This is a genomic window from Vibrio sp. SCSIO 43140 (assembly GCF_023716585.1).
GTDB classification, from domain to species: domain Bacteria; phylum Pseudomonadota; class Gammaproteobacteria; order Enterobacterales; family Vibrionaceae; genus Vibrio; species Vibrio maritimus_B.
This window is the reverse complement of record NZ_CP071850.1, coordinates 1782643-1840313: the sequence shown is the minus strand read 5'-3', so window position 1 is coordinate 1840313 and position 57671 is coordinate 1782643. Positions and strand designations below refer to the sequence as shown.

At 45.1% G+C, this 57671-nt stretch carries 51 protein-coding genes (2 of these 51 only partly in view); 24 read left to right on the top strand and 27 right to left on the bottom strand.

Annotation, left to right across the window (positions count from 1 at the left end; all coding sequences use genetic code 11):
• The 3 genes from J4N45_RS08515 to J4N45_RS08505 all read left to right on the top strand — a co-directional run.
• Positions 1-93, top strand: partial view of a YoaK family protein gene (locus J4N45_RS08515; RefSeq protein WP_234495970.1) — the 3' portion only. Its footprint begins 582 nt before the window's first position; 93 of the gene's 675 nt are visible here — the last part of the coding sequence; its start codon lies off the left edge, out of view; it ends in the stop codon at positions 91-93.
• Between the two features lie 9 nt (positions 94-102).
• Positions 103-900, top strand: a complete 798-nt coding sequence (locus tag J4N45_RS08510) for a PhzF family phenazine biosynthesis protein (RefSeq protein ID WP_252014526.1) — start codon at positions 103-105, stop codon at positions 898-900.
• 73 nt (positions 901-973) lie between these two features.
• On the top strand, positions 974-2026 hold the full coding sequence (locus J4N45_RS08505; RefSeq protein ID WP_252014525.1) for a hypothetical protein: 1053 nt from the start codon (positions 974-976) through the stop codon (positions 2024-2026).
• Positions 2027-2066: 40 nt separating this feature from the next.
• Here the strand turns inward: J4N45_RS08505 and J4N45_RS08500 are convergent, their stop codons facing one another.
• Positions 2067-3089, bottom strand: a complete 1023-nt coding sequence (locus J4N45_RS08500; RefSeq protein ID WP_252014524.1) for a helix-turn-helix domain-containing protein — start codon at positions 3087-3089, stop codon at positions 2067-2069.
• 226 nt (positions 3090-3315) lie between these two features.
• Here J4N45_RS08500 and J4N45_RS08495 point away from each other — a divergent pair, with 226 nt between their 5' ends.
• The 3 genes from J4N45_RS08495 to J4N45_RS08485 all read left to right on the top strand — a co-directional run bounded on the left by J4N45_RS08495 (position 3316) and on the right by J4N45_RS08485 (position 7340).
• Positions 3316-4458 (top strand): HlyD family secretion protein, encoded by a 1143-nt coding sequence (locus J4N45_RS08495; RefSeq protein ID WP_252014523.1) that lies wholly within the window; start codon positions 3316-3318, stop codon positions 4456-4458.
• On the top strand, positions 4448-5503 hold the full coding sequence (locus J4N45_RS08490) for a DUF2955 domain-containing protein (protein WP_252014522.1): 1056 nt from the start codon (positions 4448-4450) through the stop codon (positions 5501-5503). Before J4N45_RS08495 ends, J4N45_RS08490 begins: the two co-directional genes overlap by 11 nt.
• A 73-nt stretch (positions 5504-5576) precedes the next feature.
• Complete coding sequence (locus J4N45_RS08485; RefSeq protein ID WP_252014521.1) at positions 5577-7340, top strand: phospholipase D family protein; 1764 nt, start codon at positions 5577-5579, stop codon at positions 7338-7340.
• Between the two features lie 208 nt (positions 7341-7548).
• On the opposite strand, the gene J4N45_RS08480 is transcribed toward J4N45_RS08485, so the two are convergent.
• The 5 genes from J4N45_RS08480 to J4N45_RS08460 all read right to left on the bottom strand — a co-directional run bounded on the left by J4N45_RS08480 (position 7549) and on the right by J4N45_RS08460 (position 14105).
• A complete protein-coding gene (locus J4N45_RS08480) occupies positions 7549-8316 on the bottom strand; it encodes a hypothetical protein (RefSeq protein ID WP_252014520.1) in 768 nt (255 codons plus the stop codon).
• 119 nt (positions 8317-8435) lie between these two features.
• Complete coding sequence (locus J4N45_RS08475; protein WP_252014519.1) at positions 8436-8600, bottom strand: hypothetical protein; 165 nt, start codon at positions 8598-8600, stop codon at positions 8436-8438.
• A gap of 128 nt (positions 8601-8728) precedes the next feature.
• Positions 8729-11527: an Hsp70 family protein gene (locus tag J4N45_RS08470; protein WP_252014518.1), complete on the bottom strand. Its 2799-nt coding sequence runs from the start codon at positions 11525-11527 to the stop codon at positions 8729-8731.
• Between the two features lie 83 nt (positions 11528-11610).
• The gene (locus J4N45_RS08465; protein ID WP_503056687.1) at positions 11611-13473 is read right to left on the bottom strand and encodes an Hsp70 family protein; all 1863 of its coding nucleotides are present in this window, start codon (positions 13471-13473) and stop codon (positions 11611-11613) included.
• Positions 13473-14105 carry a DUF2760 domain-containing protein gene (locus J4N45_RS08460; protein WP_042472908.1) on the bottom strand — a complete coding sequence of 211 codons (633 nt, stop codon included), beginning with the start codon at positions 14103-14105 and terminating at the stop codon, positions 13473-13475. Before J4N45_RS08460 ends, J4N45_RS08465 begins: the two co-directional genes overlap by 1 nt.
• A 324-nt stretch (positions 14106-14429) precedes the next feature.
• Between J4N45_RS08460 and J4N45_RS08455 the strand changes: the two genes are divergently transcribed.
• Together J4N45_RS08455 and J4N45_RS08450 are read left to right on the top strand one after the other, a co-directional pair.
• The gene (locus J4N45_RS08455; protein ID WP_252014517.1) at positions 14430-15965 is read left to right on the top strand and encodes a sensor domain-containing diguanylate cyclase; all 1536 of its coding nucleotides are present in this window, start codon (positions 14430-14432) and stop codon (positions 15963-15965) included.
• An 88-nt stretch (positions 15966-16053) separates the two neighbouring features.
• Positions 16054-16584, top strand: coding sequence for a 3'-5' exonuclease (locus J4N45_RS08450; protein ID WP_234495981.1), 531 nt, complete (start codon positions 16054-16056; stop codon positions 16582-16584).
• 48 nt (positions 16585-16632) lie between these two features.
• Here the strand turns inward: J4N45_RS08450 and J4N45_RS08445 are convergent, their stop codons facing one another.
• The 3 genes from J4N45_RS08445 to J4N45_RS08435 all read right to left on the bottom strand — a co-directional run bounded on the left by J4N45_RS08445 (position 16633) and on the right by J4N45_RS08435 (position 19472).
• On the bottom strand, positions 16633-17082 hold the full coding sequence (locus J4N45_RS08445) for a tellurite resistance TerB family protein (RefSeq protein ID WP_252014516.1): 450 nt from the start codon (positions 17080-17082) through the stop codon (positions 16633-16635).
• A gap of 72 nt (positions 17083-17154) precedes the next feature.
• On the bottom strand, positions 17155-19062 hold the full coding sequence (locus J4N45_RS08440) for an alkaline phosphatase D family protein (protein ID WP_252014515.1): 1908 nt from the start codon (positions 19060-19062) through the stop codon (positions 17155-17157).
• A gap of 35 nt (positions 19063-19097) precedes the next feature.
• On the bottom strand, positions 19098-19472 hold the full coding sequence (locus J4N45_RS08435; protein ID WP_252014514.1) for a VC1380 family protein: 375 nt from the start codon (positions 19470-19472) through the stop codon (positions 19098-19100).
• 251 nt (positions 19473-19723) lie between these two features.
• Here J4N45_RS08435 and J4N45_RS08430 point away from each other — a divergent pair, with 251 nt between their 5' ends.
• The 3 genes from J4N45_RS08430 to J4N45_RS08420 all read left to right on the top strand — a co-directional run bounded on the left by J4N45_RS08430 (position 19724) and on the right by J4N45_RS08420 (position 25787).
• The gene (locus tag J4N45_RS08430; RefSeq protein ID WP_234495984.1) at positions 19724-21055 is read left to right on the top strand and encodes a MipA/OmpV family protein; all 1332 of its coding nucleotides are present in this window, start codon (positions 19724-19726) and stop codon (positions 21053-21055) included.
• A gap of 120 nt (positions 21056-21175) precedes the next feature.
• Positions 21176-25096, top strand: a complete 3921-nt coding sequence (hrpA, locus tag J4N45_RS08425; protein ID WP_286036901.1) for an ATP-dependent RNA helicase HrpA — start codon at positions 21176-21178, stop codon at positions 25094-25096.
• 172 nt (positions 25097-25268) lie between these two features.
• Positions 25269-25787, top strand: a complete 519-nt coding sequence (locus tag J4N45_RS08420; RefSeq protein ID WP_252014513.1) for an outer membrane beta-barrel protein — start codon at positions 25269-25271, stop codon at positions 25785-25787.
• A 107-nt stretch (positions 25788-25894) separates the two neighbouring features.
• Here the strand turns inward: J4N45_RS08420 and J4N45_RS08415 are convergent, their stop codons facing one another.
• Entirely contained in the window at positions 25895-27376 is a 1482-nt protein-coding gene (locus tag J4N45_RS08415; RefSeq protein WP_252014512.1) for a carboxypeptidase M32, read from the bottom strand.
• 151 nt (positions 27377-27527) lie between these two features.
• Between J4N45_RS08415 and J4N45_RS08410 the strand changes: the two genes are divergently transcribed.
• On the top strand, positions 27528-28163 hold the full coding sequence (locus tag J4N45_RS08410; protein WP_252014511.1) for a LysE family translocator: 636 nt from the start codon (positions 27528-27530) through the stop codon (positions 28161-28163).
• A 24-nt stretch (positions 28164-28187) separates the two neighbouring features.
• Here J4N45_RS08410 and J4N45_RS08405 read toward each other — a convergent pair whose 3' ends face one another.
• From J4N45_RS08405 to J4N45_RS08390, 4 genes are all read right to left on the bottom strand, one after another.
• Positions 28188-28442, bottom strand: a complete 255-nt coding sequence (locus tag J4N45_RS08405; RefSeq protein WP_234495988.1) for a hypothetical protein — start codon at positions 28440-28442, stop codon at positions 28188-28190.
• 82 nt (positions 28443-28524) lie between these two features.
• Positions 28525-29214 carry an alpha/beta fold hydrolase gene (locus J4N45_RS08400; protein WP_252014510.1) on the bottom strand — a complete coding sequence of 230 codons (690 nt, stop codon included), beginning with the start codon at positions 29212-29214 and terminating at the stop codon, positions 28525-28527.
• A 38-nt stretch (positions 29215-29252) separates the two neighbouring features.
• A complete protein-coding gene (locus J4N45_RS08395; RefSeq protein ID WP_252014509.1) occupies positions 29253-30269 on the bottom strand; it encodes a DUF2817 domain-containing protein in 1017 nt (338 codons plus the stop codon).
• 90 nt (positions 30270-30359) lie between these two features.
• Positions 30360-31223, bottom strand: coding sequence for a LysR family transcriptional regulator (locus tag J4N45_RS08390; protein WP_252014508.1), 864 nt, complete (start codon positions 31221-31223; stop codon positions 30360-30362).
• Between the two features lie 115 nt (positions 31224-31338).
• Between J4N45_RS08390 and J4N45_RS08385 the strand changes: the two genes are divergently transcribed.
• Positions 31339-32472: a linear amide C-N hydrolase gene (locus J4N45_RS08385; protein ID WP_252014507.1), complete on the top strand. Its 1134-nt coding sequence runs from the start codon at positions 31339-31341 to the stop codon at positions 32470-32472.
• Positions 32473-32520: 48 nt separating this feature from the next.
• On the opposite strand, the gene J4N45_RS08380 is transcribed toward J4N45_RS08385, so the two are convergent.
• The 6 genes from J4N45_RS08380 to J4N45_RS08355 form a co-directional block, all read right to left on the bottom strand.
• Positions 32521-32787, bottom strand: coding sequence for a DUF2960 domain-containing protein (locus J4N45_RS08380; RefSeq protein ID WP_042501483.1), 267 nt, complete (start codon positions 32785-32787; stop codon positions 32521-32523).
• A gap of 40 nt (positions 32788-32827) precedes the next feature.
• Entirely contained in the window at positions 32828-34606 is a 1779-nt protein-coding gene (locus J4N45_RS08375) for a bifunctional molybdopterin-guanine dinucleotide biosynthesis adaptor protein MobB/molybdopterin molybdotransferase MoeA (RefSeq protein WP_503056674.1), read from the bottom strand.
• An 11-nt stretch (positions 34607-34617) separates the two neighbouring features.
• Entirely contained in the window at positions 34618-35211 is a 594-nt protein-coding gene (gene mobA / locus J4N45_RS08370; protein ID WP_252014505.1) for a molybdenum cofactor guanylyltransferase MobA, read from the bottom strand.
• Positions 35189-35911 carry an energy-coupling factor ABC transporter ATP-binding protein gene (locus J4N45_RS08365; RefSeq protein WP_252014504.1) on the bottom strand — a complete coding sequence of 241 codons (723 nt, stop codon included), beginning with the start codon at positions 35909-35911 and terminating at the stop codon, positions 35189-35191. Before J4N45_RS08365 ends, mobA begins: the two co-directional genes overlap by 23 nt.
• 65 nt (positions 35912-35976) lie before the next feature.
• A complete protein-coding gene (locus tag J4N45_RS08360) occupies positions 35977-36675 on the bottom strand; it encodes an ABC transporter permease (protein ID WP_042472944.1) in 699 nt (232 codons plus the stop codon).
• On the bottom strand, positions 36675-37502 hold the full coding sequence (locus J4N45_RS08355) for an ABC transporter substrate-binding protein (RefSeq protein ID WP_252014503.1): 828 nt from the start codon (positions 37500-37502) through the stop codon (positions 36675-36677). The genes J4N45_RS08360 and J4N45_RS08355 overlap by 1 nt, the downstream gene beginning before the upstream one ends.
• A 239-nt stretch (positions 37503-37741) precedes the next feature.
• Here J4N45_RS08355 and J4N45_RS08350 point away from each other — a divergent pair, with 239 nt between their 5' ends.
• The 3 genes from J4N45_RS08350 (at position 37742) to J4N45_RS08340 (ending at position 41570) form a co-directional block, all read left to right on the top strand.
• Positions 37742-39196, top strand: a complete 1455-nt coding sequence (locus J4N45_RS08350; protein ID WP_252014502.1) for a sigma-54-dependent transcriptional regulator — start codon at positions 37742-37744, stop codon at positions 39194-39196.
• The gene (locus tag J4N45_RS08345; RefSeq protein WP_252014501.1) at positions 39189-41216 is read left to right on the top strand and encodes a sensor histidine kinase; all 2028 of its coding nucleotides are present in this window, start codon (positions 39189-39191) and stop codon (positions 41214-41216) included. The genes J4N45_RS08350 and J4N45_RS08345 overlap by 8 nt, the downstream gene beginning before the upstream one ends.
• A 126-nt stretch (positions 41217-41342) precedes the next feature.
• The gene (locus tag J4N45_RS08340) at positions 41343-41570 is read left to right on the top strand and encodes a DUF1059 domain-containing protein (RefSeq protein ID WP_042472951.1); all 228 of its coding nucleotides are present in this window, start codon (positions 41343-41345) and stop codon (positions 41568-41570) included.
• Positions 41571-41597: 27 nt separating this feature from the next.
• Here the strand turns inward: J4N45_RS08340 and J4N45_RS08335 are convergent, their stop codons facing one another.
• Entirely contained in the window at positions 41598-41954 is a 357-nt protein-coding gene (locus J4N45_RS08335; RefSeq protein WP_234495995.1) for a thiamine-phosphate diphosphorylase, read from the bottom strand.
• Between the two features lie 458 nt (positions 41955-42412).
• Here J4N45_RS08335 and J4N45_RS08330 point away from each other — a divergent pair, with 458 nt between their 5' ends.
• Positions 42413-42859, top strand: coding sequence for a YHS domain-containing (seleno)protein (locus J4N45_RS08330; protein ID WP_128648496.1), 447 nt, complete (start codon positions 42413-42415; stop codon positions 42857-42859).
• A 20-nt stretch (positions 42860-42879) separates the two neighbouring features.
• Here the strand turns inward: J4N45_RS08330 and J4N45_RS08325 are convergent, their stop codons facing one another.
• From J4N45_RS08325 to J4N45_RS08315, 3 genes are all read right to left on the bottom strand, one after another.
• Positions 42880-43758 (bottom strand): mechanosensitive ion channel family protein, encoded by an 879-nt coding sequence (locus J4N45_RS08325; protein ID WP_252014499.1) that lies wholly within the window; start codon positions 43756-43758, stop codon positions 42880-42882.
• A gap of 9 nt (positions 43759-43767) precedes the next feature.
• A complete protein-coding gene (locus tag J4N45_RS08320) occupies positions 43768-46110 on the bottom strand; it encodes an ATP-binding protein (protein ID WP_503056666.1) in 2343 nt (780 codons plus the stop codon).
• Between the two features lie 202 nt (positions 46111-46312).
• A complete protein-coding gene (locus J4N45_RS08315; RefSeq protein WP_252014495.1) occupies positions 46313-47062 on the bottom strand; it encodes an oligogalacturonate-specific porin KdgM family protein in 750 nt (249 codons plus the stop codon).
• 241 nt (positions 47063-47303) lie between these two features.
• On the opposite strand from J4N45_RS08315, the gene J4N45_RS08310 reads away from it, so the two are divergent.
• Positions 47304-48896, top strand: coding sequence for an ABC-F family ATPase (locus J4N45_RS08310; RefSeq protein WP_042472957.1), 1593 nt, complete (start codon positions 47304-47306; stop codon positions 48894-48896).
• A 379-nt stretch (positions 48897-49275) separates the two neighbouring features.
• Here the strand turns inward: J4N45_RS08310 and J4N45_RS08305 are convergent, their stop codons facing one another.
• The 3 genes from J4N45_RS08305 to J4N45_RS08295 form a co-directional block, all read right to left on the bottom strand.
• Positions 49276-49623: a GlpM family protein gene (locus J4N45_RS08305; protein WP_252014493.1), complete on the bottom strand. Its 348-nt coding sequence runs from the start codon at positions 49621-49623 to the stop codon at positions 49276-49278.
• A gap of 8 nt (positions 49624-49631) precedes the next feature.
• A complete protein-coding gene (locus J4N45_RS08300; protein WP_252014491.1) occupies positions 49632-49988 on the bottom strand; it encodes an acyl-CoA synthetase in 357 nt (118 codons plus the stop codon).
• Between the two features lie 158 nt (positions 49989-50146).
• Positions 50147-50971, bottom strand: a complete 825-nt coding sequence (locus J4N45_RS08295; protein WP_112480080.1) for a formate dehydrogenase accessory sulfurtransferase FdhD — start codon at positions 50969-50971, stop codon at positions 50147-50149.
• A 134-nt stretch (positions 50972-51105) separates the two neighbouring features.
• Here J4N45_RS08295 and J4N45_RS08290 point away from each other — a divergent pair, with 134 nt between their 5' ends.
• The 6 genes from J4N45_RS08290 to J4N45_RS08265 form a co-directional block, all read left to right on the top strand.
• Positions 51106-51597 carry a DUF3305 domain-containing protein gene (locus J4N45_RS08290; protein WP_252014489.1) on the top strand — a complete coding sequence of 164 codons (492 nt, stop codon included), beginning with the start codon at positions 51106-51108 and terminating at the stop codon, positions 51595-51597.
• Entirely contained in the window at positions 51587-52117 is a 531-nt protein-coding gene (locus J4N45_RS08285; protein WP_252014488.1) for a DUF3306 domain-containing protein, read from the top strand. The genes J4N45_RS08290 and J4N45_RS08285 overlap by 11 nt, the downstream gene beginning before the upstream one ends.
• A gap of 253 nt (positions 52118-52370) precedes the next feature.
• Positions 52371-54032 (top strand): 4Fe-4S dicluster domain-containing protein, encoded by a 1662-nt coding sequence (locus J4N45_RS08280; protein ID WP_252014486.1) that lies wholly within the window; start codon positions 52371-52373, stop codon positions 54030-54032.
• 12 nt (positions 54033-54044) lie between these two features.
• Positions 54045-54668 carry a TorD/DmsD family molecular chaperone gene (locus tag J4N45_RS08275; RefSeq protein WP_252014485.1) on the top strand — a complete coding sequence of 208 codons (624 nt, stop codon included), beginning with the start codon at positions 54045-54047 and terminating at the stop codon, positions 54666-54668.
• A gap of 56 nt (positions 54669-54724) precedes the next feature.
• Positions 54725-54943 (top strand): twin-arginine translocation signal domain-containing protein, encoded by a 219-nt coding sequence (locus J4N45_RS08270; protein ID WP_042472969.1) that lies wholly within the window; start codon positions 54725-54727, stop codon positions 54941-54943.
• A 9-nt stretch (positions 54944-54952) separates the two neighbouring features.
• Positions 54953-57671: the 5' portion of a formate dehydrogenase subunit alpha gene (locus J4N45_RS08265; RefSeq protein ID WP_252014484.1), read on the top strand. It continues 137 nt past the right edge of the window; the window shows 2719 of its 2856 coding nt (coding positions 1-2719); it begins with the start codon at positions 54953-54955; its stop codon lies beyond the right edge, outside the window.

The following is a 57671-nucleotide window of genomic DNA, read 5'->3' as shown; positions in this document are numbered from 1 at the left end:
TCACTTGCTGTACCTGCAACGGCTTGTATACTACTGGCTATCGTGTACCGAATTTACCGTAAGCGGATTGCTTACACGAACAGAGCGAATTAAGGAAAGAGAATGGCGCTTGAACAATGGATTGTCGATGCTTTTACCGATATACCTTTTCGAGGTAACAGTGCTGCTGTCGTGATTGTAGACAACTACGATGACGTGCAGTGGATGCAAAACGTCGCGATTGAAAATAATCTCTCAGAGACCGCATTCCTAAGAAAGTGTGCTGACAATCATTACTTTATTCGTTGGTTTTCGCCGATAACCGAAATTGATTTTTGTGGTCATGCAACCTTGGCTTCGTCTCATGTTTTGTTCGAGCAACTTGGACTAACTGGCGAGATCAAATTCTCGACGCAATCGGTAGGGGATTTACTGGTATCCAAAGATGAAAGTGGAAGGGTAGAAATGAGCTTCCCTATTCGTAAACCACTTAATGTTACTGATATTCCCCAGCAGTTACTCAATGGATTATCGATCACACCGAAACAGGTTTTGCGTAGCGAACAAGCCTATTTTGCCATTTATGACGATGCGAAACACGTTACTGAATTGGTCACAAACAATGCGGCACTAAAAGAACTTTCCCCTTATGATGTGGTTGCTACGGCGCCAAGTAATGTTTCGGAGTATGACTTTGTCTCTCGTTATTTTTGGCCAGCGAATGGTGGAGATGAAGACCCCGTTACGGGTTCAATTCATGCTGGACTCATGCCTTATTGGTCAGAGCGACTTGGTAAACTCAATTTGACGGCCTTTCAGGCGTCAAAGCGCACAGGTGTTTTATACGGTTTACTAAAAAATGACAGAGTTTTGATATCAGGTGATGCCGTATTATTTGCTAAGTCACTACTATTTGTTTAGTGTGGCGAGCAAAACATAGTCAGGACAATAACAGCGCGTTAGAACCTGCATAGATGAGTAGAAGAGTCATTAAATGAAGCTTTCAAAACGAGAGAGTCGCGTAGTCAATAATGCTATTGATACGTGGCTGGAAGAGGGGGTCATCGATCAAGAAGACCACAATAAGCTCAAAGGCAGCTATGATGTCGCGACGATAGATTGGTCGCTCATTGCGAAATACTCTTTTTGGGTAGCAGTACTGTGTATTGTGCTCAGTGTGCTGTCAGTACTTCTTGATAAATGGCTGATCGAACTCATCCAAAACATTTTCAGCGCTCCAGACATCGCCAAAAGTGTCTTTTTTGCCATTGTGTCTGCGGCGTTTTACCTTTTTGGAGTGAGAAGAAAAAAACAATCACCGGACAAAACCTTTAGTAACGAGGCGTTTTTTGTACTCGGGATTGTCAGCACGGCTATATCGATCTATTTCATTGGACAAGTCATAGAAACAGACAGCCTTTCTAAGCTTATTCTACTTGCTTCTATTGTTTATGGGTTGTTGGGGCTCTGGATTCCTTCACTCTTGGTTTGGGTTTGCTCGCTGTTTAGTTTGGGAACCTGGTTTGGTTTCGAAACCTATCAATGGAGTGACAACGGCTATTTTCTTGCGATGAGCATGCCTTTACGATTTGTCGTATTTAGCGCTTTCCTTATTGCTTTGGGAATGTTCGCACAGACCCGATTCAAGTCGAAAGAAGATTTTGCTCTAACCACTCGAGCGTTTGGCTTGATCCTATTTTTCTTGTCGCTTTGGGTTGTTTCCATCTTTGGCAATTACGCAGATTTCGCAGATTGGGGAGATGTAAGCCAGTTCTCATTGATACATTGGTCTCTGCTGTTACTAATCGCCTCAATCGCTGCTCTTTATCATGGAATCAAGTTTGATGATGAGTTGAATCGAGGGTTCGGTCTCATTTTTATCTTCGTCAATTTGTACACTCGTTTTATTGAGTACTTTTGGGAAGGGACTCACAAAGCTCTATTCTTTGCAGTTTTGGCAGCCAGTTTTTGGCTCTTTGGCACCAGAGCAGAGCAAATCTATCGTTTAGGTCAAAAATCACGAATAGAAGAACGCCCAACAGAATAGCAGGCTTGTTCGAACTCCATAACCTTAGTCTACTCAGGGGTTATGGAGACCTGTGGTTACTGTTAAGGCTGAGGATCGTGCGTTGATAGAGTTTTGGGGTTAGACCGCTGATACGTTTAAAAGACCTAGAAAAATGAGATATATCAGAAAAGCCAAGTTGGTTTGCAATATGAGTGAGCGATAGGTCTTCTCCCATCATCTCTACAGCGACAGTAAACACAAGATTGTCTTTTATGTGCCGGAAGTTAGTGCGTTCCTCGTTTAAACGTCTTTGCAAAGTCCTAGGCGACATCTTTAGTAGTTTAGCTGCATTGTCTAATGTGAGGTTATGCTCCCTGACATAGGGCATAAGAGCTGTAAACACTTGGTCGGTAAAGTTAGCATGCCATGTAACTAGTGGTGCTTTCGGAGCAGAGTCTTTCGACGATATTATTGGTCGTTGTTCTAGAATCTCATCTTCGATTAGCCACTCAATTCGCTCGTTACTCACGAAGTATTGAGTAGAATTACCGATTATTGCCTTATAAAGCTCGATTTCATCATGCTGGACCTTGAGTTGTTTTGGTGTCCAGTTGGTTTTCGTTAGTGCCCTAATCATTTCTATCGCATAAACTACCGCCCATACCTCCGACCAAACGAAAGGCTGCGAGGCATCATAATCTCGTTTGCACCAATACCATGTTCGACCGTGCGTAGTTTCTACGCCGACGCGTACATTTGTTGAGTCGAAGGCGAAAACATCACGCGAACATTCTAGCGCTTCTCTAACTGTCTCACACTCCGCAAATTCACCAAGAAGTCTTGGCAAGGCCTTCTGTTTGATGGCTGTTCTGATGAGTTCACCAAAGTTATTCATCCCCAGCTGATTGCCAAGTAGATACAATAAACGCTTCACGGGTTCTTGAGGCAAAAACTCTTGGTCGAGCTCAAATAAGTCAGGGGGTAAGCCTGAGTCACGAATCGCTTTGTGTGGGTCTTCGTTATATTCACGAAATAGCTCGAGTAATATTCGAGCATAACCTGACTTAATCAGGCTCGTCATGGGTTCTGGATTGCTTGACATGGTTTAGCTTTATCAGTGGTTGTTATCTTAGATTAGTATTTTGGCGTGAAATGGCAACTTTTGGCGAACGACTAATATACCCTTATCACTTGATGAAGAGTGTTCATCTACTTATGGTTTACGTCGCTAATCTACTAATTTTTAGAGCAATTAATATTAAATAACTAGCGATATAGTCTATACCTAAAAATGTCTAAGTCTCCGAATTGTAAACAAGGGCTGTGTAATGAGCGACAAAACAGAATTAGAACAAAAATCAGACGAGAGTACAGAGCAAGCCGAAACGGATAGGCAGCAAGCTGATGCAAAACAAAACAAGGTAAAAAAGGTCACCAATGGATTAATAGTGCTAATCCTCGCCAGCCTTGGTTTAAGTATTGCCTCTGATCGCATCATACCGTCAACCGACAATGCTCGTGTTCAAGGGTATGTGGTTCCGGTAAAACCTCAGGTATCGGGTCAGGTTATTGATATACAGGTTCAACCAAACCAACTTGTTTCTGAAGGCGATGTACTTGTTAGTCTCAACCCCGTTGATTACCAAATAGCGGTAAAAAAAGCAGAGCAAGATCTTGAGGTTGCTGGACAAAACGTAGGTGCACAAACGGCAAGCATAGCATCCGCTCAAGCGAGGTTGACGAGTGCGACCGTTGAACGAGATAACGTCGAGCTACAAACAAGGCGCGTTTTAGGTCTTGCAGAGAAAGGCGTAGTGTCAGTATCTGAGGCAGATAAAGCACGTGCTAGCCTTGCCACTGCGCGTGCAAATGTAGCAAACGCACAAGCCGACCTAGATCGCGCGAACAAGCAGCTTGGTGCAGAAGGTGAAGAGAATAGCCAGATCAAAGCGGCACTGTTGGCTTTAGAAAAAGCGCAATTGGATCTCGAGCGTACCGTTGTTCGCGCGCCAACCAATGGTGGTGTCTCAAACTTCAGCCTGTCAGAAGGCTTTTACGCGAGTGCGGGTCAGCCCATCATGACATTTGTCTCGACTGACAGTATTTGGATTGAGGCATATTTTCGAGAAAACAGCTTGGGTAACATTCAGCCAGGTAATGAAGTTGAGATCGCTCTGGATTTTGCTCCCGGTAAAGTGGTGAAGGGGACGATATCTAGTGTTGACTGGGGCGTTGACTGGGGGCAGAGCAACCAGGCAGGCAAGCTAGCTCAAGCTAATAATCAAACAGGTTGGTTACGACAAACACAGATGCTGCCGGTTAGTATTGAGTTTGATACAGCGGATACCACTGGGCTATTAAGAATTGGCGGGCAAGCAGATGTCGTCGTATATACAGATGACAGCACAGTGTTCAATTTGTTAGGAAAGCTTTGGATTCGAGTTGTAAGTTGGATGTCGTATGTCAGATAAAGCGCTGAGCGACCTAGCAACGAAGGTATTACCAGCAGCGGTTCAAACGCGGATATTGCGTTTCACACTCGGTGTTGCCCTCGCTACATTTCTGGCTGCTTGGATAGATTGGCCACTTGCTTTTGTAGCGCCGATTTTCACGGCGAAGTTCTTGTTTGAAAAACGGGTACTTCATGTCGATATCGTTTATGAGTTGCTACTAGCAATGATCGTCACTGTAGCAATTGGCGTGGCACTAAGTCTTGGTTTTGCGCAGTATCCAGTGCCTATGTTAGCGAGTGTCGCCGGTTTGATGATGATCGGTTACTTCTTGTTCTTAGATCCAAAGTGGAACTTGTTCGCAACCATCCTTTTAATGTCTACTTTAATGCTGCCATTTATGGCTATTCAAAGTACTGGGACAACCATCTTTCTCGCCATAGGACTGAGCTTATCTGGGGCTATTTCCGTCGGCATTTTTGCTCTACTCCACATTTACTTACCTGAGCGAGAAGAGCAGCACGCCAGTTATCAAGCGGTGTCACTATCGGATGAATTTCGTTGGTTCTCTGCGCTGCGCGCGTTGATTATCGCGTTTCCAGTGGTTAGTGTGTTTTTTATTTTTCAAATCTCCGAAGCCTTGTTATCGATGATTTTTATCGCGCTGCTTTCCCTGATGATCACAGGTGAAAAGTCGGTAAAACTGAGTGCTTTTCTTCTTATCAGTAACGCGATTGGTGGCGTGATTGCGATTGTCGTATTTGGGGTTTTAGCTTTAGTGCCTAATATTGCCTTCTATACATTGTTCATCGCTTTATTGGCGATCACTTTGGGCACCAAAATGTATACAGAGTCTGCAAAAGCACCGATTTATGCAACAGCACTGAATACGGCTCTTGTGTTGATTGGTACGACGCTGATGAGCTCTGGCGTCATCGATGAAAAAATGTGGATACGTTTGGGGTTGCTCGCACTCGTCGCTGTTTACATGGTCGTTGCTGCTTTCTTTATCGAGACTAGGCAGTGGAAAGTACTGGAATTTAAAGTCCAGATGACCAAGACCTAGGTTTTGTCATTTGGTAATAGATAGTTAATTCAGGTCATATTTGACCTTCTAAAATCAAACTCAGGAAAATGATATGTGGAAAGGGATTTCAGTCGCAATTTCATTATTCATCATTGGAGGGTGTGCCTCCAATGCTCACCCGCCCGTTACCTCAAATGACGCTTGGACATCAGAGCTTATGGAGTCTCGACGTTGGCGTGATTCTGATGAGCTGGATCAAGACTATTTGAAGCTTGCCTCCGAGAGTTTATTACCAGTTCAGCCCGCCAAAGTTAAAGTGTTAGGTACTGAGCAAAAGGATGCTATACAGAGCTTAGCAACGAAAATCTATCTGATTGAAAATGCTAAACACACTATTGATATGACGTATTACATTTTTGCTGACGATTTAGCGGGTAAGGCCACGCTTGGTGCATTGTGTAAAGCGGTAGAGCGTGGCGTAGATGTTCGCATCATGGTGGACAGTTTAGGTTCATATAGTCTGAATAATGGAAACTTAAAAGGCTTAATGCAATGTGAAGAGAATGCGGGCTATATCCTAGATAGAGCAGGGATGAAGACAAACCAGAAAGCCCGAGTACAAGCGGTTATATTTAACGCATTAACTGAAGGCGATTCTCGTTGGAACCATCGTTCACATGACAAGCTTTTTATCGTGGATGGGTTTTATAACGAAGATGCTTATGTGATTTCCGGTGGTCGCAATATGTCACTGCACTACTATGGGATCAATAGCGATGGCGAGAAAGATCTCTCAGCATTCCGCGATATTGAAATTATGCTCAGACCTTTAGCGGATGCCAAGGTCAACGAAAGTCCAAGTCGCTTGAGTGAATACTATTTCACGGTTTTGTTTACTAAACCAGGCAATAAGAAGCTCGATACTTGGTCGTCTTACAACCGAGATCGTGAGCTGTTGCTACAAGCCTATGCACAATTGAAATCTAACTCGGAGTTTAACCAAGCATACGGCTCGATTTCTAGCTTCGTAAAAGAAGGGTATCGAACATCTGACACAAAGTTTGCTCATGAACTGGATAACTTGAACGCGGATGATGTTGTTGAGCGCTACAGCACGAATAAAAGCGCGAATGCGAACTCTATTAGTGGAATATTGGCAAAAGTCGCTTATACAGATACCAGTTTAAAAACGATTAAAGTGGTGTCGCCGTATCTCTTTTTACAGTCAGAGCTTTTAAAAGATGAGGGTGTCATCGATCAAGATCTGAACACTGCGCTGCGATGGTTAGGACAAGATCCTGAGAGAAGTATTGAAGTCATTACCAACTCAGTGCTGACAAGCGACAATTTCTTCACTCAAGCAGTGATAGACATGCATACAGTCCCAACGCTTGTCATGTATGACGATGAGCTTAAAAAAACATGGCTTGAAGATGACTTGACGAATAACGAACTGAACGCGTCTTTCTTGAACTCAGAAGCTTGGCAAAAGGCGATTAATCATCCAAGGATAAAGTTCTATCAACTGGGTAAGCCAGACTCTGTATTACTCGGTGGTGACCAATTTTATGGAAAGCTTCACGCTAAATTTCTTATCATTGACGACAGTGCATTCGTAGGAACGACTAACCTCGACTTTCGCTCTCTGCTGTACAACAACGAAGTGGGTTTTTTCTTGACTGGCGATGAGATTATCAATGATCTCAATCAGCAGTTTGAGCTTCTTAAACAAGACTCTCTTCGATGGGGAAGCGAAGAATGGATTTCAATGCGAAACAAACTACGCGAAGTAGGTGGGACAAAAGGGCGAACATCGGATAGTCAACGAGAAATCTATGAGCTGTTAGAATCTACAGGGCTTAAATATCAGTTCTAATTCCGTTGCTGTTTAGTTTATTTCACTACTTATCCATCGCTGTGGCGCGTTTTGGCAAACAGAGACCTATCAGAACCTGTATGTTCAAAAACCACACAACGATGGAGATAAACATGATTGTCCACTTTCGAGTTCAAGATATCGAAACACTTTGGCTGCATATCGATTTAGCTACGCATTTACAAACTAGACTTAGGTACGTGCGGTTTTAGAAACTAAACGCCCAACCTACCATCGGGCCCTGCTGAGTGACATCCACTTGTGTAGTGCCCGAATCATTTTGAATGTTTAAGTAGCGATATCCAAACCAAATATTATTCAACTCACTTAAACGGTACATGCCAGCAAGGTTTATACCTCGGTTCACATCGTTGTCACCAGCAATACTGCTGTCTACCGTCAGGCTTAGGCCCCAGTCTTGATTAAACCAATGTGCGTATTTGAGACCGACTAACCAATCAAACTGATGACCAGAGGACTTGATGGGATCAATGGGTGTACCATTGATATTGACCCCAACGTTAAAACGACTGTAAGTGTGTCTAACGCCAGTCAGAAGCACTAAGCCACCAGCAACCTCATATCCACCAAATAGATCGTTTAGTGACATGGTCGCGTCGACATCTATATTAGCCTTGATATCGGGTATAAACGGGGTATTAGGACTATAGGTAGATGATGTATCGCTCTTGATGTGAAGATAATTGGTTCTGAAACCGAATAACCACTTATTCTTTTGCGCGTAAAAATCTCCCATGATTCCAAAATTCAAGTTCTTAACGATATTTGAGAAAGGGATGTCGATATCGGCACGACCATCAGCGTCACCTGCGGTGCCAGAGATGCTGGGAGTCCAAATCATTGGGAATACCAAAAGAAATTCCCATTCATCGTCACTACTTGCCCTGTCGTTAGCAGACAAGGGAGGGCAGATAACACTAGATAGTAGGATAGGGTATAGATACTTGGCCTTCATCGTAATTCCTTTACTCAAGCAAGTTTCGATATCGAAAAGTTCACTGAATCAGCAGGTTAACTTAAAGGATAGACTATCCATTAAAGAGTAGGAATTGGTGGAGGCATAAAAAAACGAGCTCAGAGCTCGTTTTTCTTTCCATTAAATATGTAACTGTAAACCCTAACCGGCCAGCCGTATTCTGTGTATTCTTTAGCCAGGACTTCGGCAACTTCTGGGGTCACCTCTACTCGTACCCAATCGCCAATACCAAGAGGTTGGAACTCTATAACTCTGCTCTTCATTGGCTTCTCCGCACAATTTATAAATAGTATTTCGTGAGAAATCTAACTGCTATTTAAGAAATTAGCTCGGAATAAAGGTTATTACTTACCTTAAAATGCCAACTAACGAAGCAAAGCTATAGAATCGATTAATCCTTCAACAAATGTAACCCGGCTGGCAAGGCATCACCAAATAGCTTTTTGGAGTCAGATTCTGAAAGCTCTTTCACCTCGGATACTAGTTCGAGCCAGTTAGTAGGTGCCTTTGAAGTCTTCAACTTATCCATAACTTGTGTCCGATAATCATCAGAAACGTCTAATGAACGATCTCCTGTCTTGCGGCACATAAGAACGCAAGCAAACGCCGCCATTGGCTCTTTAATCCAGTTTTGCTCAAGAAGTTTTGGCAGCCATTGCTCGACCTGCTCTCGAGCTATAACGTTATGCTGGCTACCATAAAGCGGTGTTCGTGATGCAAGACGGCCAAGAGCCCACCAGTGCGCTTGTTCGAATTGAGACTGATTAATCGCTTTGCTTAAGTACCAAGTCGCTAGCAGAACTTTGTCGTCAACGTAGAGGTTTTCTAAGCTTGCTGACAGCCTAACCATTGCCTCGTAACCCTTATCCTTGGCACCTTGGAACGTCTTAGCATTCTTCATCGCTCCTGGGTGAAGGTACTTAGCAATGTCACCTAGGATAACCTCTTGCTGTTCTTCGTTCAGTCCTCCAGACACGCGACGCCAAAATGTCCACCAGTCACTCCAGCCTTGAGCATTTTGGAATTGGATGCCTTGCTGATACAAACCCCATATTTGTTCCATTCTCCAAGAGTCAGTTGCGTCACCAAACCCCGGACGCATACAGAAACCAGTAAGTCGAAGCCAGTTCTTTTCATGCTGCTCCGAGCGACGGCGACGTTTGCGGCCTAATGAAAAGCTGTCGACGAGTGAGCGAAGGGTGTGAAAATCCCACTCATCTTTTTTGCCTAAGCTCTTTTCTAGCGACTTCGCGAGAATCTTAATCTCTTTACTGTCGGCACTATTCTTATTACCACTGTATAATCGTGAGATAAGCGCTTTACTGGGCTCTAGACCAGGATGAGCTTGAATGGTTTCTTCTTGGGCTTGTTGATTCCTAACCTCAAACTCTAACTCCCATCGCTGCTGCTCATCCTCGACGCTTACACATTCGATCTTTAGTGTCCCGACTTCCGTTAACTGACACGCGAGTTGCACTTCAACACGCTCTTTTTGGTTAGCGTTGAGTTGTTTTTCGTTACCTTGTAACGTACTGATGTAAGGTGGTAGCGGGTTGAACTGATCCGGGTCGATATGGGTCATCAAGCCATTCTGAACCTTTTGATGCTCACCAAAGTAATCATGCGTCGAAGTCAGTAGATTGAATCGAACAGGTTCACCTAGAGTCAGTGCGAAGCGACGGCCTGTAAGTCGAATCTCTTGTCCTTCTTCCGTACCTTTTGATAACAAACATAATGCTTGTCCAAGCTTGTTCTTTTCTTGCAGATGAAGGAAGTAAGAGCGCGCACTACCACCACCAATCTTTAATTGAGCCCCACGGCGTGCTTTGGCAAAGGCCACGGCTCCAAGAGCAACTGACCAATCCGGATGTGGGTTGGAGAGCCGTGAAATAGGAGATCCTTTCCAGTTCTCTACGATATCAACGATACGTCGTGTAACGAGTTCACTATTGAAAACACCGCCATTGAGCAACAGGCCTACAGGAATTGCGGGATCTGAACCATCGTTTAACGCTTCTCTAGAAACCTCTTGATGTAAATGCAAGAACTCTGAGACATGTTTGCTAACGGCTGGATCGGAGACATACGGCAAGCCAAACTCGACGACTGCACTGCGTTTCTTATCTGGCAACTCTCCAAATTCGGTTTGAGGGAAGAAACCTTCGAGCGCAATTTGGTGAACTTCGGACTTACTGAGCGCGATGCTTTTGGTGCCGCCAATCAGTCGCGAACCACTACCAAGCATAGTAATTTTCATTTCTGATGGTGCATCTTCAGACAACAGTGCTTCTTTTGCTTTTCTGGTTTGCTGAATAAGTTTAGTGAGACTGGCAGCGTTCAGTTTCTTCGACTCATTGAATCGTTGCTCAGCCATATGGGCGAGCGCCAAATCGAGGTTGTCGCCACCTAGCATTAAGTGCTCACCCACGCCGATACGGTTCAGCACTAGCTCTTCGTTGTCGTGTTTTGCTTCGATTAAACTGAGGTCAGTAGTACCACCACCTACGTCACAGACTAAAATCAATGGTACTTGCGAAAGCTCTTGTGACGCTGTTTCTTTGTGTCGAGCATACCAGTCGTAGCAAACTGCTTGAGGCTCCTCCAGTAGGTGAACTTTTGGAAGGCCGGCAAGCTTTGCCGCTTGAAGTGTGAGTTTTCGAGCTGTTTCATCAAACGAAGCGGGTACTGTGATTACGACGTCTTGGTCTTCAAGCTTGTTGTAATGGTGTCGATGGTTCCACGCCTGACGGATATGATTGAGATAACTTGCACTTGCGATAACGGGAGAGACTTTTTCAACATCTTGAGCACCTGCCCAAGGAAGGATGTCGTCTTCACGATCCACGGCAGTGTGTGACAACCAACTTTTTGCACTAGAGACCTGACGACCCTCTACTTTTGCACCTAGCTCTCGCGCCCATTCACCAATGATTAGGTTTTGGATGTCCCCTTTAACTGGTTCGTTTTCCCACGGGAGTGTCAGATCGGAATCCGATACTTGTTGCTGCGCAGCATGATAGCGGAAGGACGGCAAGAGCGGTTTCCTTACTACTTCGCCCGGACCAACAAGTTGGTCTATTTCAAAGAGTTCAACAGGGGAGTTAGAAAGGTCGTCTTGAATTTCACAGAATGCAACAACCGTGTTGGTTGTCCCTAAATCGATGCCGACCAAATATTGTGCGGATGCCATGACACGCTCCAGTTAGGGTTTTGAAAAGGGAGAGAGTGGAGATAAAAAACGGCACATAGCGTGCCGTTTCATCATAGTTATTATTATGCGTCTTCGCGAACGTCGAACTCAACGTGCCATTTTTGACCGTTGTCTGAAGCGATTGCCTCAAGATAGAGAGTACCAAGCTCAGTTACACGTGATGATAGCGTCACTGGAACAACGTCTCCAATATTGCGCCCTTCGGATACTGGCAGAGTCACTTGAATCTCTGGCAGTTCTTCAAGTTCTTCTGGTCTCCAGTAATCTAGGTGGACACCTGCTTCGTCTTCGCGACGAGTTGTCGAACCAAAGAATTGGAAGTGAACAGGTTGACCGATGACCAAACCAAATTCTTGGCTCGGTACCTGCACGCTGCTGCCTTCTTCCATACCAAAAGGAGCCACGCATAGAGCTTCCATTGGAGGAGCCATGCCTGGGATCGCAGGCATAGCGCTCTCGATACCGATATAGTAGCTAGACGCGATACCACCGCGAATACGAACGCCTTGGCCGCGACGTACGCTGCCGTAATAGGCTGCACCGCTCGCAACCGCAAGGTCAAGATCGAGACCTGAAAGCATTTTCGCTTTTTCTGCATTCGCTGATTCTAACCAGCTGTTAATCGTATTGAACAGGCGATCAGAGAGCAGCTTAGACTTAAGTACACCGCCGTTAAATAGCAGTGCCGTTGGTTTAACAAACTCTGGGGCAGCTTCCATTCCTGGAATACCTGCAAATGCGTTGTCAGTCGCGTTACTTTGACGGCTTAAAAACGCGGCAATGTGACGAGTAATCGCGGCATCTTGAGCGTAGGGTAGACCCATTTGAGTCAGTGCACCGCGAGCACGTTGTACAGGATGCTCTTGAACGCCAACCTGAGGGAAGAAACCGTCAACCAGAGTTTGTTGCACTTCTTGCTGTGTCAATTCAGTTTTTAACGTCGCGCCGAGTAATTTAGAGCCACGGCTTGGAACAACAATTGGCACAGCTTGAAGTTCAGCATCATTGAGCAGCGCTTCTTTTGCGTCACGACAAGCGTGTGTCATCGCCTGTACTTGCCATGGTTGAAGTTCTTTACCATCTTGCGCGAGCTTCATCTTAAGACGATACGCAAGCGCAAGGTCCATGTTGTCGCCACCAAGAAGAATATGCTCACCAACCGCTACTCGTTCTAAGTTTAAGTTACCGTCTTCTTCGGTAACGGCAACAAGAGACAAGTCGGTAGTACCACCACCTACATCGACAACCAAAACAACATCACCGACGTTGACTTCATCACGCCATTTATCGTTACTGTTATCAATCCAGCTGTAAAGTGCAGCTTGTGGCTCTTCTAAGAGAGTAAGGTGCGCAAGACCAACATTGCGTGCCGCTTCTGCTGTTAGATCGCGAGCTGCAGGGTCAAATGATGCTGGTACCGTGATGGTCACGTCTTGTTGTTCCAGAGCATTGTCTGGATGCATGTGATTCCATGCATCTTTCAGGTGCTCTAGATAGAGTTCTGTCGCACGAAGAGGTGACACTTTGCTCACTTCTTCAGGGCTACCTTGTGGCAGAAAACTATCACGACGGTTCACACCACCATGACATAGCCAAGATTTAGCACTAGCCACCAAGCGAATCGGTGTTTTTGAGCCAAGGTTACGTGCTACTGCGCCAACCAATGCTTTTGGCTCGCTCGTCCAAGGCAGCGTGCGAGAGCCTTGACCCATCTCGTGCTCATGTGGTTGATACAAGAACGAGCCAAGCTGTTTATATGACTCAACTGTCCCTGGGGCGGTTAGCTGAGGAATGGAGACGACTTCAACTTGAGCGTCTTCGTTTTGAGTGTCGATAAACGACATAACACAGTGTGTCGTACCAAGGTCGATACCTACACTGTATTTTGCAATAGTTTGGTCTTGAGTTTGCGCTGAAGGTTCCATTATAGCTCCACCTCTGCAGGTGCGATGATTGATGCGTTGTAGTTCTCAGAAAGCTTAGGCAGAGTGACTTTATCTGCCTTCCAGCCTTTATGGACAAGCGTACCATTGAATGGTGCATTGCCCGTGACATTGCCAGTCAGACGCACAGATTGAGGGTCGAAGCCTTCTTCGATTGAAATGCGAGTCTCTTCTTCTTCATTGCGAATCGGAGATAGCTCGAAGTACTCAGTGATAACCTTTTTACCACCAGAGTGAACCACACGTGCCGCAGCGCCAACTTCTTCATCAGAGAATGATGTTAGGTCTTCTTGAAGGAAGTCGACCATACGTGCTTCTTGTTGCATCAGTGAAAGTAACTGCATCGCAGAATCGGTTGAAGCGGTTGCAAGTTTGGATTCTACTTCCACAACTTTCTCTACCACTTTTTCGACTTCTACGACTTTTTCAATTTCTACGATTTTTTCTACTGGCTTTTCAACCTCGACAATCTTCTCTACTGGCTTTTCTACCACTTTCTCGACAACTTTGCTCTTACGAGACACAGCAATAGCGAGTAGTAGAACGCTTGAAGCAGCGAGGCCAGCGTGCAGCATGTCGAAAGTCGTTGGGATAACATTTAGGTCGAAGTTCATAGGGGTTTCTCTATGTGTCAGTCATTAGTAGTTAATTTTGGGGCGAAGTCTAGCATAATCAAGGCTCTTAGCGCGATGCTTTCGCAGCTTTGTCATTACAAAGTGAGTTTTTCGGTGGATAAATCAGCAGATGATGGTGTTTTGCTAATTTAAAGTGATCTGTGTTTCATTAATTGAAACTGTAACTTCTTGATAATTTGAGTGTGTGTAAAATCGATTTTGCTACCATTAAAAATTAAAATTATCAATGCAAATAATACGTTAGTTATATATCAGTTTCACAAATGAGAAAGCTGACACTTTAGTAGTCAGTCAGGACAAAAAATGGTTACAGGCTTAAATCAAAAGGATCGTGGTGTTAAGCGATATGCCGTTTTGGTATTCGTATTTGGCGTTGTGCTTACCGCATTTATTACACATATTGTTTATGGAGGACAAAAACAGCTTGCTGATTCAAATTTTGAATTTTTAACAGAGAATCAAACAGAAAATATAAAAGAACTCGTCATGCTCGATGTAAGCTTTATAGGAGCAGGGGCCAGCTTTTATCATGCGACCCAACCTAGTGCGTGGGACAATTTCTCGAGTTTTGCGGAGCCTTTGGTAGACAGTTCAAAAAGTCTCGTTGCTATGCAATGGATGAAAAAGGTCTATCCAGAGCAATTGGACAGTCATATCAAACGAGTGCGAGAGCGCTTTCCTAGTTATCAAGTGTATACCGTTCCCAAAGATCAGCCGCGTGTTGAAGGATACATATTAGAAAATGATGAACCTATCTATGTGGCGAGTGATGTCTATCCCGTCAACGAGTCGAATCTCAGAGCTTTAGGTTATTACTCTTCCCGAGAGCGTGTTCGTCGCGTTATAAGAAATACTATGGAGACCGGAGAGCCAAGTCTCTCGGACAAGATCCGACTACTCCAGGATGGATTCGATCGGTCTCTGCCTAAAGAGGGGATGCTAGTTTATGTACCGGTATTTGATGCCGGCACACGATCACTGCGTGGTGTCGTGATTGGGGTAATCAGAATCACAGTATACTTCGAGCAGATTGTTAGTCGTACGGCAATAGGTAAAGAGGTAGGGATTCGCGTTGTTGATCTTGGATTTGACGCAGAGGATGACCCAATACTCTATCAAAACGACCTTTGGGATGCGTTGGATGAACCTTCAAAAGATGTCATCATCGACCTTTACGATCGTCAGTGGCGTATTCAGTTTAAACACGATGCTGGAATCTCAAAGAACGACAAGTTAATTCTTTTCTTCGTGATGACGGGTGGTTTGTTGATTTCACTGTTGCTCGCTTACGTTGTTTATCTGATGCTTAGAGAGCAGCGTAGACTCGCCGTGATTGTGAACCGCCGTACGAGAGATCTTCAATACCTTGTAGAGCGAGACCCGTTAACAGAGGTCTATAACCGACGTGCATTCAATCGCTTGACTGACTACCATGTCTCTTGTAACAAGCCGTTCTCACTGGTGATTATCGATGTCGATCAATTTAAAGGAATCAATGACAAATATGGTCATGTAGCGGGTGACGAGATACTGATGCAGGTTGCAGCGTATATCAAAGATAAGCTGTATCCGGATGACATGTTATTCCGTTTGGGCGGCGATGAGTTTGCCGTTATCAGTCGATGCATCGATTATACGACCCTACAAAGCTATATTGCAGATATATGTGTGGAAGCTTCTCAGCTCACTTGGCCTTCAATAGATCCATCTTTTACTTGTACGTTAAGTATTGGAGCTGCCGTCTATCGTGGTGAAACTATCGAACAGTTGATCAATAGGGCAGACGAGCAGCTGTACATTAGTAAGGCGAATGGTAGAAATCGAGCCAATGTTGCTTGAATAAAGAGCGATCAGTAATGTGCCTGTCGAGCTTTTGTTTTGAATACGCTACAATTTCGCGGTGTTAATTACTGTTTACTAAGTCGCTATGAATTATAACCGAGTCGTTTGTTTTGATCTTGAAATGTGTTGCTGGAACGTCGATGGCGTTGGTACAACAGGTGAAATCATCGAAGTTGGCTTGGCTGAGATCGATTTAGTGAAGCAAGAAGTCGTAAAGCGTGCTCAGTACTATGTAAAACCCGAGAAAGATGAAGTATCGTTGTTCTGCACAGAGCTGACAGGTATTACCCCGAGAAAAGTTGAGAAACAAGGTCGACCACTTGAGTCAGTGATACAGTCAATGGTTAAGAACTTTGGTGGTCCCAATAAGATCTATGCTTCTTGGGGACGCGATGATGATATTTTGCGTCTTGAGTGTGAAGCTAAAGGGATTGAAATGCCTTTTAAGGAGTTTGTTAACTTAGCCACGTTGTACCGTATTCAAAACCGACTAAAAGACAAGCGTATAGGTCATAAGGCCGCTCAAGAGCAGAAAGGAATTGAGTGGGAAGGGCGTCAGCATTCAGGATACGTCGATGCCTATAATCTCGCCAAGCTTGCTCTGACGATGCTTTAATTTTGTTAGCCTCTCCTAGCTTTATAGAAGAGGCTAATCATCAAAATCTTAGTCTTTATCGACAACCTGTATCTTGGCGCGTATGAACTCGCTATGGTCAACATAAAGCAGCTCCGCAACTTTTCTGATGACAGAGTCCTCCAACGGATCAATCACACCGTCTGCATTAGCCACTTCCCACATCGCTTTAATTAATTCAAAACGTCGTTCTTGGCTAAGCTCTCTTAAGCTAGAGGTAAAATCATAAAGTGACGCCGAGCTTTGGGCTTGCTCTTGAGCTTGGTCGAGCAGGGTGACGGCTTCGGTATCCGTCAAGCCGAGCATACGCACTACCAACTGACGCTTCGCTTTTTCTTCCTCTGCATCTACTTGATAGTCAGCCTTAGAGACTTCGCACAGCAAGGAAGCGATAGCGAGGTTGGGGCTGACACCCTGAGCTTTGGACAGATCATCCCCTTCAATAAGCTGTTTAAATAAAGAAGTAATTGAGTTGAACATTGGCGTACCTACTTTTAACGGTGTTACTTAACTACATAGTGCTACGTGCGCGAGATCACAAGTAGTTAGAGTCTAATCTTCTGAATTAGTTTCAGGAAATACCGTTTCTGAGCCATCCCCATGAAGTACGGCGACGTAAGCAGGTTTGCCGAAAGGGTCAAGCTTCACCAAGCCAACACCAGACTTATTCACTAATCGATTGTGGTCACTTGGCTCTGGCTTACGCTTAAATATCTTTAAGCGTTTACGTTTAGTAAACCAGTTGAGCGGAGAGCGTGGCGTATATAGCCATTTATCTAGGGTGTCACAGATTGTCAGTAGGGGTTCTGGGAACTCGCTCTTGATACCACTGCATGTAATCTGATAGATGTGAGAGTCGGTTTGTTTGAATCTGAGCTTTACGTCATAGACAAACGAATAGTGCACATCGCCAGACAGAATGACAAAATTCTCGGGAGTTTTACTATGAGTAAAAATCGACAACAATGTGTTGGCACTTCCTGGGTGCGCCATCCAGTTCTCAGCATCAATGATCAGTGGATTGCCAAGCTTGGTCGCCATAGCTTGTAGCGTCTCAATAAATTTCACACCAAACATTGGGGCTGGAGAAACGACAACAACAGAGTTAAACCCAATCAACTCTTGTTGAAACTCAACCATCGCCTCCCAATCCATAAGCCCTGACGGTTTATTCATCTTAGACTCGGAGCGCCAGCGCCGAGTTCGTGTATCAAGAACGATCACTTTTGGGTGGCTTTCTAAGGTATAGTGCCATTTTTCGTATCTTAGAAGCTGCTGAATCAATTCATCCTGCTGATCTTTGTCCAGCATTGCCTCGCTAATCGGATTGTTAGGGAATAAGGTGATTAATTCTTGTTTCCAGTCGGAATGCATCTGTTCTGGATGATTTCCCCAAGCTTGGAAAATCAGATAACTCACTAAAGCATTACCTATGATTCGCTTCGAGAAAGCATTTTCATACGCGGCTTTTTCCCAGCCAACCGTTAGGTTCCAATCATCTGTGACGTCATGGTCGTCGAAAATCATGTAAGTAGGAATATGAGCAAGTAGACGTCGAACCTTTGATAAATCGTCGACGAATCCCTCTAGTGCTTGTTGCTCTGATAGCCACTGTTCGCGATGCGAGGGGCTGATGTCATTGGCGCTTAACTTTTCGAAACCAACGAGACGCCATAACTCTGGGGACCAAGTAAGAAGGTACATTGCGATGAACTCAGACAGAGTAACCAAATGGTTCTCACATTCTCGTGAACTGAAAATGGCAGTTTGTTGTAAGTTTAATAAGTTCTTGAGTCGACTATTGGTATCTTGATACTTAGGTAGAATTTTATCTCGCTTATAAAGTTCGACTTCGCCACTGTGAAGCAATGAACTGTCGGCAAGTGAGCTTTGGAGAAACTCCTCGTCAGGTAACTCCAGAAGTTTAATAACTCTATGGATACACTGAAGAGTCGGGCCTGCGATGTGGTCAGCGTATATTTGATCACCAGTGAGTAACAGGATATCTGGACGATCAGTCAATTGACCGTCTTTTACTTTACTTTCAATGCGCTCGTCTAACTTTGCAAGACTATCTGGACTTGGGTGGTGTGGGTTTCTACAGGAGCCATGAATGATATAGTCTGCGGTGTCCGTGAGTTGAACATCGACCTGTTGGTTATCGGCGTAAAACATATTCTTGGGGAGAACGGAACGATTTGATGCCAAGTCGACGATGTCGTAGTGAAGCTTCTCGTGCGCTTCAAAAGAGTGTTGTAAATAGAATTGGACTATCCAAAGCTTAGGACTAAGCTGCAATATCTGAGACTCAGGTATCGAGTAGGAATGCTTACCGAACTCACCTGATACAGAAACGGACAAAGACTGAGGTGAAACTGAAGTCGCAAACCAAAGTGTCAGCTCACGTTTGTTTGTTCGGCGAAGAACTGGACCTGCAAGAAGATGGGGTAGTGTCGTCATGACTATCCTTGTTACCTTTTGTTTTCTGTTTGCGGCTATGCACTTTTTTCGAGTACAGCTTCCTCATTTTCCATTTGCTCTAGTAATTCTATAAAGTCAGAGCTACTTGCCTCATGCCCAATCACAAAGAAACCTGTCAATGCGTCTAGTAGTTGAGACGTGTTACTACTTTGCTCAACGATTTCTTTCAATCTATGGCGAAGTAGTTCAACCTCATGCTCAACAAAACCACGCGCTTCTTCATCAGAAGACGCTTCATCGGGAGCGTTGTCAAACTCTAGAAATAACAGTTCGTTATCGAGTTCTGTATTGACTAAACGTTCAGGAAGCCACTTTTCACCAGTAACGACATGAATATCACTGTCAACAGGCAGACTATTAAGGATATTTTTTAATTTTTCTACTTTCACGATTGGTCTAAATAGTGGAAACTATGCCATTGATAACTGTTGGTTATTTATTGAGCTGTATCGGATAATCACAGTTAGGTGACATAATAATTGTAATAACAACATAATATAACAACTCTTCTCTTAAGAGATAGCGTTGTAAGCGAAATTGGCATTAGCCTTACAAGTTAGGCTATTTACCATCCCAAACACGTGCTCTCGACCCTTTTTTTACTGATTGATAACATTTCCAGTTGGAGAAACTGCAAGACATGATTAAGAAAAATCTCGCGCTAGCGATTACGGCAACCATGATGGCAACGTCCGTTGCACAAGCCGAAGAGTCTGCGCAAGAAGCGGAGTGGGGTATTGCAGCAGTTTGGCGTACAGCCAACATCCCTTTTGATACAAAAGGCGGTGATGCTACTGTAAGTACTTTCATTCCCATGATGTTCTTTAAGAACGACTATGTCTTTCTTGACGGTACCATGGCAGGTGCCCACCTCTATAAAACGGATGATAAGCAATTAGAGTTCAACGCGATAACGCGTATGCGATTCATCGATATCCCTGAAGATGAACAAAATGCCGTTGGTGGTGATACCGCTGATTACGGTCTACAAATGCGTTATAACTTTGACCCTGTGTGGCATTATGACGCGGAGTTGATGACGGATGGTGACAATCGTTTCCATGCTAACTTCCGCCTACAAGGTTTGTTGGACTACGGCGACCTCGAAGTTCGTCCTAATGTCACTTTGCGTTTCAAAGATGCTGACTTTAATACTCAGTACTACGGCACTTACCGTGATACGGTCGACAACCTATCTGGTGGTGTCGATTACGCGATGGGTGTTGATGCGCGTTACCACGTCACATCAAATTTGTACCTATTAGGTGCAACGAATATTCGCATGCTGGATAACGCGGCGTATCACTCCTCAGTGGTCAAAGAGCGATTTGAAGGCGAAGTCTATGTCGGTTTCGGTTTCTTTAACGAGAAGAAAAAGAGCACGTCTAAAGCCAAGCAAGTAAGCCGTGACATCAGCACTAAGCCTTATGTGAGAGTGGCACACGGTTGGGCTTCACCGTCAGACATGGGTGACATTCTTACTTTCAAAGGCAAACGCGACCCGTATAACAACCAAGTGACGTCGGTCTTCTATGGACACCCACTTACTGATGAACTGTTTGGTTTACCTCTTGATATCTACTTGAGTCCGGGTATTGCCCATCACTGGAACTCGGAAGTACAGGACTCAGGTACCGAATTTGTTACGCTTATCAAAGCCTACTACACCATTAATTGGCCAGTGAAGATGCGTTTGGGTGTAGGTAATGGTTTATCGTATATCGATAATATTACGTATATCGAACAGTCAGAGATGGATAAGAAAGAGAAGCGTGCAAGTCACCTGATGAACTATATCGATATCTCCTACGATCTCAGCATTGGTTCTCTGATTCGTAAGCCAGAGCTCGAAGACTTGTGGCTTGGTTACTCTTTGCACCACCGTAGCGCTATCTTTGAAGCGTCTTCGCAGTTTGGTCGTATTAAGGGTGGCAGTAACTACAGTACGGTCTACCTGCAGTACCACTTTTAAAATTATTGAACAAAAGCTCCGCGAAATGCGGAGCTTTTTGTATCCGCCCGAGTTAACCCACATCCACTACCTGTGCTACAATCGCGCCAGTTTTAATAAGAAAAAATACTAGGGAATGTTTTGACTTCCTCTCATGATTCCAATCAGCCAGCACAAGCGAAAGCCAACAATGCACAGTCTTTAAAAAGAGCACTAAAAGACTGCATGATCCGCGATCGTTTTCGTTTAAGTAAGCGCATCGCTGGCGCATCAAAAATTAAGAAACCAGAAGCACAAGCTGCCGTATTCGATGAGATCGCGGCGGACATTGCTAAGTCGATGATGGACGCAGAGCAGCGTGCCACGCAATCTCGACATATTGAATACCCAGAGCTACTGCCTGTAAGCCAGAAAAAAGACGATATCGCAAAAGCGATTGAAGAAAACCAGGTTGTTATCGTAGCGGGTGAGACGGGTTCAGGTAAAACCACCCAGTTACCGAAAATTTGCTCGGAGCTTGGTCGTGGTAAATTCGGGCTTATCGGTCATACACAGCCACGACGACTTGCTGCACGTTCAGTTGCCAACCGTATCGCGGAAGAGATGGAAACCTCGCTAGGCGAGTTTGTTGGCTATAAAGTTCGATTTAACGACCAGATCTCAGACAACACACAAATTAAACTGATGACGGACGGTATTCTGCTGGCCGAAATTCAGCACGACCGTTTTCTCAATCAATATGACACCATCATTATCGATGAGGCGCACGAACGCAGCCTAAACATCGATTTTATACTTGGTTATTTACGAGAGCTGTTACCTAAGCGTCCCGATCTTAAAGTCATCATTACCTCTGCAACGATTGACCCAGAACGATTTTCAAAACACTTCAACGATGCACCAATTATTGAAGTGTCCGGTCGTACTTATCCCGTTGAGACGCGCTATCGTCCACTTCGCGGCGATGATGACAGTGACCGAGATCAGTTAGAAGGCATCTTTGAAGCAGTCGACGAGCTGTGTGACGAAGGGTTAGGCGATATCCTGATCTTTATGAATGGTGAACGAGAGATTCGCGATACCGCCGACGCCTTGGGTAAGCGCAACCTTCGAGATACGGAAATCGTGCCGCTCTACGCGCGATTATCTGCTGGCGAGCAGAACAAGATCTTCCAGCCTCATGCGGGTCGCCGAATTGTACTGGCGACAAACGTGGCTGAAACCTCGTTAACGGTGCCTGGGATCAAATATGTGATTGACCCTGGTACTGCACGTATAAGTCGTTATAGCTACCGTACTAAGGTACAACGTCTTCCAATCGAGACTGTATCGCAAGCGAGCGCAAATCAGCGTAAAGGTCGTTGTGGTCGTGTGGAAGAGGGTATCTGCATTCGCTTGTACTCAGAAGAAGATTTTGAGTCTCGCCCAGAGTTTACCGACCCAGAAATTCTGCGTACTAACTTAGCCTCTGTTATTTTGCAGATGACGGCACTTGGATTAGGCGACATCGAGGCGTTTCCTTTTGTGGAAGCACCAGACAAGCGTAACATCCAAGACGGTGTGCGCTTGCTTGAAGAGCTCGGCGCGATTAACGATAAAGCCAAAGATCCTAAAAAGCGTCTAACGCAGATTGGTCGTAAGCTCGCACGTTTACCTATTGACCCGCGTCTGGCGCGAATGGTCATTGAAGCACCACGTTTGGGTTGTTTGAAGGAAGTGATGGTAATCGCGTCAGCTCTGTCGATTCAGGACCCACGTGAGCGTCCGAGTGATAAACAGCAGTCTTCTGATGATAAACATCGCCGCTTCTTCGATAAAGAGTCAGATTTCCTAACGTTTGTAAATGTATGGGACTACATTCAGAAGCAGCAAAAAGCCTTATCAGGCAATCAGTTCCGTAAGCAATGCAAACAAGATTTTTTAAACTACTTACGTGTCCGTGAGTGGCAGGATGTCTATTTCCAAATTCATCAAGCGATGCGTGAAATGGATGCCAAGCTAAACCAAGAACCGGGTAGCTACCAAGCAGTACATAGCGCATTACTGGTTGGTTTGTTGTCACACATTGGTGTTAAAGACCAAGAGAAGAATGAGTATCAAGGCGCTCGTAATGCGCGTTTTCACATCTTCCCTGCTTCTGGTTTGTTTAAAAAGCAGCCGAAGTGGATTATGTCTGCAGAGTTGGTGGAGACCTCTAAGCTTTGGGGTCGAATTATCGCCAAGATCCAACCTGAGTGGATTGAGCCTCTAGCAAAACACTTAATTAAGCGAAGCTACAGCGAACCTCATTGGTCTAAAAAACGCGCTGCAGTAATGGCTCACGAAAAAGTGATGCTCTATGGAGTGCCAATTGTACCGAAGCGCTTAGTCAGCTATGGCGCGATTGATCCTATCATCAGTCGTGAGCTTTTTGTGCGCAGTGCTCTGGTAGAAGGTGACTGGGAAACAAAACACGCATTCTTCAAACAAAACCGAAAACTTCTTCAAGAAGTTGAAGAGCTAGAGCATAAGTCTCGCCGTCGCGATATTTTGGTCGATGACGACGAGCTGTTTGATTTTTACGATCAGCGTGTTGGAACCGAAGTGGTATCAGGGCGACACTTTGATACTTGGTGGAAGAAAGCGAGCCAAGCCAATAAAGAGCTGCTTAATTTCGAGAAAGAGATGCTGTTTAAAGGTGACGCTAGCCATGTTACCGATCTCGACTATCCAAACTTCTGGCATCAAGCTGGTTTCAAACTCAAGCTGAGTTATCAGTTTGAGCCTGGAGAAGATAACGACGGTGTTACTGTTCACATACCATTGCCGATTTTGAATCAGATCGATCAAGACGGATTTGATTGGCAGATACCAGGCCTACGCCATGAGTTGGTGGTCAGTCTTATCAAAGCGCTACCGAAGACACTTCGTAAGAACTTCGTTCCAGCACCAAACTACGCTGACGCGTTTTTGGCAAGAGCGAAGCCAATGGAAGCGCCACTGCTTGACTCTCTAGAGAAAGAGCTTCGTCGAATGACGGGTGTTGAAGTGTTACGCGATGACTGGAATCTAGACCAGTTACCTGAACACTTGCGCATTACGTTCAGAGCGGTCGATCACCGTAACCGCAAACTTAAGGAAAATCGCGATCTTTACGAGCTCAAAGAGAGTTTGAAAGACAAGGTTCAAGCGACGCTTTCTAAAGTTGCTGATGACGATATCGAACAACAAGGTCTGCACACATGGAGCTTTGGTGAACTGCCGAAAGTCTATTCTCAAAAGCGTGGTGGTTTTGATGTCAAAGCTTATCCCGCGCTTGTAGATAATAGAGACAGTGTTGAGATCAAGCTGTTCGAAACAGAAGCAGAGCAAGAGCAGGTGATGAAAGAAGGGCAACGTAGGCTGTTGCTTCTGAACGTGCCATCACCGATCAAATACCTGCACACCAACTTACCGAATAAGTCGAAACTTGGTCTGTACTTTAACCCTTACGGCAAAGTGCTCGACCTGATTGATGACTGCATAGCTTGCGGTATTGATAAGCTTATAGAAGGTCAGGGCGGACTTGTTTGGGATTCAGATAAGTTTGAAGCACTAAAAGAGCATGTAAGAGGAGAGTTAGGTGATACGGTGGTCGATATTGCTCAGCAAGTTGAAACCATTCTTACTACCGCATTCAACATAAATAAAAAGCTTAAAGGTCGTGTGGACTTCTCGATGGCGTTTGCACTGTCTGACATTAAGGCGCAAATAGAAGGCTTGATCTTCAAAGGCTTTGCGACTGAATGTGGTTGGAAACGACTTCCAGACATCTTGCGTTACCTGAAAGCGATTGAAAAACGCATGGAAAAACTTCCGATCGACCCGAATCGAGATCGCATGCACATGCTTAAAGTTGAATCGGTAACACAAGATTACAAAGAATTGCTGAACAAGATCCCTAAAGGTATGAAAATACCAGAGAACGTTAAAGAGATTCGCTGGATGCTCGAAGAGTTGCGTGTCAGTTATTTCGCTCAACAACTCGGTACACCGTATCCGGTATCAGACAAGCGCGTATTGAATGCGATAGACGCATGTTAGGGCTGTCTTGTTGAGTTTACTCAAATTTTTTGATCTATGTCTCTGAGAAACATGAAGGTTTTACCAAAAATTAAAACTTATCGGTTTCTCACGAGATATAGTGTGTGATATATAAGGCTCCGCGGTGGCTTTGATTGGATTCGCCGCATTCTATTAAACAAGAAGGTTACAAATGAAAAAGACACTTTTAGCGCTTGCGCTTGTTGGTGCCTCAACATCTGCGTTCGCTGATGCTTGGTTGTACGGTGGTGTTTCAGCTGGTCGTGCTGAATACAATGGTAATAGCGATACACCAATGGGTTTCCACGTTGGTACTGGTATCCTACCAATCATCGGTATTGAAGGTGGTTACTGGAAGCACGGTAACTACGATATGACAGCTAACGACGGTGCGACTGGTTACGCTGAATTGGGTTCTTGGTACGCAGCGCTTAAGCCAAGTATCGACATTGGTCCAATCCAGCTTTATGCGAAAGGTGGTCTTCACTACTACAACGCAGACTACAAAGGCAGCTTGAACGGCAGCGATAGCGGTACAGACATCATGTACGGTGTGGGTGCTGAGTACTTTGTAACTGACATGCTTTCAATCGGTGCAAGCTGGCAGCGTTTCAACGGCGTTAAAACGACGTTCTCTGGCGACAAAGATCTAGATAGCTTTACTATTAACGCGACTCTTCACATCTTCTAATCGTTGTCAGATGAGTTATTGAAAGCGACCTTTTAGGTCGCTTTTTTCGTTTTGGAGCAATTATTTGCTTGTGTTAGTTGGAATCATGAGCAGCACTAAATACGCCACTACAGATAGCGAGAACGCAGATGCGCCTCGAAGAATTTGGCGTCCAAGGCATCTCCGGTCGCTTGTTTGACCAATACGTCTGTTGATAACAAGCTCGCTTTACTCCAGATGTTTTCAGACAACCAAGTAAATATCGGTGCGAGATCTCCGGATTGAATTGCGTCATCAACATTCACAGTTTGCTTCATCGCTGCCATAAATTGAGCAGCATACATCGCACCCAGTGTGTATGACGGGAAGTAACCGAACGCGCCATCTGTCCAGTGGATATCTTGCATGCAGCCATCTTTGTAATTGTCTTTAGTAGAAAGACCAAGATATTGCTGCATCTTTTGATCCCATAGCTCTGGAATATCTTTGAAGGAAATCTTGCCGTTCATAAGGTCACGCTCGATTTTATAACGAAGTATAACGTGAGCAGGGTAGGTCAATTCATCCGCATCTACACGAATGTAGCCCGGTTGTACGCGTGTGTAGACCTTTTGAAGGTTTTCTGGTTGAAATATCTTCGCATCATTCGACGTAAAGTGTTTTTGTGCGAGTGGAGAAAGGTGAGCAATGAAGCCGTCACTACGACCTAACTGCATTTCAAAAAATAGCGATTGAGATTCATGAATACCCATCGAGCGTGCTTCACCTGCAGGTAATCCAGAAAGCTCGGCTGGTAGCCCTTGCTCATAACACGCGTGACCGGTTTCGTGTACGATTCCCATTAGTGATTGAACGAAATCAGATTCATCGTACCTCGTTGTAATCCTGACGTCTTGAGGGACACCTCCGCAGAATGGGTGTGAGCTAATATCGAGGCGACCATGGTCGAAATCGAAGTTAAGCAACTTCATTACATCCAAACCAAGCGCGTTCTGCTCTGCTGTTGCGTAGCGCTCGTTTGGCAAATAGACAGACTCAGATTTTTGTTTCTCAATGACTTCTTGGGTAAGGCTAGGCAGCCATGATATCAAGTCACCAAACAAGGCATCGAGCTGTTTAGAATTGACTCCGGGCTCATAAATATCAAGCATGGCATCATAAGGCGTTAATCCAGACTGCTCAGCGCGAATCTGCGCTTCTTGCTGAGATAGATTGACGACTTCTTCAAAGTTCTTACAAAACCCCGTCCAGTCGTTCTCACCACGCTGCGTCCGCCATGCATGCTCGCATTTCGAGCCGGCGAGAGACTTAGCTTTCACTAGATCTTCCGGGACAACTGTTTTTAAGCGCCACTGACGTTTCATCTCTGCCAAGCTTGCCTGCTGCTTGGCATCTAAGTTGTCTGATTCTGCTTTATCAAACCATTCGCCTAATTGAGGAGCCGTCGATAATTGATGGATATGAAGAGAAAGTTGCGCCATCGCTTCTGAACGTGCCTGGTTGCCACCTGATGGCATCATCGCGGCAGCGTCCCAGCCGCAGATAGCCGAAAGATGACCAAAATTGGCAATGGTTTTAAAGTGCTCAACGAGTTTATTGTAGTTTTCCATGTCTGTGACCTGTCGTTTGAACTGAGGCTATACGTTAACATTAACAATAGGTTACGAAAAGAATAATGCTACCAAGTTGTAAAATGTTGGTGGCTTTTTAATACGCATTGGAGCAGAATCAGTCTATTGTTCTACTTTTGCCCTTATCGATATGCACATTCTCAACTTTGAAGCCTTTTTAATCGCGATCACTATTCTAACTCTCACCCCCGGTCTTGATACGGCTTTGGTGATCAGAAATACCACAAGAGGTGGTTTTCATGATGGTGCGGTGACGAGCTTAGGGATTTGTCTCGGTCTATTTGTCCACGCAAGCTTTTCGGCGCTCGGAATTTCGGTGATTCTGACTCAGTCTGCGGATTTATTCACCTTGGTGAAAAGTGTAGGGGCTGCATACTTAATTTGGTTGGGTATTTCGAGTCTTCGATCGTTAAAAAATGCCTCTGCAATGTCAATCTGCGAAGGGCGTGAGCAACGAGTTCAAGGAAAGCGTTCTTTGAGAGAGGGTTTTCTCTCTAATGTTTTGAACCCGAAAACAGCCGTGTTCTACTTAGCGTTCTTGCCGCAGTTCATTAATCCGGAGTACTCGCCGCTTGTCCAATCAATGGTTATGGCGAGTATTCATTTTATCATCGCGATGGTATGGCAGTGTGGTCTGTCAGGAATGCTTAATTCAGCTAAGTCGTTATTGAAAAGCTCTAAATTCATCCGTTGGATGGAAGCAACGACGGGCTTGGTTTTGGTTGGACTAGGGGTAAAATTGTTGTTGGAAGAGCCGACTATTTAACGTCTAAATAGTCGGCTACGAAATTTAGCTTGAGCGAGTATCGATAGCCTGCTCAAGTGAGCGTTTGGTACGCAAAAATTGATGCATGGTGACAGAAGAGCCTTTTAACAGGTATCTATCGAAACATTGATAGTAGTGGTCGCCATCTTCCATTTGCTTACAGAAGTTTCTCGCTTCTGTGTTGTGATGGTGTAGATCTTTTTCAGATGCAAATTGATTATGAGACGCGCACCCTGCCAAGATAAGAAGCATCGCTAGTGAACAAGTGATTCGAAACATTTTAATCCAATAGAAGTTAAACGCTTGTTGTATTGTAAGAATCCAATGATTGTTTAGTTACCATTTCACGACACAAGTTCCATTAAGCCCCAACTTTTTTTAGCCACTGGAGCAAATATTGTGCTAATTCTGTGGGTGAGTCCGCTGGAAGATCATGCGCGTCACTATCAAAGGGAATATGGGCGACTTTCCAAGCTTCAGCGATACGTTTTCCCGCTAAACTATTCACTAATTTATCGTCATTGCTTGTGATAACTTGAGTAGGGCATGACGGAGAGTTTTCCGGTCCCGCAAACCGAGCAGCGGCGAAAAGCTGTCTGAGTGCGTTAGAGAATTTAACGGGATGCTTTTCATTTAAAGCCAGGTGATACGAAAGTATGCTCGGATTGAGGACGTGGTCTGGATAGGTGAGATTTAGAATGGTTCTCTCGAATGCTTGAGAGCCACGAAGCTTTGAAATTAGGAGTCTAGGTATCTCTTTTAGATTAAAGCGTTCGTTAATTGGACTGAATCGAGCAAAACTTGGATTGATAAGAGTTAAGCTAGCCACCTTTTGAGGAACTTGGTGTGCCCAGCATGAACCCAGCATTGAGCCCATTGAAATTGCAATGATATGGTAACTGCCTATATCAGATGGCAATTGCTCTATGACTGCTTCTAACATTTGCTCTATTTGTAGTGGGCTTATTTCCTTGTACAGGTCTCCATTACCGGGCACGTTCGGTGTGTAAATGCGCAAATCCGGCTCAAGCTCCTTTAATGCTCCAACCAAAAAATGCCAGTGTCCTGCTTCCCTGAGCAAGCCTCTAACTAAGACGATGGGTACCATAAATTCGTCGCTTTCCTTGTCAATTTCTCTTGCTGAATATCTGTAATATTGATCAAAAGGTCATTGCTGAGCACCTGTATCAAGTAGCTAAGCAAGGTACTGTGTCGCCTCTCGACACGTTTTATTCTGTGTGGTTTGGTGGGGTGAAATAACTGACTAAAGCTCAGTAATTGCATAGGGTTCTTCTTAACCCAAAGCCACGACCCTAACTCTAGCGTCAGTGGTACAAAGGGGGAGGTGGACTCTTTATAATGCTCTAAATGCATCCAATCCCAAAGATCTCCGTGCGTGGTGTATTGATGCCACTGAGGTTCAAATTGATAGAGTTTGTAATGTGGGTAGCTCTTTCTGAACACTGAATAGAGCAGATAAAACTCATGGAGGTTGTTAGGTGGCCGTTTGTGATGCGCAAAGGGGAACCACAGGCGATCCCTAGCACCAAAACCGCTGTGTAGATCTAATACTATGGTCGCTGACGACTGTTTTGCAAGGTTGAGTATGCATGTTGATACGGCAGTGAGTTCTCGTTCCATCTCAATTGGATTGCCTCGATACCAAGGAAGCTTAGAGCTTATTGATTGCCCCGCATACAACTGATAGCGAGGGTTGGTAGAGTGGACTGGGGCATTGCGCATCAAATCCACGCCTCTATGGTTTGAGCGATTTTTCAATGCTACGCCCCATGGGTTGACGACTGGGATAGAGATGATCTTTATATTGTTTAAGGTTTCCTGTAGTTGCTTGTCCCACTCGACACGCCTTAACAAGCTTTTCAGAAAAGACAGGATGATTTGGCTTCCAATGCGCTCGACGCCATGAATAGCACCAGTTAAAACAAGACAAGGAGCAGAGGGCTTGTCTGTGCCCAATGAAAGCATTTGCACTGGAAACTCATGTTGACCATGTTTGATGTACGTGAGTGTTTCCAGCGACAGTTGATCGTAGCGCTCAGCGTACGTTTCAATGTGTTCTAGTTCTTTAGGCGTTGCAACAAACATAAATAAACTCAGTGTTTTAAGCTAAGTTTAGAGAGTTTTATTGCTACTAATGTGAACAATTCATTTCAATCTAATTTTTCGGAGTAGCCATTAATCAATGGCGCTCAATATGAGCTTTTTGTAGTAAGGCTGCTCAAACGCCCAAAGCAAAACGGGTTGCAACTGTATCGTGCTATCGTCTTCGGCAATATCTAGAGATAGCTTGACGATCTCGTTTGGCAATTTCGCTTCTAGGTGGTTCGGCAGAAAAGCCCAGCTTGGCTCCAATAACAAGCCTTCTATCAGTATATCAAGTTCATTAACCAGCACATGGTTGTCGGCAACTAACAGTGGGTACTTCTCTGTAGGTTCTGTCGCGCTTGTGTATACCCGCTGTTTGAGTGCAGATAAAGCTCTGATAGAACAGTTCTGGCTTTTGACAAGTTCAGAGCTGTTGGAAGAAAAAGGAGACACGGCTATTGGTGGCAGTGATTTCCAATAGAGGTCCGGATTAATTATTTGTCCCTTTGCGAGAAAAAGTCCAAATTGACACTGGTCCTGCTTGATTAGATATTCTCCGTGGTCTCGAGACACACGTAATAGACTCAGCGTTATGCCTTTTTGATGACAGACCTTATTAAGGCTAGAGAGCCATGGGGAGGGTATTGACTCATCAAAACAGACCGAGAGCCGTTTAACATCAGACTCGAATAAGCTTGAGGCGTACCTTTCAAAAGCAGACACGTCTGCTGACAATAATTGCGCGCGGCGATAAAGCTGCTCACCTTTATTGGTTAGCTCTAAGCTACGCCCATTTCTCTCAAAAAGGTCGTAACCTAAAGTAATCTCGAGATATTCAACTTGTTCACTAATCGTCTTTCTATCTTTTTTTAAAGACGTGGCAGCCTTGCTGAAGGTTTTATATTTCGCAACGGCATTGAAGGCAGATAGCTGAGATAAGGTAAATTGGCTCAATTCAACCCCTCAAAAAGTACTAGTTTGAGTGGGGGAAAATCCCCCGCTTGTTGGGATGAACTCTAGCACAGAATTATTAATATTGCGGGCATCAACCAACAAGAGGAAATCTATAATGAAACGCAAACTAGTTATTTCTTGTCTTGCCGCTGCAATGACATCCGCTGCTTTACTCCCAATGAGCGCTAGCGCTTGTACACGAATGTTATGGAATACGGACAGTGATTTTGTGATGGTAGGGCGCAATGAGGACTACTTCTCAGCATCGGCCCCAACGCTGGTTAAAACGCCACGTGGGGTTGAACGCAAAGGCTCTGTGAACCAACAAGATAACGTGGCAGAGTGGCAAGTGAAGTACGGTAGTATCGTATCTTTTGCCAACAACCGTTTTGCTATGGACGGCATTAATGAACAAGGACTGACCGCGCGCACTCTTTACTTTGATCAAGGCGAAACCGATGAGCATAAATCAGACAACATTAAGCCTGTTTTAGAAGGTGATCACTGGGTAAGCTATGTATTAGATAATTTCAGCACAGTTTCAGACGCGTTAGAAGGACTAGAAGGTCTGCGTCTAGTATCCGTAAAGGGAGGCTACAGTTATTCTGCAAGCCCAAAACACATGTCAATTGCTGATTCAACAGGCGACTCGGCTATTATTGAAATCCAAGATGGTGAGGTCAAAGTGTTCCACGGCGAGCAATACCGTGTGATGACGAATCCACCCAACATTCAAACTCAAGTAGAGCAGGCGAGCAAAAGAAAGATCGATGCCAATGATGGGACTTTTCCTAATACCTTTAGCGGCTCCGATCGCTATCAGAAAGCACAATATTGGCTAGAGAACTTTCCAAAAGTTAAGTCAACGGATGACATCAATGCCGCTTATGGATTTATGTACTCAGCGTTGGGCACGACTGCCTTTGTACCAGGTACGCCACTTCCCGCTGAAGATGCAGCAGTGGGTAAAGAGATCATGAAGCACACTCAGTCTGAAGATTCGTATGGAGTAGGGACGTACTTCCAGTCCATTTCCGACCTTACTAACAAAGTGTATCGATTTAAATCTCTGTTGGCGCCTTCAGATGTGTATGTGAACCTATCAGATATAGATTGGAAAATGGAAACAAATGTCGAGGTAATCCCAAGAATCGATCGCCATGCACAAGCGGGTTTACAAGGAGACATCAGTGGTGATTTTCAAGCCATTGAGGAAAACGACATCTACGAGCAATCAATCGTTAAATAAAAAAACACCGAGCATTCAAAGTGCTCGGTGTTTCTCTTTTAGACGTTATCACATTGGCTTTTTACCAACGCCAAAATTCTCTTTTGGTTTAAGCGTAATCTTACCAAAACCAAGCTTTTTGAAGTGATTGTCGCGATAGTTGCGAACCGCCTTGGTGTCAGAAATGGCTTCGATTTGTTGTTCCATTTTAAGGAACTCTGTCAGGTCGATACCTTCTGCTTCTGCTACCGCCTCATGGATATTACGGTGCTGTTGATAAGAAAAGGTTAGTGTTTTCTCTTCGTTTTTGTATTCGTAGATGATGGTACGCGCCATGGTGTTACCTATTGTATTTGATGCCTGACAAATCTAAGCGCTAGATTCTGCCTTGAAGCGGGATAATTGTCACGCTTTCACCGGGTTTTACTGTATCGATGTGTGGAGCTATCTCTATCAGACAGTTTGCTTCACTCATCGAACGCAAGATGCCTGAGCCTTGTTTGCCTGTCGTTTTAACCGAAAGTTGCCCGCTCTCTTGGTCCACTTCGTACACCCCACGACTGAACTCAGTTCGCCCCTGGCGAGAACGCAACGATTCTGTCGCAATGGCTTGAACTTTAAGTGGAGCGAATTTTTGTGCACCTTGCATCTTCTTAATTGCAGGCTCAACAAAGTTAATAAATGAAACCATTACGGCAACAGGGTTACCTGGAAGGCCGAAGAACGGAACCCCATTAATATCGCCAAACGCAAGAGGACGACCTGGGCGCATATTGATTCGCCAAAAATCTACGCTGCCGCGCTTTTCTAATACGTTTTTTATAAAGTCCGCGTCACCAACCGACACGCCACCAGAAGTAATCACTAAATCAGCGCTCTCACTGGCTTCGACAATAGCACGCTCCATCACACTCTCGTCATCCTCTAAAATGCCGAGATCAACGATATCGCAGCCTAGCTTTTTAAGCATAGCCATGATGGTGAATCGGTTCGAGTCGTAGATAGAGTTTGCCTGTAACGGTGTACCTGGTGCTTGAACTTCATCTCCAGTAGAAAAAACAGCGACACGAAGCGCTCGTTTAACCGTCACCGAATCCATACCCAAAGAGGCTATCATGCCTAATTCAGGTGCTTGAAGTAAGGTTCCGGAGGTAAACACAGCTTGTCCAACGGCTAAGTCTTCACCAGCTTGTCTCACGTTCTGACCTGTTTTGATCGCTGCATCGCCAAAGCCGACTGAATTACCATCTACCAGTGCTTGTTCTCTCATCACGACCGTGTCTGCGCCAACTGGCATAGGTGCCCCGGTCATGATCTGCACTGCTTGACCTGGCTCTAACGCTTTGTCATATCCGTGTCCTGCCATCACACTTGCTACAACATCGAACTGGGTACGATGGTTGTCAGCGCCAATAATCGCATAGCCATCCATCGCCGAGTTGGTATAAGCCGGTACATTGATTGGTGAACTAATGTCATCGAGCAAGACTCGTCCGTATGCCTCTGTGATTGTCACTGTTTCTGACGCACTAATCGCTTCGACTGCATTTAGGATTTTCTCTTGCCCTTGAACAACGGAAAGAAACGCTGGAGATAACGTATCGCAACATGCGGCAGCATTTGCTCTTGGTGTTTCTTGCTTTTGCACATAACCCAGAATGAAGGTCTTAATCGCATTGAGATCATTGATACTCATGGTTGGAAGTTCAACATCGAGTTCACTGTCTGATGCAATAGCAATAATGTTGTCGTCACTAGGGTGAAGCCAAGGTTTACCCACTTCTTGTCGGTTTAATTCAATCTTTGGAAACGCGATGTTTTTGCATCCTTCCACTAGGATCAAATCGAGCGCCTTATGGTCAAATCGAGATAATAAGTATTCGAAGCCAGCTTCGGAATCTGGTGTTTCCGTCATAAGCGCATGGCGATAGCGTGAAGAGATCAACATTTGGCTCGCGCCCGCTTTGCGAAGGCGGTAACTGTCTTTACCGGGTTTATCCACGTCAAAGTTGTGATGAGCATGTTTGAGTACGCCAATACGTAATCCTGTCTCAGTTAACATGGGCAGCAACGCTTCGAGTAAGGTCGTTTTTCCGGTACCACTGTATGCAGCAAAGCCGAGTAGGGGGACGTTGTTGATGGACTTGATAGTCATAAATAGGCTCTTTACTGTTGATCGTTGGCAATCGCTAATTTAGCGAGTTCTTCTGGCGTATTCAGGTTTACAAAGCATTCTGGATTATCAGAGAAATCGACGTACTCTGTATGACATTCTTTATAGAGCAGAATGATCTTACGATCTCCTCGCTCGAGAAAGGCTTCCAGCTTTGGTAACACCCGCTTATGGAACATAGTAAATACTGGTTGATGGAAGTCTCCATCGTGAGCGACCAGTATGTCACTGTCTTGTTTGGCCGCTTGGCAGAATCTTTCAACCACAGACTCGTCTACGAAAGGGCTATCGCAAGGGACAAATCCGACCCAGTCTGTTTTTGCTGAGGCAAGACCAGCATGGATACCACCAAGTGGACCCGGAAAATCCGGGTAAGTATCACTGATCACAGGGGCATAGTGCCCATATTTATCTTGATTGCGGTTGGCATTGATGGTGATGGATTGAGTTTGTGTAGCCAATCGCTCTAACACATGTTCAATGAGTGGCTTACCATTAAACTCGATAAGACCTTTATCATTGCCACCCATACGAGAGGCTTGTCCTCCAGCAAGAATGACCCAACTAGTCTGAGTTGGATGCAACATAGTTATTCTCTTTATCTTTATGTTCTTTATCGATGATTTGTAGCAATGGTGATTCTATCAAGGTGCAGTCTTTAATCCACCATTGTTTTCGACACAACCGAGTTAACGCGTTGGTTTGGTGGCTTGTAATGACGATACTTGAGCCATGCTTTAGTAAATCTTGAGCCATAAAGACAAGACGCTCGATAGACTCTTGGTCGAGAGAGGCGCTTGGTTCGTCCATTAGTAAAATCGAAGGTTTTAGCACCCATGCTCGCGCCATCGCAACGCGCTGCTTTTCACCACCAGACAGTACAGAGACGTGCTCGTCAGCGAGCGTTTCAAGCCCGACAAGGCGTAAAGCTGAGATCACCTCAGCACGTTTGTCATGAAGATCTAAATTCTTGTGTTTAATGCCGTACACAACATTCTGAAATACTGAACCATCGAACAGATAAGGCGATTGGTGCAAATAAATAACGTCTTTGCGTCCTGGCCCGCGAAACAAGCCAGTAAACAGCGATTGATGGCGAGGCAGTACATCGCCTGATGTCGGCTTGAGCAGTCCGGCAAGTATTTTCAGTAATGTTGTCTTACCAACGCCATTGTCTCCCTTCAGATAAACGGCTTCATTTGGACCAATTGTAAGGCTGGGGATATGAAAAAGGACGCGATCCTTGAATCGCATTGAAACCTGCTTTGCTTGTAGCTGTATTGTCATTGTTGTCCCTTAAGCAGAGTCTTGGATTAATTATAGTGGTTAGTATCAAAAACAGTGGAGCTATATCAGGTTCTCAGTACACCCTTACCGCGCATCGATGAAAGAAGGAAGTTGAGCACGAGTGCTAACACAAGTAGAACGATTCCAAGGGCGACACCTTGAGCAAATGCGCCTTTATGGCTCTCCATTGCGATAGCGGTTGGGATATTTCGAGTTAATCCCATAATGTTACCGCCGACCATCATTGAACAGCCAACCTCTGTCACGATTCTAGAGAAGCCAGCGACGACAGCGGCCATAAGAGGGAAGCGAGACTCCCAAATCAATGTCATTAGAGTTCGAAAACGTGATACACCGAGGGTGACAGACGTTTCCAGTGCACGTCTATCGGTACTTTGAAGTGCGCCATGCATCATTGAAACGAGCACAGGAAAGCAGATCAGTATTTGACCTACAATCATTGCGCGTTGCGTGAACAGCATCTCCCAATTACCAAGTGGTCCCGAGCGAGAAAGCAGCATGTAAAGCAACAAACCAATGACGACCGTCGGAATCGCTTGCATCGTGTTAACCAACGACAGCAAAAACCACTTTCCGGGAAAGTTCGTGTAGGCGAGAAGATATGAGACGATGATTGCGGGCAGCACAACCAGTGAGACAGCAGATATCGAAACGCTGAAGGAAACCGCCACAATGCGCCACAGATCTTTGTCTAAGCTAAATAGGAGGCCTAGGGCCTCCATTGTCGTTTCGGTGATACTCATTAACTGTTGTTTTTCTCTGCATCCGCAACAAACAACTGCTCACCCATTTTACGGTAGCTGTTAATCATCGATTGACCTTTCTCCGATACAAGCCAGTCACTCAGGGCACGGGCGCCTTTAGTATTAAGAGTAGGGTAACGCTGTGGATTCACCACGATAACTTGGTATGGGTTGAACAGCTGCTTGTCACCCTCAAATAACACTTTGAGGTCAAGCTTCGCTTGGTAAGCGAGCCAAGTACCACGGTCAGTCATCGTGTAACCTTGCATCTCTGATGCCATATTCAGTGTCGGCCCCATACCTTGACCTACTGAGCGGTAGCCACCGAAATCAGGCTCAATCTTGGTTTGCTTCCAGATCTGCAGCTCTTTCTTGTGTGTTCCCGAGTCATCTCCGCGCGAAATGAAGATAGCGTTTGCCTTTGCAATATGATCAAAAACTTGTTCGATGCTTTTTTGATCGTGGATGTGAGCAGGATCTTTGTCTGGGCCAACAATCACAAAATCGTTGTACATCACACTGCGTGGTTCGATGCCGTAGCCTGCTTCAACGAAGCTAGCTTCGGCTTTAGGCGCGTGCGTCATTACTACGTCCACATCGCCATTTTCGCCCATTTTTAGCGATTTACCGGTACCCGCTGCGATGATATCAACTTGATAACCAGTTTCTTGGGTAAATTCTGGGAGAAGGTAATCGAGTAAGCCTGAATGGTACGTGCTAGTAGTCGTTGCAAGTCTGACGCGCGGTTGCTCCGTGCTGTCTGCATAAGCCGAAACAGATAGCGTAGCTAGGGATACCGCCGTCACCATTAATCGAGGGAATGTCATAGTAATTTCCATTTTTGTTTTTATCGTAAAACCATGTGCTCTTTGCGAGCTCTATCCTTAAGCAAAGACAATGCCATAATTTCCTTAGGAAAAAAGAGGCAAAGTGCGACATTTTGCTAAAAAATTCAGAGAGTAAACTACAATTAATTTGAGCTGGGACAAAATGTCGCAATATTACCCATGATGTTTCGCCACAGATTGGTACACTCTGTCTCAAATAGGAACAATAACAATTATTTATGACTTTCTTCCAAACATCAGATATCCCAAATCAACAGTCTTCTCCCTATCTTGCGTTTTCTGTGCTTGTCGTCGATGACGAAGTCGGAATGCAAACCGTCCTGAAAAAAGCGCTTAGCAAAGGCTTCGGTCATGTTGAAACCGCAAGCAGTGTCGAGCAGGCGGAAGAGATGCGTCTAGCTAACCATTACGATCTGATTATTCTCGATATCAACCTTCCTGGTCGCTCAGGTATCGAATGGGAGGAGGCGTTTAATGATCAAGAGCGAAAAGCCGACATTATCTTCATGACTGGCTATGCAGACCTAGAAGTCGCAATCAGTGCGTTAAAACTGGGAGCATCAGACTTTATCCTTAAGCCATTTAACCTTGAGCAAATGCTACAAGCAGTTAAGCGTTGTATGGATAAACGCCTCGCTGAACGAATGAATCTCGCGCTAAGTCACGATATCAGCCGCAGGGTTAGTAAAGATCTCATCGGCAACTCTGAAAAAACAAAGCAGTTAAAACAACTCATTGCTCAGTTCGCACCGTCACGAGCGTCTGTTCTTATCGAAGGCGAGTCGGGTACAGGTAAGGAGCTGGTGGCTAGAGGTATTCATGCGGCGAGCAAAAGGCAGGGACCTTTTGTCGCAGTGAACTGCGGAGCACTAGCTCCAGAACTGTTAGAGAGTGAGTTGTTTGGCCATTCCGCAGGCGCTTTTACTGGAGCTAAGAAAAACCGAGAGGGGCTGTTCAGAGTGGCGAGCGGCGGAACACTGTTTTTAGATGAGATAGGCGAAATGCCGCTGGCGATGCAAGCGTCACTACTTCGCGTTCTTGAGCAACGTACAGTTCGTCCCGTAGGTACTGAAAAAGAGATCAGTATCGATGTAAGAGTCGTTGCCGCCACGAATCGAAATTTACGAGACCAAGTAAACAAAGGAGAGTTTCGAGAGGATTTGTTCTATAGGCTGAACGTACTAAAAATTGATGTGCCCGCACTACGAGAGCGATTGGCGGATCTTTCTGACCTAGTCCCGTTTTTCACGCGTTATCTTGCTAAAGAACTCGGTGTACCAGAGCCTAAATGGGCGCATGAAGATATGCACATGATGCAAGACTATGACTGGCCAGGCAACGTTCGTGAGCTTAAGAACATGCTGGAGCGCTGTATCTTGCTCAATAAACCACCAGCACACCATTTCGTTGAGATGAAAGGTGGTGCAGTCAATACAGCGATAACTATGTCGGTCAATGATCTTACTATCATGCCTAGTACCACAACGCCGATTGAAGCAGAGTTTGGCTATCCAAATTCCTGGTCGTTAAAAGATGTAGAAAAATCTCATATTCAACAGGTGGTTGACTATCACTCAGGTAACAAGTCTGCTGCATCACGAGACCTTGGTGTCGCCCGTAAAACGCTAGAACGCAAGTACAAAGAGTGGGACGAGAACGGGTCTGATGAATAAGGAAAATCGTTTTATTAGCAAATGGCGATATCGAATGTCATCGATGGTTCGCTATCGTCTGCTGTTTCTCACGTCCGCGCCAATTGTACTTACGTTAATTGCCTTGTTTGGCATTACGGCCTATTGGTCAATACATTACACGTGGCAGAGCGCGCTAGTAGATGTGTCTGAACGCCTAAATATCGTCGAAGATAAGATCCATCGCCTACAGGAGCGGCAGTACGAACATCTGGAAGCATTCTCTTCGTCTTATGAATTCCGAACACGCCTTGATCATCTTCAGACCCATGACGAGTTTGACACTTGGATAAGCTCACAGAGAGCGAGATACGGCTTAGACTTTCTACGTTGGAACCCAAAATCTCAAATAGCGGATATGAGTCGTTATCAAGAAATGGCGGGCGCTCGAAGCTTTTTTGATGTCTTAACCAGTTCAGAAGCGACCGACATCGAACCTACGCTTACTGATCACTCAGAAGTATGGCATCAAGACAGACAAATTGTAGAGACTCGCTCATTAGTCAGCCGTTCAGTCATCCCGGTTTTCGATCGAGAAAGTAATCTACTTGGTTATCTCGACGGTGGTGTATTGATGAACAATAACCTTCAACTCGTCGATGAAATCAAAAGCACGATTTACCCTAGCGGCACCCACCAACGTAATGTGTCGGGAACCGTCACTCTGTTTTTGGATGATTTACGTATCGCCACTAATGTACCTATGGATGACTCCTACGAAGGTCGACGTGCTATCGGAACGGTAGTTTCAGACGAAGTGAAGCAGGCGGTTCTCGTTAGGGGAGAAAGCTGGATAGACAAGGCCTTTGTCTATGATTCCTGGTATATCGCTGGCTACAATCCTATCGTCGACCTTCATGGCAAGATGGTGGGTATTACTTATACCGGTTACTTAATTTGGCCACTTATCAAAACCTATATCACTAACCTCGGTGAAGTAACAGCTATCATACTGACACTGTTACTTATCTCCGGACTAATCGTTTACCGTGGTGCTCGAGATCTGTTTCGCCCAGTTGAGCAGATTCACCGCGTAGTAAAAATGGTGCAACTGGGTAAAGACGAAGAGCGTATAGGTGGACTTGGGCTGAATGCCAATCATGAACTGAGTCAGCTGGCCACTCAGTTCGATAACATGCTAAACCAACTTCAATACAGGAATGAGCAAATTCAAGAGGCTGCGCATGAGCTTGAGGCTAAGGTTCATTCTCGAACGGCAAGTCTAAAGGAGAAAACCGAGCAGCTTGAGTTACATATTCAGCTCTTAAACCAAACTCGCGATAAACTCGTCACCAATGAAAAGCTCGCTGCTCTCGGTGAGTTAACAGCCGGTATTGCTCATGAGATCAACAACCCAACAGCAGTAATACTCGGAAACGTCGAACTGATCAAATTTGAGCTCGGCTCAGATATGACGCGTGTAGAGGAAGAAGTCGATACCATACTTGCTCAAATCGATCGTATTCGAAACATCACACGAAGCCTACTGCAATACAGTCGCCAGGGTGGAGTACAAGATGAGATAACGTGGCAGCATGTTAATCCGATTGTGGACGAGAGCGTCACCTTAGTTAGAACAGGTTCTAAGAAACGTGATATTGAATTTATCGTCGACTTACATGCTAAAACACCGGTCGAGGTTAATCGCCATCAGCTATTACAGATCCTCGTGAACCTGCAAATGAATGCCATTCATGCAATGGGCGGTAAGGGCAGGTTAACCGTACTGACCGAAGATTGGATTGAGGGCAAAGAGAGCATCGGTGCTCTGGTGCATGTTATCGATGAAGGGTGTGGTATCTCTGAACTCAATCTGAAACGTATCTTTGACCCGTTTTTTACGACAAAGCGTGATGGAACCGGACTCGGTCTATCAGTCTCACAGAGTATTCTCAGCCAAACTGGTGGCGAGATTAAGGTTCAATCTACGGTAGGTAAAGGGAGCCAATTTACGTTGTATCTTCCTAATAAAGCTGATCATCATTTACTCGTAAGTGCATAAAAACGTTAAGAAGAGTTTGTCCCAAACTTACATCTAATGAAGTAAGGCTGTCATTTCACATAACAAACGCTTCGTGTTGACTAAGATTAAGTTAGATTAATTTGGTCATTAAATGAGGGAAGCAGGATGAAATCAATGACATGTAAACAGCTCGGAGGGGCTTGTGACTTTGAATTTCAGGCAGATACGTTCGAAGAGATTGCTGAGCTCAGTAAACAACACGGTATGGAGATGTACCAACAGCAAGAGCCTGCTCATCTCGATGCTATGGCGAAGATGCAAGAGTTGATGAAAGATCCTGCTGCAATGCAGGTTTGGTACAACAATAAAAAGCGCGAATTTGACGAAAGTTAAACTCGCGCTACTCATCACAGGTAGGCATCACGCCATGCAGATGTAGATAGTACCTAGGACCATGACAGAAATAAGACCGTACCAAATCTTTTGGGAGCGAGTATCGGCGACATTCACGCGGATGTAGTTCATCTCCTCGTTAGCCATCACCTCAAAGTCGGCAAAACTTAGTGTAAATTCTTTACTTGCTGCAGAGATGTCTTTTTGCAGTTTATTGAAGGTCGCTTCTACGAACTGCTTAGCTTCTCCAAGTGGCGCGCTTGCGAGAGATATCGCATCCCAGATTGCCATTCTTGATTCAAATTCACGGTCAGTTACGCGGTTGAGCATTAGCAAATCATGCTCACGTTTCAAACGTTCTTTGCCCAATTTATTGGAATTCATATCAGAGAACTTATTCAAGTTTACTACTCCAGAGTTTTCATAGTCACGCCGCCTCAGGGGAATGAGAGCGGCGTTATGTGCCGAGAATAGTAGGTAGGGCTCGAACGCCCTTCAACTTGATGTTTTTGTTTGAACGACAAATTTTTTTGGTTAGTAAAACCAATAATAGTGTGCCGTGGATTACTGTTGCGATCTTTCTAGGCTTGGGTAGCCGCCTAATTGAGTACACTTGGTAATCAGCATGTTGCCCTCGTAATTGCCATCCACCCAACAAGGAACGGTGGGTGTTCCCCCCGTATTTCCTCCGGCAAAAGCGAGGCTACTTACGCCGAGCGCTAAAATACATAACAATTTCATAGGAACCTCCAAAAATAGACTATGTATTTAAAAGGACTGAAAGATTCTACTTAGATGTCCTGTCTACTATTGCTGTTACGTATCCAAAACAAGGAGAGACCATGAAACTATTTAGATTAGCGCTACCAGTATTTTTATGGCTCGCATTGACGGCAACTGCACATGCAGTAGAGCCTGTCTACAGTGATTTCTTTGGAAAGGCGATTCGAGGCTACGATCCCGTCGCTTATTTTACAGAGGGAAAACCAGTAAAAGGCGATAGCGACTATACCTATAGCTGGAACGATGCTGAGTGGTACTTTTCATCGCAAGAAAATCTCTCTTTGTTTACCGCAAACCCAGAAAAGTACGCTCCCCAGTATGGAGGATACTGTGCATGGGCCGTGAGCAAGGGCTATACCGCGAAAATCGATCCCAATGCATGGTACATACATAACGACAAACTGTACCTTAATTATAGTCGTTCTGTTCAAAGTACATGGCAGCAGGACATTCCCGGCAACATAGCAAGCGCCGACAAAAACTGGCCGCAACTATTAAATAACTGATTACGACAAAGACATTACTCTTAACTTGAGTGCACAGCGATTTGCGGTGGATTAATACCGTGTTTCTTGAACTCACTCATAACACGAAGGGTAATGTCAGTCTCAAACAGTTTTTCATAAGCGGTGTCCACCACATATGCTTTACACGTTAATTGAATCGCCAAGTAGTTATCGGTGATTGTTTGCTTAACCAAAACGGTAACGGGTTTCGGTAGGTGAATATAACGGCTCGATGACGCTGCTTCTTGTATAAGATTACGAGCTAAAACAATATCTTCGTTCATTCCTACATAGAAAGGGATAACGACCTGCATATCGAGAGCCCCATAGTTACCACTAACCGTTACCTCGTTTAGAAACTTGTTATTAGGAATGGTGATAATGTCATCGTTTAGGGTGCGCATACGAACTGAGCGTAAACCTATGGTCAGTATGTCACCATAGTTACCTTCAAACGTGACTCGGTCCCCCACCTGAAACGGCCTATCGATCATGACTGTAAGGCCAGCGATAAACGAAGCAGCGAGATCCTTCATCGCGAAACCGACAGAGACGGCGAGGGTACCGCCAATTAAAGCAAGAATATGGTCGTTGATTCGAAAGCTGAGCATGAATACAACGATACCAGCCGTCATATAGATGAAGAACTGCAAGAATGACTGAAGCTTTTGAAGCAGCATTCGATACTGAACAAACTGACCGCCAATACTCTCGACCATCGAGTTCATAAATTTTATGAGCAGCCAAGTACCCATAATGATAAATATACTGAGTAGCACACCGGACCAACGAATCAGTGTTGCAAACTGAGTGATGCTATCGACGTTGGCAATCTCCTCGCTCGCCAATGAACAGAGAGGGAACAACAAAAGCAGAGTGAAAGCGAAAAACTTTGTCATTTCGGCTCCTTACTTAACGAGTAAATGTTGGCGATCTAGAACGTTGGTGATGTGCCTAAACCAGTGGTCCGAAATACGAGCTTTATCCTCGTTCCAATCAATGTAGCCGCGACTTTGGAAGTATCTTAGTGTGCCGATCACTTCGGAGATGGTTAACTGAGTGCAATCAGACACATCCTCTGGAGAGGCTGACTCAAGCTGAACGATGGAACGAAGTATGGCGAGCATGGGTTTAGGCATCTTGTCTAGCTCTTCAGACTCTGGCGCATGGAACAACCTTACAACGACATTGTCTGTCTCTTTGTTACGCTTGAGAGAGAATCGAAAGAATCGTAGCGCAACCGTTGGGTTACCATCTGAATAATGCCAAAGGATTCGATAAAAGCCTTGCTTGGCACGGTCTTCTTCCGATTCACTGTCATTATCCCACTGCTTAGGTACGGTGAGCCCTTCAAAGCTGACAGTGTAGTTTTCATCCTGATTAATTCTGCTATCCAGCAGCCCCGCGATTTGCTCTTCACTCCATCGAGGGAGAAATGCGACCCAATCGAATAGCAGACGTTCTCCTCGCGCTCTGTCTACAAAGCGCCAACTGGCTTTTTCGATAGAGAATACTGCACGATGGCTTTGTTTCGATCGGCGCAATAGGTTGGTAAAGCGAATAAGGTCATTCAGTCCGCCTACTTTAGGTTTCACCAACCTCTGACAGTTATCGATGGCAATTAAATAGTGGGTGTCACTTTTTCTGAGGTGGTTAAGAATTTTGACCTCACTTGTTTCTTCCTCGAGACCTAAGCTGACAGCGAGGTGGACAAGGAGTTCTTGATAACCCGCATTTGGACAGTTTATATAAATAGGCTCAGCGTTTTTCGCTTTGTGAAGTATCTGAGTGAGCAATCTTGTTGCACCAACGCCACGCTCGCCAGTGACGACACAAATCGCGGGGCTGTTGGTAAGTAGATATTTTGAAAGCTGCTGCATTTCATCTTTTGCGTATGGAATCAATGGGCTTGAATCATCACCTGGCTGAACATAATCAAACGCGGAATCGCCTTTTACTCTCACGAGGTTGCTATCGGCATTACTACCAGTTTGTTTGGCAACCTCAATTTTAAACAAGTAGGTAAGAGCCTGATTAAAGAAGGTGTAATGGGATAGAAGCCCAATAAGGCGATTCTTAAGATGATGGAATGCGATCCACATTGTTGCGATCGCGGTCGCGACAAGACCAACAATAAACACACCTTTTTTGGTCGAAGCCCAATGGATGAGCATAGGCTTGTCTGAGATCTTATCGAGCGATTCAAACACCACCTTTTTCCACATAATAATCACGCTGAGCGTAATGAGCACAAACCAAAGGGAGAATAAGGTGGTTATCCAGTAGTAAATGGTGCCTTTTCCTAGGCTTTGAGAGGCGATTTGCAGCACTAACCCAACAACAATAAAACTCCAGACGTAACGACGTACCGTAGAGAGTCTTAGGGCCGCTACCGTTTTGTTGGTCGCTAAACTGTTACGTTGGACGAACTCGAGAATGAAAGAGATGGCAATCGAACCGCCCAGTATCCACCACGTAAAGAGCTCGATGTAATAGAGCTGAGAAAGGGCGTCTATGCTGCTCAATACCCGTAAGGAGACGGTTATTGCAACCAACCACGCAATAGCCTTGCTCGCGCGACCTATATACCAAATTAATCGAACCCAAATAGGTGGTTTCGTCATTGCAGAGGCGACGTGCGCTTTGAACTGTTCAAACAGTCGTTTCTCGTTCGCTAACCACCACATTAGAATTGAGTAGATAAAGAAGACTTGAACACCAACCCAGATAACGGGAACAGGGGAGATAAAGATCTCCTTGATTAAGGTTTTTAAGCTTCTTAGCTGGAAGAACACAAAGTATTCAGCGTTAAGCCGTGTTATTTCGAATTCTTGTTTAAATTGGGTAACGCCGTCGGGGCCAAATCCGGTCAATTGCTCGAAGGTTTTATCAGATGCAAGTTCCAACAGCGTCTGTTTACTGAGGCTTAGGCTGTTCAACGTCAAGTATTGAGTTTGAACATCAAACCAATGCTGTTCATCTGCCTCATCACGATAGACCGCCAATGCTTCGTTAAAGGCTATGATTTCTCGGTCTTGCTGATCCAAGGTATAAGCGAGCAACCGACGAACCTTGTTGGAATCTGATGGTGTCATAAACAGCTTGGATGGAAGTCGACTAATCTCTGACTCTAGAGATAGCGCATCTTCAGATGGAGTTGGCAGGTCGTCATCCTGATAGTCCCAACGAGCGGATGCCGGGAAACTAAGAATGAGAGTTACCACCACTAACCAGAAAGTGTGTCTAATCATTGTTGTCATACTGTCCGTAACTGGTTGAGTCTATTTGATTTCTTATTTAGTGTAGTTGCACTCTTGACACCCTGCCGCCATCAAACGAAAAAAGCCCACTTTGGCAAACCAAAATGGGCTAGGGCGTCATAGTATACGGAGCTATGAACAGGGCGTTAATGGGCTTGGCAAGCCATTAACTATTTTCAACTATTGGAGTAGCTTAAAAACTGTAAACAAAACCAACTTTAACTTCGTTTTCTGGATTAAGTTTAACGCTGTTAATCTTATACTCTGGCTTATATGTGTATTGAGCGTAAGGCGCGACAGCACCAAAGTCTGTCAGTGTCGCTTTAAATTCAAATTCATTAGGCGTGTAGTCTATTATGCCTACAGAGCCCAGACCACTTAAAACGACTTCTTCGTTGGTCGATTTATGAACCCAATTGACACTCAAGTCAACCGCGTCCATTGCATACCCAAACTTAAGATCTGTGCGATGTACTTTTACATTGTGATCACCTGACTCTTTGCGATTACCAGCAATGTCATCAAACTTGGCACTAACATTTGTCGTTTCATAGCGATAACGACCTGCTAAATAGAGTCCACTCTCGAATTCATAACCCGTTTCCAGTCCAAGTTTATAAGTAGGGTTGATCGTCGTGTTAAAACTGAAATCTTTTGGCTGGTGAATGGATACTGTTTCTCCATGATCAAACTTAACTTCTGCTTGTGGTTTTACATACCAGCCATCTGTGATAGAAACAGCCCAAGCACCAGAAAGGGTTGTCTCTTTAGACTTGCTTAAGCCTTTTTTACGCACGTGTTCTAGGCTTGTCGAAATTCCATTTTCAAAAGCGTAGCCAACTTTCGCACTAGTGTCGCCGTTTGATTTCTGGCTCAGATCGGTATAAACACCTGCGTGTGCTCCAAACGTTGCTACTATTGCCAATGCTACTAACTTTTTCATTGTTTACTCTACTCCAATAGTTATAAATGATTCGTCAACAACCTAAGGTTGGTTAGCAGTTAAGGCCGCCTTTGTTGACGGTGCGGATTATTCAATTGGGTGCGAAATACGGTCAATTTCAACGGAAGTAGAAATCAATCGAAACTAAAGAGAATTGCTTTTAGAAAGTGGTTCTTGCTTGCATCTCAGACCAAGAGACTGTAGGGTTGCGCAGTTTTGTTAATTCACAAAGGTAACGCTCGTGCTATCGACCGCAAATATCACTCAACAGTTTGGTGCTAAACCACTGTTTGAAAACATCTCTATTAAGTTTGGCGAAGGCAACCGTTATGGCCTTATTGGCGCAAACGGCTGTGGTAAATCGACATTCATGAAGATTTTGAGCGGTGAGTTAGAACCTACGAGCGGTAACGTTTCTTACGATCCGAACGAGCGCGTTGCAAAACTGAACCAGGACCAGTTCGCTTATGAAGAGTTTACGGTAGTAGACACTGTTATCATGGGCCACAAAGAGCTATGGGCTATCAAGCAAGAGCGTGACCGTATTTACTCACTGCCAGAAATGAGTGAAGAAGATGGCATGAAAGTAGCGGATCTTGAAGTTCAGTTCGCAGAACTTGATGGTTACATGGCGGAAGCGAAAGCAGGTGAACTACTCCTTGCGGTAGGTATCCCAGAAGAGCAGCACTTTGGCTTGATGAGTGAAGTCGCTCCAGGTTGGAAGCTGCGTGTGCTATTGGCTCAGGTTCTTTTCGCTGACCCGCACATCATGCTACTCGACGAACCAACCAACAACTTGGACATGGACACCATTCGTTGGCTAGAAGAAACGTTGAACCAGCGTAACTGCACCATGATTATTATCTCGCACGACCGTCACTTCCTAAACTCAGTGTGTACCCACATGGCTGACTTAGATTACGGTGAGCTTCGTTTATTCCCTGGTAACTATGATGAGTACATGGTTGCGGCAACTCAGGCACGCGAACGTCTACTAGCAGACAACGCGAAGAAGAAAGCTCAAATTGCTGAGCTAAACACCTTCGTAGCGCGATTCTCTGCAAACGCATCTAAAGCGAAGCAAGCAACATCTCGTGCTAAGCAAATCGATAAGATTCAGCTAGAAGAAGTGAAGCCTTCAAGCCGTCAAAACCCATTTATCCGTTTTGACCAAGAAAAAGAACTCTTCCGTAACGCGCTTAACGTAGAAAACCTAAGCCAAGGTTTCGAAGATGATTTGTTCTCAGGCTTTAACGCAATTTTCGAAGTCGGTGAGCGTGTTGCGATCATCGGTGAAAACGGTGTGGGTAAAACAACACTGCTTAATACGCTTGCAGGCGTTCTAGAGCCTCGTACTGGTGAATACAAGTGGTCTGAAAATAGTAACATTGGCTACTATGCGCAGGATCATGCTCATGACTTCGAAGAAGACATGAACCTTATGGACTGGATGGGTCAATGGCGCCAAGAAGGCGATGACGAGCAAGTTATCCGTAGCTTCCTAGGTCGCATGCTATTTGGTCAGGACGATATTAAGAAGTCAGTAAAAGTACTATCTGGTGGTGAGCAAGGTCGTATGCTGCTAGGTAAGATCATGATGCACAAGCCAAACATGCTATTGATGGACGAACCGACGAACCACATGGACATGGAATCTATCGAGTCATTGAACAGCGCGCTAGAACAGTACAAAGGTACATTGTTCTTCGTATCTCATGACCGTGTATTTGTAGATTCTCTTGCAACTCGAATTCTAGAGATCAAAGACGGCAAGATTAATGACTTCCGTGGTACATACGCTGAGTTCTTGAGATCGAAAGGGATTGATGGATAATCGGTTAGATACCTGAATGAAGCCTCGCGAAAGCGGGGCTTTTTTGTATGTGAGAGAAAACTAGTGTTTAAAAGTGGTCGATGCGACGTTAGGAGCTAGCCTGCAGTTCTCCCCATTTATAACGGGGCACGCAGCTGGGGGAGTTAGAGGGCGTAAATGCGGTGAAATCGCAATATGTGCAGAGTCGAAACATACCTCGTTTTTTCTAAGTCAATCTTGTTGTTTTGAGCTTTCTTTGAGTCCAACGCATTCACCCCTCCCAGCCTCCCCTTGGTAAGGGGAAGAGCATTAATGTAAGCGATGCGACGTTAGGAGCTAGCCTGTAATTCTCCCCCTTGCTAAGGGGGAGCTAGAGGGGGTAAGCTCTTGATCTTTAGAATTAAACCACAACCACATTCCGCACCCAAACCATCAACAACAAATACGCAAACATCACCCACACCAACACTGCCGACAGTAGTGTACCCATTACAGACAAATGATAACTAAAATAATAAACAGCTATCAAATAAGCGGCATAAGGCATTAACGAATACAGCCCAAACAGTGCGGTCATTCGAAGCGCCTCCATGTTTCGATCAGTTGCCACAATATAGTGTGCAATCAGCGCAAAGCTCGGGAACAGTGGAACAAGACCGGCGATAAAAAAGTTCTTACTCTTGGATAGAATCGCAATCAACATCACGGCTGCTGCGCCAATCAAACACTTCAGAAAAAGAGTGACCATCTCAACCGCTACGCCAAGTTGAACAGCAGTTCGTCGTCAGTCATATATTTATGTTTGCTACCCAGATTGCGAACATGCATAAACATAAAACTCGGAAACGCAGGGGCTAAAAGGTTGTTTGGTTCCCACATCTCACCACCGATAAACACATAACGACCTTGTTTTTCATCATCGTGATAAGGATTGTTGATCTCAGTCGAGAGCTCAGCACGGACGCCTTCAATTACGCAAACAATCTGACCTTTGGCGACTCCAACAACACGTGTAACAAGGTTTGCTTTCATTCCACATTTCCAGGCTTGACGTGTTGCCCATTCAAACCCGAGTTTCCGAACGCCTTTGTGCACATTAACGATAAGATTCATGGTGACTCTGCAGTGGTTAGGTATTAACCGAGAGAGTAGTTGGTAATACAGAGTGACACGAGCAATCAATAACGATGAATTCTTACTTGGTGAAAAAACAATGAAAAAAGCCTCCCATTAATAGAGAGGCTTAAGAACTCGTTCAGAGGTGGCAAAGGCTAGCTGTTACCTTTGACATCGAAATCGACTTTCTCACCGCCAGTAAACACTTGAAAACGTAGCCCCTTGGCTCGCGCAATAGTAGTGATACCAAACTGTTTCGCTAAGTCTAAGCCCATTTGAGTCACCCCAGAGCGTGATAAAAGTACTGGGATACCCATCTGGGCAACTTTGATAACCATTTCTGACGTTAATCGTCCGGTGGTGTAGAAGATCTTGTCGTCACCTGTTTCCTCGTTGATCCACATTTCACCTGCGAGCGTGTCGACCGCATTGTGGCGACCGACATCTTCCACGAACGATAATACCTCATCGCCTTTACAGATAGCGCAACCATGGACTGCACCGGCTTTTTTGTAGGTATCGTTATAGTGAGTTAATGCCTCAAGTGTTGCATAAATCTGAGATTGTTTAAGTGGCGTTTGTGGGACCTGATAGCCTTCTAACTGCTTCATCACATTGCCATACATGGTGCCTTGGCCGCAGCCAGATGTGACAGTTTTCTTTTTTAAAGCTTCCTCTAAGAAGTCAGTGTTTTCTTTAGTGATAACCGCAGCAGAATGGGTCTCCCAATCGATAATTAGTGACTCGATGGCAGCAGGGTCTGAGAGAAACCCTTGGTTTTTTAGATAGCCCAAGACTAATGAGTCGGGTCTGGAGCCTAATGTCATCAGAGTAACGATTTCTTTCCAGTTGAGCATCACCGTTAAAGGTCGCTCGCAAGCAATTTGTTTAGTTAGTTTTTCACCGTACTCGTCATAGACGTCAACTTCGATAGTTTGAAGGGGATTTTCGCTTGTTCTAATAATGTTGGGTTTAACCACGCGTATATCCTTTTGGTCGGGCAGTAGCACTGGGCTATTGGCTTGATAATTGCTTAGTTTTCACTAATGCTTAAACGATTATTACCAATAAAGTTTTGGCACGCAAATAACTTACGCTAATTTAGGGATATGAAATGCAGTCAGAAACTCCTGAATCCATTCCTACTCAAACTTCTAATTTTGATGCCCTCCAAGTTGAGAAAAACGAACATCAATGGCCAATTCAAATCGACTTGTCTATTGTCGACAAGCAGGTAGGGCGCTGGACGAGCACTCAGCGCGAGCTTGAAGGCTTTGAATTAGAAGTGACTGATCAGAGCAAACCCCATGCCATCTTAGAGCTTTATAGAGATGAGCGTACCGACTATAGATTCAACCTAAGTTCGCAAAACCCTATGCTGTTCGTTGTGTTAGATAACCACGACGAGCTCAGCTTAAAACCAATAATGGTGACAGCGTCACAGGCTGTTGCTGGTTCTTTTATGGATGGAGATTACCTCGTGCTCTCAAAGCCTATTCCGCTGCCTATTCAAGCATGGATGGAGGCTTTTATAGGTAGACATGGTGAACTTCTTGAAGTAAGGCGTAAGAAACGTAAAGGGGCGGGACGATCGAGTGGCAAATAATTTTTTATCTCGCTGGTCACAGCGAAAATTAGAGGAGCAATCTCTAGAAAAAACGGAGCAGGAAAGTGCTTCGCTAGAGAAAGTGCAGGAAGAAGAACACTCCCTCGACGAAAGCGTTGCTGAACTAGAAGGTGAGCAAGAGGACACGGCTTCTGAATCAGAACCAGAGGTAGAGGGTGAAGAACTTTCTATATCTCAGCTGCTTGCAAATACAGAAGTCGATAAGGCGGTAAAAAAAGCAGCACTACGAAAGCTTTTTATGCAACCCGAGTTTAATGTTGTCGATGGTCTAAATGATTACGACCACGACTACTCAGCCGTCAAGCCACTTGCTACAGAGGTAGCGGAAACACTCAGAGGTTGGGTCAAGGACGTCGAAGAACATCTTGAAGAATCCGAGGGTTCTGACGATTCGGCTCTAGCAGCTTCGATTCCAGACGAAACTCAGGTTGAAGAAGAGCAAACAGAAAGAAATGAAACGCTCAGTGGCGATGAAGAGTCTGACTCAAAATTATCGTAATAGATTGATATAGGGACAAAATTTACCACATAGAAAGTAGGTACATTTTGTCCCAAGTTCTTTTCTCAACCAATGAGACAAAATGTCTCACGAGACAAATAGCCCCAATTAACTGAGGGTAATTTGTAATAACTATCTAATAGTTAAACTTTTTTTCCAGTATTTATAGTTGGAACAATTATTGCAAAACATGTGTAAATGGTTCAAACGAAACCAAAACGGAGCGCGAAGACTCCAACACTGGAAATAGGCGATGATAAAACAACTATTACAACAAGCGACATCTGAAAATGGACGTGCACGCTCATACGCGTTTGAAAATACCGTTGAGTTATCCAATTTAATACCGCCAACTGTAAGCTACGAAAGTCATGGCGACACCCTAATAGTCGGCCCTACTGCGATTATCACCAGTACAGCCGAGCAATTGACTTGCATGCATTCCCTCACTTTGCTGTCTACCGATGGCGAGCCTTCTGAGCATGACAACCTTTATTACGCAGATAGCATTGAGATTACTGGTTTCTTGGGGACGTTCAGTGTCCACATTAATAATAAGAATACTCACAGCAATTTAGCTGAAGTCTCAGTGGGCAGGGACTGTTTCGATATTGTTCTCGACCATTCTCTAAATGGTTGTATGTCGGAGGAAGTACCCGTCCCTGGTTATTATCCTGTTGGTCGTGGCTATCCTACGCTAGCCGATGCACTAGAAGAAATACCCGGTCTAATGGGCACCTTCGATAAACCTAAGTTCTTTCGTTTAGACACCGACATGTGTGCTCACAGTTCGCGCGGTGTTAAAGGGTGCGAACGCTGTGTAGATGCATGCCCTGCTGGTGCATTGAGTAGCCAAGGTAATGACAAAATCGGACACAAAATAGAGATAAATCCGTACCTTTGTCAGGGTGTAGGCACTTGTGCAACTGCATGTCCGACAGAGGCCATTCACTATGCATTGCCGACACCACAAGAAACGCAAAAGTTTATTGAGCGTACGCTTGCCAATTATCATCAACAAGGTGGCGAAAATGCCATCATTTTAATCTGTAGCTCTCGTCACGAGAGTTACAACGCCATGGCACTTAATGCCCTCCCAGAAAACGTCATTCCTGTCGTGGTTGAAGAGCTGCCTTCAGTGGGTATCGATACTTGGTTCACGGCTTTAGTCAACGGTGCGACCCAAGTTTTGTTTGCTGCCAGCCGTCATATGCCTGAGACCATCCAAACGGTTCTCAATAGTGAAGTCGGTATGGCACAACAGCTTTTAGAGAATCTCGGTCTGGCGCGTGAAACGATAGATATTTTGTACCTAGAGTCGCTTCGTGAAGGCTTACCAACGTTAGTTGAAAAAGACCTTGAACTTCGTATTGGCGATGTAGAGGGAAGCAAGCGCGAGCGCCTTTTCCATTCATTAGACGTGTTGTCTGCTAAGCAGGGCGTCACTGACACTATCCAGCCACTACCAACGACGGCGCCATACGGCACGGTTACTTGTGATACTGACAAATGCACATTGTGTATGGGTTGTGTTGCAGTGTGTCCAACAAAAGCACTTTACAACAAAGGTGACAGACCAGCGCTAGATTTTGTTGAGCAAGACTGTGTGCAATGTGGCATGTGTGAAAAAGCGTGCCCCGAGTCTGCACTGTCTCTCACACAACAAATCAACTGGGACAAAGAATCTCGAACTCAAGTCATTGCACTTCATGAAGAGAAAGCTGCGGAGTGTCTAAGCTGTGGCAAGCCTTTCGCACCCCAATCTATGATCACTATGCTGCAAGATAAGTTACGCGGTCACTCACATTTTGACAACGAAGCGGCACTGCGTCGTATTGCGATGTGTGAAGACTGCCGTGTCGTCGATATGTTTGAAAACATGGCAGAAAACCCAGAACAGCAACTCAAGTATTAGGAACGTATGTCAATGGAAAACGAGAACAACGAACTACGAAGTGACATCTACCTGCTTATTTCGACTCTGTGCCGAGGAGCCCCTGAACGAGAGCTCCTCGATTTTCTATCTTCTCTCGAAATCGAGTCCGGCATTAATCAAATGACAAGTGCATGGCAGGATCTTGCTGCAGCTGCAAACGTTGCTGAGGTCAGCGCCCTAGAAGACGAGTACCAAGATTTGTTTATAGGTATTGGCAAAGGGGAAGTGATTCCGTTTGCATCTTGGCACTTAACAGGATCACTGATGGATAAACCGCTCGCTGAACTTCGACATGACCTAGGCCACTTGGGTCTAGAGCGCGAGGAGTCTGTGAAAGAACCTGAAGATCATATTTCCGCAATGTGTGAAGTTCTCGCGCACTTAATAGATCAGCAAAAGGAGAGCGAAGCGAAAGCTTTCTTTAATCAGCACCTCTCTCCTTGGTACTCAGATTTGTGTCGTCAGATTGAAACCGCACCAAGTGCGCAGTTTTATCCTTCTGTCGCGGCACTAATGCAAGCATTTTTCGATGTGGAGCAGGTGAGCTATGCGCAAAACCCAGGCTCTACGCAGACGAAAATGAAAATAGACGTAAAAAACATAACCACTAAGTAATGTCAGCTAACTAGAGATGCCACCAAAAGGATAGGTATCCACTCAGGGAGCAAACTATGAGTAAACAAACCAAACGTGACGATAAAAGTGAATTTAACGAGAATCGTCGAAACCTACTAAAGGGCTTGACCACCGCAGCTGTTGCCGGAGCGGTTATTTCAGGTACCGCGCATGCTGCTACTAACACCGAGTTAGTTGATGTGAAACCCGATGATGAGAAGAAAACAGGTTATCGCGAAACCCAGCATGTTAAAGACTATTACGACACACTCTAGGAGCAAAGCATGAAACTAACTAAACGCTCCGACAATGTGAGCAAAAACGAAAACAAGCTAGGACTCAGCCGCCGTGCATTTATGCGCAACTCCTCTATTGCGGCGGGTGGTCTGGCAGCAGGTGCGTATACGTTCGCGCCCGGAATGATCAAAAAGGCACAGGCAGAATCTGTACCGGTTGATGCCAAAACTGAAGTAAAACGTACCATCTGTTCTCACTGTTCAGTGGGTTGCGGTATTTATGCTGAAGTACAAAACGGTGTATGGACGGGGCAAGAGCCTGCGTTCGACCATCCTTTTAATGCTGGTGGACACTGTGCGAAAGGTGCCGCTTTACGTGAGCATGGTCATGGTGAACGTCGTCTTAAATATCCAATGAAGCTCGAAGGCGGTAAGTGGAAAAAACTAAGTTGGGAAGATGCGATTGAAGAGATCGGCAACAAAGTTTTAGAGATCCGTAAAGAGTCAGGTCCAGATTCTGTTTACTGGTTGGGTAGTGCGAAGCACAGTAACGAACAGGCGTACATGTTCCGTAAGATGGCGTCGCTTTGGGGCACTAACAACGTAGACCACCAAGCACGTATTTGTCACTCAACCACGGTTTCTGGTGTAGCGAACACTTGGGGCTATGGTGCGATGACAAACTCTTTCAATGACATGCACAACTGTAAGTCGATGCTGTTCATCGGCTCTAACCCCGCAGAAGCGCACCCAGTTGCTATGCAGCACATCTTAATTGCCAAAGAAAAGAACCGCTGCCAAATTGTTGTGGCGGATCCTCGTCGTACTCGTACAGCAGCAAAAGCAAACCACTACTGTTCATTGCGCCCTGGTACTGACGTTGCCTTTATCTGGGGTCTACTATGGCACATCTTCGCAAATAAATGGGAAGATCAAGAGTTCATTCGTCAGCGTGTTTACGGTATGGAAGAGATCCGTGCTGAAGTTGCCAAATGGAATCCAGAGGAAGTGGAGCGCGTAACTGGCGTTAGTGAAGCTGACGTATACAAAGCGGCGAAAATCCTATCTGAGAATCGTCCAGGCAGTATCATTTGGTGTATGGGGGGTACGCAACATACCACTGGTAACAACAATACTCGTGCATACTGCGTACTAGAACTTGCGTTGGGTAACATCGGTAAATCGGGTGGTGGTGCAAACATCTTCCGTGGTCACGACAACGTGCAGGGTGCAACTGACCTTGGCGTACTATCTCACACGTTACCTGGCTACTATGGTCTGGCAGACGGTTCGTGGAAGCACTGGGCAAAAGTGTGGGATGTCGACTACGAGTGGATTAAAGAGCGATTTGACCAAAACGAGTATCGTGGCAAGAAACCAATGAACAACATGGGTATTCCTGTGTCACGTTGGATTGATGGTGTTCTAGAAAACAAAGACAACATCGAGCAGAACGATAACATTCGTGCCATGTTCTACTGGGGTCACGCGGTTAACTCGCAAACGCGTGGCGTTGAAATGCAAAAAGCGATGCAGAAGCTGGACATGATGGTCATCGTCGATCCATATCCAACTCACGCTGCGGTAATGAACAACCGCACTGATGGCGTGTATCTACTGCCAGCAACCACGCAATTCGAAACCTACGGTTCGGTAACAGCTTCGAATCGCTCTCTTCAATGGCGAGACAAGGTCGTTGAACCATTGTTCGATTCAAAACCTGACCACGAGATCATGTATCTTCTTACTAAGAAGCTTGGTTTTGAGAAAGAGTTGTTTAAAAACATCAAAGTTGAGAACAACGAGCCAAATATCGAAGATATTACTCGCGAGTTCAACAAGGGTATGTGGACGATTGGTTACACCGGTCAAAGCCCAGAACGTATCAAAGCGCACCAACAGAACTGGCATACCTTCCACAAGACCTCTTTGGTTGCCGAAGGCGGTCCAATCAATGGTGAAACCTACGGTCTACCTTGGCCATGCTGGGGCACACCTGAGATGAAACATCCAGGCACACACATTCTCTACGATACATCAAAAACTGTTGCTGATGGTGGAGGTAACTTCCGAGCTCGTTTTGGTGTTGAGTTTGAAGGTGACAACATTCTCGCTGAAGACAGTTACTCATTGGGCTGTGAACTGGAAGACGGTTACCCAGAGTTCACCGACAAGCTTTTGAAACAGCTTGGATGGTGGGATGACCTCACTGCAGAAGAAAAAGCCTCTGCCGAAGGTAAAAACTGGAAGACCGATCTATCGGGTGGTATCCAGCGTGTGGCAATCAAGCACGGCTGTATTCCATTTGGTAATGCGAAAGCACGCGCCATCGTATGGACATTCCCAGACAGAGTACCGCTGCACCGCGAGCCGCTTTACACGCCGAGACGTGATCTAGTCGCAGACTATCCAACATGGGATGACAGCGAGTCGATTTATCGTCTGCCAACTATGTACAAGTCAATCCAGGATAAAGACGTATCTGGCGAGTACCCAATCGTTCTTACTTCTGGCCGATTAGTGGAGTACGAGGGTGGTGGTGAAGAGACCCGTTCTAACCCTTGGCTTGCTGAACTGCAACGCGAAATGTTCGTTGAAGTTAACCCGAAAGACGCTAATGACATCGGCTTTAAAGACGGCGACATGGTCTGGGTTGAGGGTGCAGAGAAAGGGCGCATTAAGGTGAAAGCCATGGTGACACCTCGTGTGAAACCGGGTCTAGCGTTTATCCCATTCCACTTTGGCGGAAAGTTCCAAGGTGAGGACC

Excerpts from the sequence above, each read along its gene's own strand:
- J4N45_RS08510 (WP_252014526.1), top strand. The coding sequence starts at position 103 with ATGGCGCTTGAACAATGGATTGTCGATGCTTTTACCGATATACCTTTT.
- J4N45_RS08505 (WP_252014525.1), top strand. The coding sequence starts at position 974 with ATGAAGCTTTCAAAACGAGAGAGTCGCGTAGTCAATAATGCTATTGAT.
- J4N45_RS08500 (WP_252014524.1), bottom strand. The coding sequence starts at position 3,089 with ATGTCAAGCAATCCAGAACCCATGACGAGCCTGATTAAGTCAGGTTAT.
- J4N45_RS08495 (WP_252014523.1), top strand. The coding sequence starts at position 3,316 with ATGAGCGACAAAACAGAATTAGAACAAAAATCAGACGAGAGTACAGAG.
- J4N45_RS08490 (WP_252014522.1), top strand. The coding sequence starts at position 4,448 with ATGTCAGATAAAGCGCTGAGCGACCTAGCAACGAAGGTATTACCAGCA.
- J4N45_RS08485 (WP_252014521.1), top strand. The coding sequence starts at position 5,577 with ATGTGGAAAGGGATTTCAGTCGCAATTTCATTATTCATCATTGGAGGG.
- J4N45_RS08480 (WP_252014520.1), bottom strand. The coding sequence starts at position 8,316 with ATGAAGGCCAAGTATCTATACCCTATCCTACTATCTAGTGTTATCTGC.
- J4N45_RS08475 (WP_252014519.1), bottom strand. The coding sequence starts at position 8,600 with ATGAAGAGCAGAGTTATAGAGTTCCAACCTCTTGGTATTGGCGATTGG.
- J4N45_RS08470 (WP_252014518.1), bottom strand. The coding sequence starts at position 11,527 with ATGGCATCCGCACAATATTTGGTCGGCATCGATTTAGGGACAACCAAC.
- J4N45_RS08465 (WP_503056687.1), bottom strand. The coding sequence starts at position 13,473 with ATGGAACCTTCAGCGCAAACTCAAGACCAAACTATTGCAAAATACAGT.
- J4N45_RS08460 (WP_042472908.1), bottom strand. The coding sequence starts at position 14,105 with ATGAACTTCGACCTAAATGTTATCCCAACGACTTTCGACATGCTGCAC.
- J4N45_RS08455 (WP_252014517.1), top strand. The coding sequence starts at position 14,430 with ATGGTTACAGGCTTAAATCAAAAGGATCGTGGTGTTAAGCGATATGCC.
- J4N45_RS08450 (WP_234495981.1), top strand. The coding sequence starts at position 16,054 with ATGAATTATAACCGAGTCGTTTGTTTTGATCTTGAAATGTGTTGCTGG.
- J4N45_RS08445 (WP_252014516.1), bottom strand. The coding sequence starts at position 17,082 with ATGTTCAACTCAATTACTTCTTTATTTAAACAGCTTATTGAAGGGGAT.
- J4N45_RS08440 (WP_252014515.1), bottom strand. The coding sequence starts at position 19,062 with ATGACGACACTACCCCATCTTCTTGCAGGTCCAGTTCTTCGCCGAACA.
- J4N45_RS08430 (WP_234495984.1), top strand. The coding sequence starts at position 19,724 with ATGATTAAGAAAAATCTCGCGCTAGCGATTACGGCAACCATGATGGCA.
- J4N45_RS08420 (WP_252014513.1), top strand. The coding sequence starts at position 25,269 with ATGAAAAAGACACTTTTAGCGCTTGCGCTTGTTGGTGCCTCAACATCT.
- J4N45_RS08415 (WP_252014512.1), bottom strand. The coding sequence starts at position 27,376 with ATGGAAAACTACAATAAACTCGTTGAGCACTTTAAAACCATTGCCAAT.
- J4N45_RS08410 (WP_252014511.1), top strand. The coding sequence starts at position 27,528 with ATGCACATTCTCAACTTTGAAGCCTTTTTAATCGCGATCACTATTCTA.
- J4N45_RS08405 (WP_234495988.1), bottom strand. The coding sequence starts at position 28,442 with ATGTTTCGAATCACTTGTTCACTAGCGATGCTTCTTATCTTGGCAGGG.
- J4N45_RS08395 (WP_252014509.1), bottom strand. The coding sequence starts at position 30,269 with ATGTTTGTTGCAACGCCTAAAGAACTAGAACACATTGAAACGTACGCT.
- J4N45_RS08385 (WP_252014507.1), top strand. The coding sequence starts at position 31,339 with ATGAAACGCAAACTAGTTATTTCTTGTCTTGCCGCTGCAATGACATCC.
- J4N45_RS08380 (WP_042501483.1), bottom strand. The coding sequence starts at position 32,787 with ATGGCGCGTACCATCATCTACGAATACAAAAACGAAGAGAAAACACTA.
- J4N45_RS08375 (WP_503056674.1), bottom strand. The coding sequence starts at position 34,606 with ATGACTATCAAGTCCATCAACAACGTCCCCCTACTCGGCTTTGCTGCA.
- mobA (WP_252014505.1), bottom strand. The coding sequence starts at position 35,211 with ATGTTGCATCCAACTCAGACTAGTTGGGTCATTCTTGCTGGAGGACAA.
- J4N45_RS08365 (WP_252014504.1), bottom strand. The coding sequence starts at position 35,911 with ATGACAATACAGCTACAAGCAAAGCAGGTTTCAATGCGATTCAAGGAT.
- J4N45_RS08360 (WP_042472944.1), bottom strand. The coding sequence starts at position 36,675 with ATGAGTATCACCGAAACGACAATGGAGGCCCTAGGCCTCCTATTTAGC.
- J4N45_RS08355 (WP_252014503.1), bottom strand. The coding sequence starts at position 37,502 with ATGACATTCCCTCGATTAATGGTGACGGCGGTATCCCTAGCTACGCTA.
- J4N45_RS08350 (WP_252014502.1), top strand. The coding sequence starts at position 37,742 with ATGACTTTCTTCCAAACATCAGATATCCCAAATCAACAGTCTTCTCCC.
- J4N45_RS08345 (WP_252014501.1), top strand. The coding sequence starts at position 39,189 with ATGAATAAGGAAAATCGTTTTATTAGCAAATGGCGATATCGAATGTCA.
- J4N45_RS08340 (WP_042472951.1), top strand. The coding sequence starts at position 41,343 with ATGAAATCAATGACATGTAAACAGCTCGGAGGGGCTTGTGACTTTGAA.
- J4N45_RS08335 (WP_234495995.1), bottom strand. The coding sequence starts at position 41,954 with ATGAATTCCAATAAATTGGGCAAAGAACGTTTGAAACGTGAGCATGAT.
- J4N45_RS08330 (WP_128648496.1), top strand. The coding sequence starts at position 42,413 with ATGAAACTATTTAGATTAGCGCTACCAGTATTTTTATGGCTCGCATTG.
- J4N45_RS08325 (WP_252014499.1), bottom strand. The coding sequence starts at position 43,758 with ATGACAAAGTTTTTCGCTTTCACTCTGCTTTTGTTGTTCCCTCTCTGT.
- J4N45_RS08320 (WP_503056666.1), bottom strand. The coding sequence starts at position 46,110 with ATGATTAGACACACTTTCTGGTTAGTGGTGGTAACTCTCATTCTTAGT.
- J4N45_RS08315 (WP_252014495.1), bottom strand. The coding sequence starts at position 47,062 with ATGAAAAAGTTAGTAGCATTGGCAATAGTAGCAACGTTTGGAGCACAC.
- J4N45_RS08305 (WP_252014493.1), bottom strand. The coding sequence starts at position 49,623 with ATGGTCACTCTTTTTCTGAAGTGTTTGATTGGCGCAGCAGCCGTGATG.
- J4N45_RS08300 (WP_252014491.1), bottom strand. The coding sequence starts at position 49,988 with ATGAATCTTATCGTTAATGTGCACAAAGGCGTTCGGAAACTCGGGTTT.
- J4N45_RS08290 (WP_252014489.1), top strand. The coding sequence starts at position 51,106 with ATGCAGTCAGAAACTCCTGAATCCATTCCTACTCAAACTTCTAATTTT.
- J4N45_RS08280 (WP_252014486.1), top strand. The coding sequence starts at position 52,371 with ATGATAAAACAACTATTACAACAAGCGACATCTGAAAATGGACGTGCA.
- J4N45_RS08275 (WP_252014485.1), top strand. The coding sequence starts at position 54,045 with ATGGAAAACGAGAACAACGAACTACGAAGTGACATCTACCTGCTTATT.
- J4N45_RS08270 (WP_042472969.1), top strand. The coding sequence starts at position 54,725 with ATGAGTAAACAAACCAAACGTGACGATAAAAGTGAATTTAACGAGAAT.